Genomic DNA, 55,845 nt, shown 5'->3' on the forward strand with positions numbered 1-55,845 from the left:
GCCGTCGTGGCGGCGGGAGCCTGGACGGGCTTGATGGATTCGGGGGCGGCGGGCTTCAGGGTGTCGGCTCTCGGGGGTTCGGTCACGGAAACGGGGGTCGGCGCGGCAGGCGCGTCGACAGGTGCCGGAGCGGCGGCAGCGGCCACCGGTTCGGAAACGGGTGCGGGAGCCGGCGTCTCGGCGACGGCCGGCGCGCTCGCGGGCGCGGCCGGAGCGGCGACTGCCTCTGCGGCGGGCGCCTGCGCGGGAGCTTCGGCGGCAACGGTGGGAGCGGCGACAGGCGCGGCCTCAGCGGCCGGAGCGGCGACCGGGCGATCGGGCGGCACGGGCGCCTGCGGGTTCTCGGCGGCGCGAGCGAGCGCTGCCTGCTGGGCGGGCGTCAGAGCCGGGCGCGGCGCGGCCGGGGCGCTGGGGGCTGCGGCCTGCGCTGCAGGCGCGGCGGCCTTCGCCGCGTCCTCGGGCTTGGAGAACTTCCGCTTCTTGGTCTCGACGACGACATTGTTCGTCCGCCCGTGCGAGAAGCTCTGCCGGACGGTCGAAGGCGCGGCTGCGCCCCCCGTCTTCAGGGTCAGGGTCTTCTTCGGGGTGACGCTCAGCGTCTTGTCGTCGCCAGATTTCGTGTCGCTCATATATGCTTCCGCTTCCTGCGCGGGATCTGATCCTCGCGCCCATTATCCGTGCCTAGAGCATTTCGCAACCAAGCTTTGTTGTTGAACATCGATACGGTCTCATGAGTCGGGCGGGCTTTCGCCGTCCCGACCGGCCTTCTCGCCCCGATAAGCACTGAGCGCTTCGAGACGTTTGACGAGGGCCATCCCGGCGCTGCCGGGCAAGATGGCTGCGTGTACCACGTTTTCCCCGCCAAGGGCCAAACTCATTTCGTCGGCTCCGAGCAGACGAAACATCGGCGTCGGCCGTGCGCGCCCCGACACCTCGCCGGCATGGCGGGCGCCGTCGAGCTTGCGCACGCCGTCGGGCGCCGCGTCGCTGGCATGGAGGCTCGCCGCCGCCTTGCCGGTGCGCAGCGCCGCGTCGACCTTGGCCGAGCCGGTGACGATCTGCCCCGCCTTGCGGGCGAGGCCGAGCGAGCCGAGAGCCGAGCGCACCAAAAGCGCGTCGAGATCGTCGGCCAGCGTTTCCAGGCCCGACACGTCCTGCTTCAGCGCGCGCGAGAAGATGCGACGCTTGACGGCAAGCTCCACCACCTCGCGGCGCGCCTCGACATGGGCGCCCCGCCCCGGCAGGCGGCGCTTGAGATCGGGCACGAGGCGGCCGTCCGGCGCGGCGACGAAGCGCACGAGGAGATCGGCCTCGAGCGAGCGGCGCGACACGATGCACATGCGCCCGTTCATCACCACCTCCTCCAGTCCGTCATCCAACATCTCGCTCGTCGTCACGCCTTGCCTAACCTTTCGCCTCAGACCGTGGTTTCATCCTCGGCGCCTTCGAGGTCCTCTTCGACCTCCTCGGGCGCTTCCTCGACCCAGCCCGCCTTGACGCGGGCCTGCATGATCATGGCCTCGGCGTCCGTCCGGCTCAGCTCGAAGGCCGAGAGCGCGCCAGTGAAGCGTTTGGTCTCGCCGTCCTTGCGCTCGCTCCAGCCGACCAGATCGTCCGCCGCACAGCCCGCGAAGTCCTCGACCGTCTTCACGCCGTCCTCGCCGAGCGCGACCAGCATCTGAGTCGTCAGACCCTCGATCTCGCGAAGCTCGTCGGCGACGCCCAGTGCCTTGCGCTTCTCGTCCAGTTCCGCCTCGCGGCGGTCGAGATAGTCCTTGGCGCGGTTCTGGATCTCGGCGGCCGTGTCCTCGTCGAAGCCCTCGATCGAGGCGACGTCGCCGAGATCGACATAGGCGACTTCCTCGACGGTGGCGAAACCTTCCGACGCCAGGAGCTGGCCGACCATCTCGTCGACGTCCAGCGCTTCCATGAACAGGGCCGAACGCTCGGCGAATTCCTTCTGGCGACGCTCGGATTCTTCCTGCTCGGTGAGGATGTCGATGTCCCAGCCCGTCAGCTGCGAGGCAAGGCGGACGTTCTGTCCGCGGCGGCCGATCGCAAGAGACAATTGGTCATCGGGGACCACGACTTCAATACGCTCGGCATCCTCGTCCAGCACCACTTTGGCGACCTTGGCCGGCTGAAGGGCGTTGACCAGGAAGGATGCGGCTTCCGGCGACCAGGGGATGATGTCGATCTTCTCGCCCTGCAGCTCGGCCACCACGGCCTGCACGCGCGAGCCGCGCATGCCCACGCATGCGCCGACCGGGTCCACCGAAGAATCGCGCGAGATCACGGCGATCTTGGCGCGCGAGCCGGGGTCGCGGGCGACCGCCTTGATCTCGATCACGCCGTCGTAGATCTCCGGCACTTCCATGGTGAAGAGCTTGGCCATGAACTGCGGATGGGTGCGCGACAGGAAGATCTGCGGCCCGCGCGGCTCGCGGCGCACGTCGTAGACGAAGGCGCGCACGCGGTCGCCATAGCGGAACAGCTCGCGCGGGATCTGCTCGTCGCGACGGATGATGCCCTCGCCCTTACCGAGATCGACGATGACGTTGCCGTATTCGACGCGCTTCACCGTGCCGTTGATGATCTCGCCGACGCGGCCGATGAACTCTTCGTACTGCTTGTCGCGCTCGGCCTCGCGCACCTTCTGCACGATGACCTGCTTGGCCGACTGGGCGGCGATGCGGCCGAACTCCATCGGCGGCAGCTGCTCGGCGATGAAGTCGCCCGGCTCGGCGTCGGGATTCTTGTCGCGGGCGAGCTCGAGATAGATCTGCGTGTTGGGGTCCTCGACATCCTCGACCACTTCGAGGAGCCGCTGCAGCTTCATCTCGCCGGTCTTGGTGTTGATGTCGACGCGGATATTGGTTTCCTGGCCGTAACGCGAACGCGCCGCCTTCTGGATGGCGTCGGCCATGGCGGCGATGACGATCTCGCGATCGATCGACTTTTCCCGCGCGACGGCATCCGCGATCTGCAGAAGCTCGAGCCTGTTCGCACTGACTGCCATGTGTCTCTCCTCGTCGAAAGCCCGAAGAAGCGCTCAGAAGGCTCGTTCGGCTTCGCGGTTCATGCCCGCGCGGGGCGCGGGCGCTTGTGCCAGTCCGGGCGGCTCCCGAAGGATCACCCGGCGCGATCGTCGTGCCGGCTCAGCCGGCGGAGGCGTCTTCGCCCTCGTCCTCGTCGTCCACGGGTTGGCCGCGCGCCTTGCGCGCGTCCTTGTCGGCCTTCAGCGAGGCGGCCAGAAGCTCGTCGGTCAGGATCAGCCGCGCTTCGGCGATGGCGTCGAAGGGGATCTCGACCACGGCCTCGCCGTCGTCGGCGGCCACGCCGTCGCGCTCCAGCCGGATGCCGTCGGCGTCCACATTCGTCACGCGGCCGCGAAACCGCTTGCGGTTCGCGACGAGGCGGCCCGTCTCCAGCTTCAGAAGCTGGCCGGACCAGGTCTCGAAATCGGTCTTGCGCACCAGCGGCCGATCGATGCCGGGCGAGGAGACTTCCAGGTGGTAGGCGCGGTCCATCGGATCGTCGACGTCGAGAACGGGCGAAACGGCCCGGCTCACGGCCTCGCAATCCTCGACCGTCATCGTGCCGTCGGGGCGCTCGGCCATGATCTGCAGCGTCGCGCCGTTCATCGCCGAAACGCGCACGCGCACGAGCCGGTAGCCGACCTGTTCCATGGCGGGTTCCACGATCGCGGCGATGCGCGCTTCGAGGCCTTGTTCGATGATGATGCGATCCGTCACGAAGTCTCCGATGGTTCATTCCTGCCGAGCGGCGCCGGTTTCGTCCGGCCTCCACCCGCCATGCCCCACGATCGCGATCTTCCTAACAAAAAAGAGCGGGACCGGGTGGACCCACTCTCAACGACCGTATCGCAGAGGATTTGCCTGTCATATACCCCTCGAGCCTCCCTCTGGCAAGCCTTGCGGCTTGCCGGCGCGCCGTCAGAGGCGGCGGAAGGTGAGATAGGCGCCCTTGCGCCCCTCGCGATGCGCCTTGGCCTCGTAGCGCGTGCCCGGCCAGCCGGCATAGGGCGTGTGCCAGTCGGCCGGCCCTTCGGCCAGCCATTCGAAGCTTTCGTGGCCCCGCACGTGCTGCAGCGTCCAGTCCACATAGGTCTCGATGTCGGACGCGAAGCGGAAGCGCGCGCCGGGCTTCAGGACACGGGCAAAGCGCTTCAGCGTGCGCTCGTTGACGAAGCGGCGCTTCCAATGTTTCCGCTTCGGCCAGGGGTCGGGATAGAAGAGGTCGATCCCGTCGAGCGAGGCGTCCGGCAGCCAGTCGAGCAGCATCGTGGCGTCGTCGTCGAACAGGCGAAGGTTCGCGCGCGGCTCGGCTTCCAGCGCCACCAGCATCTTGGCCATGGAATTGCGGAACGGCTCGACGCCGATGAAGCCCGTGCCGGGATGGCGGCCCGATTCCAGATGCAGATGCTCGCCGCCGCCGAAGCCGATCTCGAGGCGCACGGCCGAGACTTCGGCCTCGAACAGCCCGGTCACGTCGGCCGGCGCGGGCTCGGCGAGGTCGAGGCCGAGCGTCGGCATCCGCTCGGCCAGGAGATCGGCCTGGAGCGGACGCAGGGTCTTGCCGCGAGAACGGCCGAAGAAGTTCTCGCGGGTTCTCGCCTTCGGGGCGTTGACGCGGCGTTCAGCGGCCAAGGGCGGCCTTCAGCTTCGACGTGAGGTCCGTGCGCTCCCAGGAGAAGGAGCCGTCGCGGCCGGGCTTGCGGCCGAAATGGCCGTAGGCGGAGGTCTTGGCGTAGATCGGCTTGGTGAGCTGGAGATGCTCGCGGATGCCGCGCGGCGTCAGGTCCATGACCTCGCGCAGCACCTTTTCCACGTCCGCCTCGTCCACCGTGCCGGTGCCGTGCAGGTCGACATAGACCGACAGGGGCTCGGCGACGCCGATGGCGTAGGAAAGCTGGATGGTGCAGCGGTCGGCGAGCTTGGCAGCGACCACGTTCTTGGCGAGATAGCGCGCGGCATAGGCGGCCGAGCGGTCCACCTTGGTCGGGTCCTTGCCCGAAAAGGCGCCGCCGCCGTGCGGCGCCGCGCCGCCATAGGTGTCCACGATGATCTTGCGGCCGGTCAGGCCGGCGTCGCCGTCCGGGCCGCCGATCACGAACTTGCCGGTCGGATTCACGTGCCAGACGCAATCCTTGGCGATCGCCAGATCCGCCACCGCCTCGCGCACGAAGGGCTCGACGATGGCGCGCACGTCCTTGGAGTTCAGGGATTCGTCGAGATGCTGGGTGGACAGGACGATCGAGACGATCTCGGCCGGCTTGCCGTCCTTGTAGCGCACGGTGACCTGCGTCTTGGCGTCCGGGCCGAGCTTGCCCGCGTCGCCTTCGCCGTTCTTGCGGGCGGTGGCGAGGCGCTCCAGAATCTTCTGGGCGTAGAAGATCGGCGCCGGCATGAGGTCCGCCGTCTCGCGGCAGGCATAGCCGAACATGATGCCCTGGTCGCCCGCGCCCTCGGTGTTCTTCTCCGCGCCCACGTCCACGCCCTGGGCGATGTCGGCAGACTGCTCGTGCAGGAGAACGTCGATCTTGGCGGTCTTCCAGTGGAAGCCGTCCTGCTCGTAGCCGATGGCCTTCACGGCCTTGCGGGCCGCCGAACGAACCTTGGATTTCAGGCGGCCGGGCTCCACCGAGCAGCGCACTTCGCCGGCGATGACGATGCGGTTGGTGGTGGCGAGCGTTTCGCAGGCCACGCGCAAGAGAGACGGGTCCATGCCGGTCTTGCGCGCTTCCTTGTAAAGAAGATCCACGATCTCGTCGGAGATGCGGTCGCAAACCTTGTCGGGGTGTCCTTCGGAGACGCTTTCCGAGGTGAAGAGGTAATCGCTGCGCGCCATCTGCGTGGAGATCTCCCGTGCGGTCGGCGCAAAGCCCGACCTGCCGCCTCACCCGCGCGAGGTCGCGGGCTCGCCGGGGTTAGAAAATGAGGGCTCTTCGCGCAAGCGAAATCTGCCCTCATACCCCCGCGAAACGAGGTAAAACGTGCCGTTTCAGCTGTTTTCGGGCTCATCCTCGAGCGAGCCGAGCGAGCGCACGAGATCGAGAACGCGGCGGCGAACCTTGGGATCGGCGATGCGCGCGAAGGCGCGCGTCAGCTGCAGCGTCTCGCTCGAATTGTAGCCGTCATGGACGAACTCCTTCGGGGGTTCCTGCATCCCATTGACGGTGGCGGGCGGATTGTCGAGCCCGTCGAAGAAGAACGCGACGGGGACGCTGAGAACCTCGCTGATGTTCTGCAGCCGGCTGGCGCCGATCCGGTTCGTGCCCTTCTCGTATTTCTGGATCTGCTGGAACGTGATGCCCAGATGTTCGCCGAGCTTCTCCTGGCTCATGCCCACGCTCGTGCGCCGCAATCGAAGCCGCGCGCCCACGTGGACGTCGACCGGATTGGGTATCTTCTTCACATCTGCCATTGCCGCCTTCTGCCCGTTACCCCACCGGAGCCTTCGGCTCGGCCCGCGTCGTCGCAAGTCCACCGAATGATGCGGAACCAATGATAGAGGTATTCCTGCAGATGAATTGGTTAGGGGCCGTCCGGCTTGGCGTCAATCAACCGTATGGCGAAATCGGACCACACCCATGATTGCCAAAAAGGCAGCAATGGCCCAAAGCGCGAAAAAGAGGCTCTCCCCCATTTTAGCATAAAGCGTCGGAGCGCCCGGCAACGGCAAAACGGCGTCCACCGCGCCGCCCTGGCCGAGCGCCAGACCCGCCACGGGGCGCCCCGCCGAATCAGTCACGATCGAGATTCCGGTGTTGGCCGCGCGCACGAGCGGCAGGCCGAGGGCGACGGCGGTGAACTGCGCCTGCCGCAGATGCTGATAAGGGCCGGGGGTCTGCCCGTACCACGCGTCGTTGGTCACGTTGAGGATGAAGTCGGGTCGCTCGCCGCCCCTTTCGATCTCGCCGGGAAAGATGATCTCGTAGCAGATGAGCGGCAGGAAGCGCGGCCCCCCTGCCCCGGCCGCCAGCAGGCGGCGCGAAGCGCCGGCCGAGAAGCCGCCTGGCAGATGCGTCAGCTGGTTGACGCCCCAGCGCTCCAGCACCGCCTGGAACGGCAGGTACTCGCCGAAGGGCACGAGATGCAGCTTGTCCTGCGCGTCGAGGATCGTGCCGTCCTCGGCGATCACGTAGATCGAGTTGAAGAAGCGCGCGCGGGCGCCCTCGCCCTCCATGCGCGTCGCCCCGGCGATCAGCGTATCGCCGGGCGCAAGCGTCTCGGCCAAGCTCCCCACCGCGTCGGGGCGCTGGGTGAGAATGAAGGGAAAGGCGGATTCGGGCCAGATCACGAGGCGACGGCCCGGCGCGTCGGACGCTGCCTGGGCTGCCTCGTCCGCGCCTTGCAGGATCGGCTCCGGCGGGCGCGGGCCGGCGGTGAGTTCCAGCTGGCGCGAGAAGATGCGCTCGGCCTCGGCCGGGTCCCATTTCTGTCCCTGCAGGATGTTGGGCTGTACGAGGCGCAGCGAGACCCCCGGCACGTGACCGGTGGGTGCCTGCGTCAGATGCCACGCACCGAAGCCGACATGCAGAGCGACGAGCGCCGCGCCGAGAACGGAGGCCAGACCGCGACCGCGCGTGGGATAGGCCAGGAGCGCCGGTAGCGAGAAGACGAAGAGCGAGACGAGGGTCAGCCCGTTGAGGCCGATCAAAGAGACCGAACCCATGAGCATCGGCACCGGGGCGGCGATGGCGCCGACCGTGTTCCACGTGAATCCCGTGAAGAGCACGCCGCGCAGGCATTCGAACAGGGCGAGGCTCGCCGCCAGCGCGGCCAGTCGGGCCGGCCCGTCGCTCCAGACGAGGCGCGCCAGCGCCGTCGCCAGACCCCAGTAAACGGCGAGCGCGGCCGGCAGGGCGAGGATCGCCAGCGGCAGCGCCCACCAGAACTCGGCGGCATCCACCAGCATGGCCGCGCCCAGCCACCAGAGGCCGGCGACGAAATAGCCGAAGCCGAAGAGCCAGCCGACGCGGAAAGCCGGCCAGGAGCGGCGCAGCAGCCCCGCGCCCGGCGCACCGCTGGCGCCGTCCACCAGCCAGACCAGGATGGGAAAGGACACGAAGCCGACGGCCGGCACGTTGAAGGGCGCGAGCCCCAGGACCAGCAACGCCCCCGCGAGACAGGCGATGGCCGCCCGCGCCCAGCCGTCGCTCAAGATGATGCGCCCCGCCAGACGCTGAAGTCCCGTTTGCAAATCGCTTCCCCTCCCTGGGCCGGCAAGGCCGGTCGCAGCGCCGATAAAGGCGCGCGATCCATTCGTCTAGAAGGACAAGCTTTCGCAGACCCGGGGCGGCGCGCCTATTGGGCGAGTTCGGGCGCCGCGCCTTCGGGGAACCGCACGATGCGCAGGCGCTTGACGCGGCGCGGATCGGCCTCCAGCACCTCGATCTCGAAGCCGGGCACGGCCTCGATCACGGCGCCAACCTCCGGCAGGCCGCCATGCGCGTGGACCACCAAACCGCCGATCGTCTCGGCCTCTTCCTCGAAGCGGCTGACGTCGAAATCGGCGCCGACGATCTTGCTGATATCCTCGAGATCGGCGCGCGCGTCGGCGTAGTAGACCCCGTCGCCCGCATGGGTGACGAGCACCTCCTCGTCGTCGTGCTCGTCCTCGATGTCGCCGACGACGATTTCGAGAATGTCCTCCAGCGAGACGAGACCGTCGGTCCCGCCATATTCGTCGATCACCAGCGCCATCTGGATATGGCTCGCCTGCATGCGCGACATCAGCTCGGCCGCGTGCATGGAGGGCGGCACGAAGAGCACCTGCCGAAGCAGGCCGAGTTCGGAGATCGTTTGGTCGAGATCGACGCGAGCGAGGTCGAGCGTCGAGCGCACCGGCGCGCCTTCGATCGCCTTGTCGTGGCCGAAGCACAGCGCGGCTCGCGTGATGTGGCCCATCATGTCGCGGATGTGGACCATGCCGAGCGGATCGTCGAGGCCTTCGCCGTAGACGGGCATGCGCGAGCGGCCGGTTTCCTCGAAGCGGGCCATCAGCTCGGCCAGCGTCGCCGTGATCGTCACGGCGTCGATTTCGGTGCGGGACACCATGACGTCCTCCACGCGCAGGCCGTGGAGCTTGAGAATGTTGGTGAGCATCAGGCGTTCGCCGGGCGAGAAGCCCGTGGCCTCCCCGCCGCCGCCCACCAGGGCTTCCACGAGTTCCTCGCGCAGCGAGGGCGGAACGCGGGGCCTCAGGAAGGTGACGAGCTGCTCGAAGAAACCGGGCTCGTCCTCCCGCGGCCGCCGCCGACTTCGTCCGTCCGGCGCCTCTGGCGTCAGGCGCTCGCCCGAGGGCGTCTCGTCCTGATGTTGGGTCATGCTCATGAGGGCAGTCTTTCGTTGGTGCGTTGATCGGCGACAAGCTCGGCGTCGCCGTAGGGATCGGGGATGCCGAGGCCGGCCAGGATGCGGATCTCGGCGGACTCCATGTCCTCGGCGTCCTCGTCCGTCTCGTGGTCGAAGCCGAGAAGATGCAACATTCCATGCACAAGCAGATGACGGACATGGTCCGCCGCGCTCTTGCCTTCCTCGGCCGCCTCGCGTTCGCAGGTTTCGGCCGCCAGTACGAGATCGCCCAGCAGCGGCCCCGGCGCGTCGCCGGGCGAAAGGTCGCTCATGGGAAAGGACAGGACGTTGGTCGGCTTGTCCTTGCCGCGCCACTCGCGATTGACCTCGCGCACCTCGGCGTCATCGGTCAGCGTGACGGAGACCTCGGTATCGAGATCGGCCGCAAAACCCTGGTCGCGCGCAACCGCATCCACGGCCTCGCGCACCAGGGGCTCGGGGTCGCCCTTCAGAATGGCGCGCCAGAGATCGCACTCCTCTGATAGGAGAATGCGCGGCGCGCCGGGTTGTCGCCCGTCCGTCATGACCGGCCGTTCGCCTGGCTGCGCTTCTGCGTGGCGTCGCCCTCGTAGGCTTCGACGATCGACTGGACGAGGCGGTGACGCACGACGTCCTTGGATTCGAAGCGCACGGAGACGATGTTGGACACGCCTTCGAGAATACGCAGCGCCTCGACCAACCCTGACGTCTGACCCGGCGGCAGGTCGATCTGCGAGGGATCGCCCGTCACCACCATGCGCGCGTTTTCGCCAAGGCGCGTCAGGAACATCTTCATCTGCATCGAGGTCGTGTTCTGCGCCTCGTCCAGGATCACCGCCGCGTTGGTCAGCGTGCGGCCGCGCATGAAGGCGAGCGGCGCGATCTCGATGGCACCGGCGGCCAGCGCCCGCTCCACCTTCTCGGCCGGGATCATGTCGTAAAGCGCGTCGTAGAGCGGGCGCAGATAGGGATCGACCTTGTCCTTCATGTCGCCCGGCAGGAAGCCGAGCCGCTCGCCCGCCTCCACGGCGGGGCGCGACAGGATGATGCGCTCGACCTGCCCGCGCTCCAGAAGCTGGGCGGCGTGGGCGACGGCGAGATAGGTCTTGCCCGTGCCGGCCGGGCCGACGCCGAACACGAGCTCGGCCCGGTCCATGGCGCGCATATAGGCGTCCTGGGTCGGGGTGCGGGCGTGGATGGTCTTCTTGCGGGTCGAAATCTGGGCGAGCGAGATGCGGCCCTTCTTCTCCAGCGTCGGCAGCACAAGCTGATCGTCCTGCGCCACCGCCATGCGGATGGCGCCCTCGACGTCGGAGGGGCCGATCTCGGCGCCGCCCTGCAGCCGGCCGTAGAGGAAGTCCAGTGCGCGCCGGGCCTGCTCGCTGGCGGTCGGATCGCCCTTCAGCTCCACCTTGTTGCCGCGCGCCCGCGCGTCGACATGCAGCTTCTGCTCGATCAGCGCCAGATGCTCGTCGAACTGCCCGAACAGGGCGCCGGCGAGCCGGTTGTCGTCGAAGGTCAGTACGAGATGGGCCATGTCCGACGCGCCGGAGACCGGTGACATGCCGCGCGCTGCCTTCATGCGATCTTCCTTAAAGGTGGCTCCGCCGCCACGGGGGCGGGGTCGGGAGCGTCAACCGGCTCGGCGCCGGCGGCCATGAGGGAATTGGTCATGCTCGCGGACACGCGAACCGAAACGATGTCGCCGACCTCGCCCGCCGACGCGGGCACCACGACCGGCAGAAGGAAGGGCGAGCGGCCGATCATCTGGCCGGGATGGCGCCCCGGCTTCTCGATCAGCACCTCGGTGTCGCGTCCCACGAAGCTTTCCTGGAAGGCCACCTGTTGCTCGCGGATCAGCGCCTGGAGCCGGTCGAGCCGCTCGGTCTTCACGTTTTCGGGCACGTGGCCGTCCATCGTCGCGCCCGGCGTGCCGGGGCGCGGCGAATATTTGAACGTGTAGGCGGCGGCGTAGCGAACCTCGCGCACCAGCTCCAGCGTGGCCTCGAAATCGGCGTCGCTTTCGCCGGGAAAGCCGACGATGAAGTCGCCCGACAGAGCGATGTCGGGCCGCGCGGCGCGGATGCGATCCAGAAGCTTGAGATAGTCGGCCGCCTTGTGGCGCCGGTTCATCGCCTTGAGGATGCGGTCCGAGCCGGACTGCACGGGCAGATGCAGATAGGGCATGAGCGCGCGAAGGTCGCGATGCGCCTCGATCAAGGCCTCGTCCATGTCGCGGGGATGCGAGGTCGTGTAGCGCAGCCGCGCGATGCCGGGAATTTCGGCCAGCTCGCGCAGCAGCGAGGCGAGACCGCCATCGGCCGGGCCCCAGGCGTTGACGTTCTGCCCGAGCAGGGTCAGTTCGCGCACGCCCGCCTCGGCCAGCCGCCGCGCTTCGGCCAGAATCGCCGCGCGCGGGCGCGACACCTCGGCGCCGCGCGTATAGGGCACGACGCAGAAGGTGCAGAACTTGTCGCAGCCTTCCTGCACGGTGACGAAAGCGGCGACGCCCCGCTGGCGGATCTCTTTGGCCGAGGGGTTCGGCAGATGCTCGAACTTGTCCTCCACCGCATAGTCGGTCTCGATCACCCGCTCGCCCTTGGCGACGCGAGCCAGAACCTCCGGTAGCCGGTGGTAGGTCTGCGGGCCGACCACGAGATCGACCACGGGCGCGCGTGCGATGATCTCCGGCCCTTCGGCCTGGGCCACGCAGCCGGTGACGCCGATGCGCATCTCCTGGCCGAGCGCGGCGCGCTCCGCCTTCAGGACGCGCAGGCGCCCGAGTTCGGAATAGATCTTCTCGGCCGCCCGCTCGCGGATATGGCAGGTGTTGAGGAGCACGAGGTCGGCGTCCTCGACGCTGTCGGTCGGCCGGTATCCGTCCTTGGCCAGCGCGTCGCCCATGCGCTGGCTGTCGTAGACGTTCATCTGGCAGCCATAGGTCTTGATGAAGACCTTGCGCCTGTTGTCGGCCGGCTCGATGCCTCGTTCGTCGATCGTCTCGCTCATGCGTCCTTCGTGATGCAAGCTGAGGCCAAACCGCCCCGGCCAGCTTCTATCGCGGCCCCGCCGATCCTGATGTCCGAAAGGATCCTGTCCCGACGGGGTCCGACACGGCACCTTGCGAGCCGCGCCGCCCCAACCGGAACGCGCAGCCAACCTTCTTGCCTTCCCTTCTATATCAGCCGGCGGGGGGGAGCGCGCAAGCCGGGTTTCTCGGCAAACGACGCTTTGCCTCTAACGGATGCTTTCGTCGCAGCCGCGCAGACTCCGCAGAAGCAGCGCCGAGACCACGGTTTCGCAGCGCCGGGCGACGGCCTTGCGGTCGCTTTTGGCATCGAAGAGGATCGGCTCGCCGAAGCGGATTTCGGCATCCACCGCCCCTTCGCGCAGGAAGGCGAGGAGATGCGGCCCGAGTTCCACATCGCCCGGCCAGGCCGCGAGCGGGCGGCCATAGCGGCCCATCGCCATGCCGTTGGCCTTGGTGTAGGCGATCGATACCGGCTGCACCGACACCGCCTCCTTGCCCGAGCGGCGCAGCGAGGCCTGGGCCGCGCCGAACAGGGCGGTCTTGAACGGCAGGACGCGGTTGCCGTCCGAGGTGGTGCCTTCCGCAAACAGAACCATGGCGTCGCCGGCGTTCAGCCGCTCGCCGATCGCGTCGGCCTGCTCGCCGGTGCGCCCGCGCGCTTCCCGCTCGACGAAGATGGTGCGCTGCAGCTTGGCGAGAAGCCCGAAGACCGGCCAGGTGCCGACTTCGCTCTTGGCGATGAAGGACAGCGGCATCACGGCGCCGAGCGCCACGATGTCGGCCCAGGACTGGTGGTTGGCGACGATCAGCAGCGGGCGCCCTTCCGCGGGCACGCCGGAAATGTGGAGGCGCAGGCCGATCAGCCGCGCGGCGACGCGGTGCCAGACGAAGGGAAGCCGGCGCGCGAGCGGCCAGCCGCGACGGATCGCCAGGATCTGCAGCGGCCCCAGCACGACCGTCATCACTGCAAGAACGAAGGCGATGAAAAGGAGGCGCAGCGTGCCGAGCGGATCGCGCCGGCGCGCGGGTTCGCTCGCCGGCAGCACCGGCTCGCCGAGGCGCGCTTCAGTCACGCAGGGCTCGTTTCAGGATCAGGGCGCTGGTGCGCGTGCCGTCCGGCCCGGCATAATAGGCGGGGCGACGGCCCACTTCCTCGAAGCGCAGGCGTCGATACAGCGCGAGCGCGGCCGTGTTGGTCTCCTCCACTTCGAGGAACAGCGAGGCGGCGCGCTCGGCATGGAGATATTGCAGCGTGTTGTCCATGAGAAGGCGGCCGATGCCCTTGCCGCGCGCCGCCTTGTCCACGGCGATGGTGAGGATTTCGGCCTCGTCCACCGTCAGGCGCGCCAGGACGACGCCCACCGCCTTGTGGTTGTTTTCGGCGCGCACGATGAAGCCGAACGTGCCCCCCTGCCCCAAGAGCGAGGCGAACTCATCGCCCGACCAGGATTGGGTGAAGGCTTCCGAATGGATTTCGGCGGCCTCGTCGAGATCGTCCAGCCCGAGCGGCATGGCCACGTAGCCGGAGGGGCCGAGAAGGCCGTCCCAGAAGGACAGGGTCCAGGCAAGGGGGAGATACCAGTACATGCTTCTCTCCGAGAAGAGGTCGGGCGTCCATTCTGCGCCTCGCCCCTTTCCGCATCATTATGCTGCCGATGAAGGCAGATCCGCTAGTGCGTCTTTGCGTCAGGCTCGGGCCAGCCTCAGGCCCAAGCTCAGGCTTGAGCCGCCGCGCGCAGGCCGAGCGGCGTCTGCGCCTTGGCGTCGGCGCCGCGCAGATAGAGCGGCAGCGGCGGGGCGCCGGGCTCGCGCCGGGCAGCGAGCCGGGCCAGGGCGGCGAGCGAGGCGAAGCGCCGGTCCGGCAGGAAGGACGCCGCGTCCTCGCCCAAGGCCTCCCGCGCGATCTCCGCGCCCGTGCCGACGACGCGCAGGCCCGCACCGACCGCGCCGATGAAAGTGCCGAGCGCCTCCGGCGTCACCGCTTCCGGGGTCCGCAACGGATCTCCGCCTTGCGCGAAGAGCGCGGCATAAAGCTCGCCGCGCCTGGCGTCGTGGACCGCCAGAACCGGCCCTTCGCTCCATTCGGGCTCGGCCAACGCCTCCAGCGTCGAGATGCCGACGGCGCGAAGACCGAGGCTGAGTTCCAGCCCGCGCACGGCGGAGACGCCGACGCGAATGCCGGTGAACGAGCCCGGCCCGATGCAGACGGCGAGCTTGCCGATCTCGCTCCAGTCCGCACCCGCCTCAGTGAGGACCTCTTCGATCACGCCCATCAGCCGCTCGGCATGGCCGCGCCCGATTTCCTCCTCGCGGATGGCCGCGAACGTGCCGTCCGACAAGCGAAGCAGCGCGGCGGAGCAGCGCTCGTTGGCGGTGTCGATCGCCAGAAGCAGGTCCTTGCCCATGCGATGGCCTCGGATCAGGCCGCTTCCATCGCTTCCACGGCTTCGACTTCCGGCACGAAATGGCGCAGCAGGTTCTCGATCCCGTGCTTCAGCGTGGCGGTGGAGGACGGGCAGCCCGCGCAGGAGCCGCGCATGTTGAGGAACACCACGCCGTCGCGGAAGCCGCGGAAGGTGATGTCGCCGCCGTCCTGCGCCACGGCCGGGCGGACCCGCGTGTCGAGCAGTTCCTTGATCGTGGAGACGACGGCCTCGTCGCCCTCCTCGAAGAACTCCTCGCCCGAGTCCGACGCCAGCGCGCCGCCGGCCGCCGTCGGCGCCATGACCGGCTCGCCCGACAGAAAATGCTCCATGATCGCGGCAAGGATGGCGGGCTTGAGATGGGCCCAGTCCGTCGCGTCCTTGGTCACGGTGATGAAGTCGTAGCCGAAGAAGACGGCGGTGACGCCGCTGACCGCCATGAGCTTCCCGGCGAGCCGCGAGCGCGCCCCCGCCTCGGCCGGCTCCAGGAACTCGGCCGTGCCGTTTTCCAGAACCACCCGGCCGGGCAGGAACTTCAAGGTCTGCGGATTGGGCGTGGATTCGGTCTGGATGAACATGGCGGGCGTCCGATCTGGGAGAAACGGGGCAAAGAGCAAGCGTTGTCCTGGAGATAAGCCCCCACGCCCCGCGCCGCAAGCGCGCGGGCCTGTCCGCACCGTCCACCGAACCGGCCTCTTTTGCGGATGCCACGCAACGAAGCCGCCTCATCTCGCCTTTCCCCGACACAGGCGGGGGTCGAACAGGGGGACAGGGCCGACATGGCGTCACATTCGGGAGCATCGCCATCCGGCGCCTCGTCGGGATCGAAGGTGGTCATCTACGCCGCGCTCGCCGGCAATTTCCTGATCGCCGTCACCAAGTTCATCGCCGCCGGCTTCACCGGCTCCTCGGCCATGGTCAGCGAGGGCGTCCATTCGCTGGTGGACACCGGCAACGAGCTGCTGCTCCTCTACGGCCTCAGCCGCGCCGCCCGGCCCGCCGACCGCACGCATCCGCTCGGCCACGGGCGCGAGCTCTATTTCTGGACCTTCATCGTCGCGCTTCTGGTCTTCGCGCTCGGCGCGGGCGTCTCGATCTACGAGGGTGTTCAGCACATGCTGGCGCCCGAGCCGATCGAAAACCCGATGGTCAACTATATCGTGCTCGGCCTGTCCTTCCTGTTCGAAGGCTTCTCCTGGTTCGTGGCGCTCAAGGAGTTCCGCGTCACCAAGGGCCGGCTCGGCTATATCGAGGCGGTGAAGCGCTCCAAGGACCCCACCACCTTCACGGTCCTGTTCGAGGACAGCGCGGCGCTGATCGGCCTCGCCATCGCCTTCACCGGCATTCTTCTTTCGCAGCTTCTCGACATGCCCTGGCTCGACGGCGCCGCCTCGGTGGGCATCGGCCTCGTCCTCGCCGCCACCGCCCTGTTCCTGGCGCGCGAAAGCAAGGGGCTTCTGATCGGCGAGGCAGCCGCGCCCGCCACGCAGGCCGCCATCCTCGCCATTGCCGAGCGCGACCCCGGCATCCACAACGCCAACGGCGTCGTCACCGTGCATCTCGGCCCGACCCAGATCGTCGCCGCCCTCAGCGCCGAGTTCGAGGACGCGCTCACCGCGCCCGAGATCGAAGCCTGCGTGCGCCGCATCGAAACAGCCATCCAGGCCGAACACCCCGAGATCACCACGCTCTTCGTCAAGCCGCAGACGCACGGCACCTTCGCCGCGCGGGCCGAGATCATCGAGGCACAAAGCAACTAGGCGAAGGGCGACTGCGCCCGCTTCTCGCTTCTCAGCAGAGGCTTTCGATTTCCTCGTCGGTCAGCGTCGCCGGCACGATCGTCACCGGAATCGGGAAAGCCGAGGCCGAGCCCGCAACGGCCGAGACCAGCGGCCCCGGCCCGTCCGCCGCCTCGCCCGCCGCCAGAACCAGGATCGCGATCTCGCGGTCCGCCTCGATCAGGGCGCGGATCTCGTCCGCCGTCTGCCCCTCGCGCAGGATCGTCTCGGGCTCGATGCCGACCTCGGTGCGGACCTCCTCCGCCACCCGCGACAGGCGCGTTTCCGCCTCTTCCTGCGCTTCGGCGCGCATGATGTCGCCGACGCCCAGCCATTGGGTGAAGTCCGCCGCGTCGATCACATAGAGAAACACCGCCGCGCCGCCGCTGGCCTTGGCGCGCCGCGCCGCATAGGCCGCCGCCCGCCCGCATTCGGGCGTCTCGTCGATGATCGCCAGAAATTTGCGCCGCCCGCCCGCGTCACGCCCGAGTCGCTTGGATACCATGGCGCGACCATGCCAGCCCCGCCGCCGGCCGGCAAGCCGGGCGGATGCGGGAGATGGGCGGGGCTACCGCCCCGAGCCCCGTCCGGGAATGACTTCCCGGACCCTTCCTTTCTTTTGGGACCTTTTCCCTGATCCTGAAGGGCCGGCGGCCCTTCCGGATCAGGGACACAATCCAAGAGAAAGAGGGGTCCAGGGGAAATCATTTCCCCTGGCAGGGGTGCGGGGGCAGCGCCCCCGCCGATCCCGCTTCCGCCCCGCTCAGCCCAGCAGGCCGAGGATGGACTTGACGTCGGCGAGCGTCCGGTCGGCGATGGCGCGGGCGCAGTCGGCACCGTCCTTGAGGACGCGGTCGATCTCGGCAGGGTCGGCGAGGATGCGGCGCATTTCGCCGGCGATGGGGGCGAGCTTGTCGACGGCGAGGTCGGCGAGCGCGGGCTTGAACTCGGAGAAGGGCCGGCCGCCGAACTCGGCGAGGATATCGGCCTTGGACCGATCCGTGAGGGCGGCATAGATGCCGACGAGATTGTCGGCCTCCGGCCGGCCGGCGAGACCGGGGACTTCGGAGGGCAGCGCGTCCGGGTCGGTCTTGGCCTTGCGGATCTTGCGGGCGATGGTCTCGCCGTCGTCGGTGAGGTTGATGCGCGAAAGGTCGGACGGGTCCGACTTCGACATTTTCTTGGAGCCGTCCTTGAGGCTCATGACGCGCGTCGCCGGCCCTTCGATCAGGGGTTCGGCGAGCGGGAAATAGCCGTTCACGGTCTGCTCGCCCATGGCCATGGGCACGCCTAGGCCCTGCGCCTCGATGCGGGCGGAGAAGTCGTGGTTGAACTTGGTGGCGATGTCGCGGGTGAGTTCGAGATGCTGCTTCTGGTCGTCACCCACGGGCACGTGGGTGGCGCGGTAGAGCAGGATATCGGCGGCCATGAGGCTGGGATAGGCGAGCAGGCCGAGCGAGGCGTTCTCGCGGTCCTTGCCGGCCTTGTCCTTGAACTGGGTCATGCGCGTCATCCAGCCGATGCGGGCGACGCAGTTGAACACCCAGGCGAGTTCGGCATGGCCGGCGACGGCGCTCTGGTTGAAGACGATGTGACGCTTGGGGTCGATGCCGGCGGCGAGATAGGCAGCGGCGATCTCGCGCGTCTGCTGGGCGAGATCGTCCTGCACCAGCTGCGCGGTCAGGGCATGAAGATCCACGACGCAGAAGAGGCAGTCCTGTGTTTCCTGCAGGGCGACGAATTTCTGGATGGCGCCGAGATAGTTGCCGAGATGGAGATTGCCGGTCGGTTGGATGCCGGAAAAGACGAGAGGCTTGAAATCGGCCATGGGCAAAGCTCCGCAGACAAGGGGGCCAAGCGCCGGCCCGTTGGCCGCGCTTATGGCGAAGCGAAGCTCCGCCCGCAAGCGCCGCGCGCCGCGCGGGCCCGGCCGATAGGGCGCTGGGGTTGGGCGCAGAAGCCGGGACGGAACCGGTTGGGGTCAATTGCCCTCAGTCTCTTGCCCGGTCACCTCGCCGCGAATAGGCAAGCCAAGGCATCAGCCTCGACTGCACTTGGCGTCTCACGATCGTAGCAAGATCACTCAGCGGGCCTCCCCCGCCGAGGTGTCAAACAATCTCCAAGGCTCGGCCGAGACGGGGTTTCGGCGGAACCAAGGGCTGCGGCATCGCGTCTTCCCTTGCATGCCCGGCGCGGGGAGACCCGCCCGAGGCCCCCATTTTCAGCAGGAGAGACGACATGGGCTTTTTCGATCGCATCCGGGACAAGATCTTCGGCAGCGCCGAGGCCGCCGAACCAGCGCCCGCCCCTGCCGCCCCGAGCCCGGCGCCGGCCGGCGGCGCCTCGGCCTCCACGGGCGGCGCGCCGGCTGCCCCGCAGCCTGCCCCCTCTTCGGCCCCCGCCGCTCCGGCTTCAGCGCCCGCCACGTCGGCCGCTCCCGCCACCGCGCCGGCCGGCGCTGGCGCCGGCGCCGGTACCTCGCAGGCGCCGAGCGCTTCGGTGGATGTCGCGGCGATCCTGGAGGGCAAGGCCAAGGCGGCCGGCCAGCCGCTCGACTGGCGCCATTCGATCGTCGATCTCCTGAAGCTGCTCGACATCGACTCCAGCCTCAGCGCCCGCAAGGAATTGGCGGAGGAGCTGCACTATACCGGCGACACCGGCGACTCGGCGGCGATGAACACTTGGCTGCACAAGGCAGTGATGAAGAAGCTCGCCGAGAACGGCGGACAGGTGCCCGCCGAGCTTCGCGACTAAGAACCTGAGCGAGAGGTCGGTGCTTCAGGCACGCTTGGAGCGCCGGCCCTTCAGAAGATTGCGCACCATGGCGCGGTCCGCCGCTCCGGTGGCGAGCGCCAAGCCGAAATAGACCACCATCGAAACGGCGACGATGGCGAGGATCGCCGGCCCCTGGATGTGGGCCCCGGCGCCGGTGGCGAGATAGGGCGAGAGCTGGCGCATCATCACCAGCACCACGCCGCCCATGGCCGCTGCCGACAGGACCACGAGCAACGAGCGCTTCACCAGCGCGGTGTCGACATGCCAGAGACCCTGGCGGCGCAGGCCCTCGAACAGGAGCCAGGCGTTCAGCCAACCGGCGAGAGTGGTGGCGAGGGCAATGCCCTGCTCGGCATAGAACCAGAAGAGCACGAAGGAGAGGATCGTGTTGGCGAGCGCCGAAAGGCCCGTCACGATCATCGGCACGCGCGTGTTCTCGCGTGCGAAATAGCCCGGCGTGAAGACCTTGATGAGCACGAAGGCGGGCAGACCGAGCGCGTAGAGGCCGAGCACGGCGGCGACCTCGTGCGTCGTCTCCGGCAGGAAGGCGCCGCGCTCGTAGATCAGGCGGATGATCGGCTCGGGCATGACATAGAGCGCGATTGCCGCCGGCACGGTGAGGAAGAGGGCGAATTCCAGCGAGCGGTTCTGCGTGTGCTGCGCCTCCTCGGCGCGGCCGGCCTTCAGCGCGCGGGCGAGCTCGGGCAGGAGCACGACGCCGATGGCGACGCCGACCATGCCGAGCGGCAGCTGATAGGGCCGGTCGGCATATTGCAGGATCGACACGGCGCCCGGCTTGTAGGAGGCGATGGCCTGCCCGACGAAGAGATTGATCTGCGTGATGCCGCCGATCAGCGCGGCGGGGCCGGCCAGAATCAGGAGGCGCTTGAGCGCCGGCGTCCAGCGCGGCCGGTGCAGCGCGACGGAGAAGCCGGCCATGCGCATGGCCACCGTCACCATGAGAAGCTGCGCGACGCCCGCGAACAGGACGCCCCAGCTCATCAGGAAGCCGATCGTCTGCTGGCTCGAGCCCTGCCACCAACACCAGGCCAGAACGCCGATCAGCGCGAAGTTGAGGATGGTCGGCGCGGCGGCGGCGGCGAAGAAACGGCGAAAGGCGTTGAGAATGCCCGACACCATCGCCATCATCGACATGCAGGCGAGATAGGGGAACATGATGCGCGAGAAGGCGACCGTGATCGCGTAGCGATCCTCGCAGCTGATCTGCTGGCCGAGCGTCTGCGGATCGTCGATGCAGGCGGCAAGACCCGGCGCGATGATCGTCTTCACCAGGGCCGGCATGAAGACCATGGCCGCGATCGTAACGACGAGAAGCACGGTGAAGAGGGTCGAGAAGATCTCGGTGGCGAAGCGCCGGGCACCGTCCTCCCCCTCCTCCTCCAGCGAGCGGGCGAAAAGCGGAATGAAGGCGGCGTTGAAGGCCCCTTCCGCGAAGAGCCGGCGGAACAGGTTGGGAAAGCGGAAGGCGAGGTTGAACGCATCCGCCACCGGGCCGACGCCCAGGGCCGAGGCCATCATCATCTCGCGGGTGAAACCGAAGACGCGGGAAATCAGCGTCGCGCCACCGACCGTGGCGAACTTCTTCAACAGGCTCAAGGAACGATTCCGAAGGCGACCGGCGAGGGCTTGGCGGTGGCGGAGGACAATTCGCCCTCCGGGCTGTCGAACACGGCGAGGAGCCGCCGGCGGATGCGATCCGCCCGGCCCTCGCCGATGATCTTCAGGCCCAGGAGGTCGGTGACGTAGAACACGTCCACCACCTTTTCCCCGAAGGTGGTGATGTGGGCGGAGCGGATGTCGAGCGACAGGTCCGAGATCGCGCCCGTGAGATCGGCCAGGAGGCCCGGCCGGTCGAGACCCTCGACCTCGATCACGGTGAGGCGGTTCGACAGGTCGTTGCGCACGTCGATGCGCGGCTCCACGGCGAAGCTCTTGGTGGAGCGGGCCGGGCGGCGGCGGGCGAGCAGCGCGGGAATGGCCTCGCGCCCGTTCAACAGCGACTCCACAGTCTTGGCGATGCGCTCGGCGCGGCGCAGCTCGTCGGCATCCTCGGCGAAGTCCCGGTTGATGGTGACGATGTCGAGCGCGCGCCCGTCGGTCATCGTGAAGATCTGCGCGTCCGCGATGTTGGCGCCGGCCGCCGCGCAGGAACCCGCGATCAGCGAGAGAAGGCGGGGATGGTCGGGAGCGAGCACCGTGATCTCGGTGACGCCGCGGAACTTGTCGGTGCGCGCCACGGTGGAAAGGCTCCGCCCGTCCCGGTCGGCCGCCTCGATGAACTCGGCATGGCGGACCTGATCGTCCAGCGGCACGGTGAGGACGTAATTGTCGTAGTGCTGGTCGACGCGGGCCGCGCGCCGCTCCTCCGGCCAGTCCTTCAGGCGCTCGGCCAGTTCGCGCCGTCCGTAATCGGCGCGCTGGCGGCGCGACGTTTCGGAATAGCCGCCGGTCAGCATCAGTTCGGTCTCGGCATAGAGCGTGCGGATGAGCTGGCCCTTCCAGTTGTTCCAGACGCCGGGGCCGACGGCGCGGATGTCGCAAACGGTGAGAAGGGTGAGGAGCTTCAGCCGATCCAGCGTCTGCGCCCGCTCGGCGAAATCGCGGATCGTCTTGCGGTCCGTCAGGTCGCGCTGCTGCGCCGTCATGGAGAGGGTCAGGTGCTCGCGCACCAGCCAGGCGACGAGCTCGGTCTCGCGCCCGTCGAGGCCTAGGCGCGGGCAAAGCTCCTCGGCGATTTCGGCGCCGGCCACGGAATGGTCCTCCGGCCGGCCCTTGGCGATGTCGTGGAGCAGAAGCGCGACATAGAGCGGAACGCGGTCGCGGATCGTCTCCACGAAACCGCTGGTCATCGGCAGTTCGCTCGCCAGCTCGCCATGCTCCAGCCGCGAGAAGCAGGCGACGGTGCGCAAGAGATGCTCGTCCACCGTGTAGGAATGATACATGTTGAACTGCATCATCGACACGATCTTGCCGAACTCGGGGATGAAGCGGCCGAGCACGCCGGCCTCGTTCATCCGCCGCAGGTGCAGCTCGGGATTGTGCCGGTCGGTCAGCACGTCCAGAAACAGGCTGTTGGCTTCGGGGTTGATCCGCACCGCGCCGTCCAGAAGCCGGAGCGAACGGCGCACGAGCTTCAGCGCGTCCGGGTGGTATTCCAGCTGGTGGACGGCGGCGAGCTTGAACAGGCGCAGGAGGTTCACCGGATCGTCGGTGAAGACGTTGCGGTTCGCCACCGTGATGCGGCCATTGTCGGTGAGGAAGGCCAGCGTTCCCGGAATCTGCCGCGCCCGGCGGCGGAAGGAGCGCACGAGGCCGCGCAGGCCCGGCGCGTCCTTGGCGTTCTCCTCCTCCAGCGCGGCGCAGAAGATGCCGGTGAGATCGCCCACGTCCTTGGCGATCAGGAAGTAGTGCTTCATGAAGCGCTCGACATCCGTCAGGCCGGGATGGGACGTGTAGCCGAGCCGGGAGGCGATCTCGGGCTGAAGGTCGAAGGACAGGCGCTCCTCCGGCTTGCCCGTCAGAAAGTGCATGTGGCAGCGCACGGCCCAGAGGAAATCCTCGGCCTTCTCGAACAGGCGCGCCTCGCGCCGGGAGAAGACACCGGCCGCCACCAGTTCCTCGCGCGTGTCGACGCGGTAATGGTCCTTGGCGATCCAGAAGAGCGTGTGCAGGTCGCGCAGGCCCCCCTTGCCCTCCTTCACGTTGGGCTCGACGAGATAGCGCGTGTCGCCGGACTTGCGGTGGCGCACGTCGCGCTCGGCGAGCTTGGCGGCGATGAAGGCGCGACCCGTTCCCGCCGTCACCTCGGCGTCGAAGCGCCGGCCGAGATCCTCGAACAGGGCCTTGTCGCCGCAGATCAGCCGGCGCTCCAGAAGCGCGGTGCGGATGGTGAAGTCCTCGGCCGAAAGGCGCACGCACTCCTCCACCGAGCGCGTGGCATGGCCGACCTTCAGCCCGAGGTCCCAGAGGAGATAAAGCAGATATTCGGCGACCTGCTCGCCCAGCGCGGTCTGCTTGTAGGGCAGGAGAAACAGGAGATCGATGTCGGAGCCCGGCGCCAGCGTGCCGCGCCCATAGCCGCCGACGGCGCAGATCGCCATGCGCTCGCCCGCCGAAAGGTTGGGCGAGCCGAAGACATGGTGCAAGGCGAAGTCGTGGACGGCGCGGATCAGCTCGTCCTGCAGATGCGAGATGCGCGCCGCGCAGAGAAGACCGCCGCCATCCTCGAACAGGAGGCGTTCGGCGGCCTTGCGCCCTTCGGCGTTGACGCGCTTGAGAATGGCGAGGACCTCGGCCCGCGCCTCCGCCCGGTTGGCGCCCGTGCCCGTCTCGTCCGTGTCCAGAACCTTCAGCGCCGCGCGCAGCGCCTCGCCGTCGACGATCTCGCCCGCGCGCAGATCGGTCTGGGACGAGGCGACCTGCCGGGCTTGCGCCGACCGGGTCGGCCGTTCGCGGCTGGACAGGATCGGTTGCGCAGTCATGGCGTCGCCTTCTCGTCGGGTGGTTCGCGCTATAGTGCATTTCCCGACATGTCAAAAGCTTAACGGCTTCGCCCTGCCATCCGACCCGGCCCGGCCCGCGCGAAAAGGCCGCTCAGGCGCCGACGATCGTGCCGCCGTTCGGGTGCATCACCTGGCCGGTGAAGTAGGACCCGTCCTCGGAGGCGAGGAAGAGGAGCGCCGAGGCGACCTCGTTGGGCTGGCCGGCGCGCTTCATCGGCACCTGGGAACCGAAGCTCGCGACCTTCTCGGCGTCCATCGACATGGGGATGAAGGGCGTCCAGATCGGCCCGGGCGCGACGCCGTTCACGCGGATGCCCTTTTCTACGAGATTGGCGGCCATGGAGCGGGTGAATGCCGTGATCGCACCCTTGGTGGAGGAATAGTCGATCAGCGTGTCGTTGCCCTTGTAGGAGTTCACCGAGGTCACGTTCACGATGGCCGAGCCAGGCTTCAGATGGTCGAGCGCGGCCTGCGTCATGTAGAAATAGCCGTAGATGTTGGTCTCGAAGGTCTTGGCGAGCTGTTCCTCGCTGATGTCGCGAAGGTCTTCGGCCTCCTCCTGATGGGCAGCGTTGTTGACCAGGATGTCGAGCTTGCCGAACTCGGCCGCGGCCTTGTCCACCGCCTGCTTGCAGAAGCTCTTGGAGCGCACGTTGCCCGGGATGAGCAGGGCCTTGCGCCCCTCGGCTTCGATCAGGCGCTTCGTTTCCTCGGCGTCCCGATCCTCGTCGAGATAGACGATGGCGACATCGGCCCCCTCGCGCGCGAAGAGGACGGCCGTGGCGCGGCCGATGCCGGAATCGCCGCCGGTGATGACCGCCGCCTTGCCGGCCAGCCGGCCGGAGCCGGGAAAGCGGGGCGCGTAGTCCGGGCGCGGGTTCATCTCGTGCTCGAGGCCGGGCTCGTTGTCCTGATGCTGGGCGGGGAAGTTCGACATGCGGTGCCATCCTTTTCCGTTCGCCGGCCGGGCCGGCTTGTCGAAAAGGGAATCGGCGGGCCGCGCCCGCGTTCCCGCATGGCTGGTTCCCAAGCCCTGCGAACGGTCAGCCGGCTACGAGCCCCTTCGTGCGTCAGCCCTTGGCGGGCTTCACCGCCAGCGCCTTCAGGCGATAGAGCGCCTCCAGCGCCTCGCGCGGGCTCATCGCGTCCGGGTCCACCTCCGCCAATGCCTTCAGCGCGGCGGGCGTCTCGGCCTCGGCCGGCCGGCGGTTGAGCGCGGCGAAGAGCGGTAGATCGTCGATGAAGGCGGTGCGCTTCTCGCCCTGCTCGCTCTTTTCGAGCTGGGTCAGCACCTGCCGGGCGCGCTCCAGGACGGCCGGCGGCAGGCCGGCGAGCCGCGCCACCTGAATGCCGTAGGACCGGTCGGCGACGCCGGCCGTCACCTCGTGGAGGAAGATCACCTCGCCTTCCCATTCCTTCACCCGTACGGTGACGTTGGCGAGGCGCTTCAGCCGCGCGGCGAGCGCTGTCATCTCGTGGAAATGCGTGGCGAAGAGCGCGCGGCAGCGGTTCACCTCGTGCAGGTGCTCCACCGCCGCGAACGCGATGGAGAGCCCGTCATAGGTCGCCGTGCCCCGGCCGATCTCGTCCAGCACCACGAGCGTGCGCTCGCTCGCCTGGTTGAGGATCGCCGCCGTCTCGACCATCTCGACCATGAAGGTGGAGCGGCCCTCGGCCAGATCGTCCGAGGCGCCGACGCGGCTGAACAGGCGGTCCACCACGCCGATATGGGCCTTGGTGGCCGGCACGTAGGAGCCGATCTGCGCCAGCACGGCGATCAGAGCGTTCTGGCGCAGGAAGGTGGACTTGCCGCCCATGTTCGGGCCGGTGATGAGCCAGATGGCGCCGGCCTCGCGCTTGGCGCCCGTGCCGGCGGGCGGCGAAAGATCGCAATCGTTGGCGACGAACTGGCCGCCGCCGGACGCCTTCAGCGCCGCCTCCACCACGGGATGGCGCCCGCACTCCACCTGGAAAGCGAGGCTCGCGTCCACCACAGGGCGCACCCAGTCGCCCGCCACGGCGAGGTCCGCCAGCGCGGCGGTCACGTCCACCAGCGCCAGCGCCGCGCTCGCCGCGCGCAGCGCCTCGGTCGCCGCCAGCACCTCGCCGCGCAGCGCATCGAACAAGGCGAGCTCGATGCGCAGCGCCTCCGCCGCGCTCTGGGCGATGCGGGTTTCGAGATCGCAGAGCTCCACCGTGGTGAAGCGCATAGCAGAAGCGAGCGTCTGGCGATGCGAGAAACCGCTGTCGGGCGAAAGCAGCGAGGCGCCGTGAGCTTCCGGCACCTCGACGAAATAGCCCAGCACGTTGTTGTGCCGGATCTTCAGGGAGCGGATGCCGCTTTCCGCGCAGTAGCGGCCCTGGAGATCGGCCACGACCTGCCGGGAATGGTCGCGCAGCGCCAGCGCCTCGTCCAGCGCGGCATCGGCGCCGGCCCGGATGAAGCCGCCGTCGCGCCGCTGCAGCGGCAGCTCGTCCCGCAACGTGGCGCGCAGGCGAAAGCGAAGCTCTTGCGGCAGGGCGGCCAGAGCGCGGCCGGCCTCCATCAGCTCCCAGCTCAGCTCCCCCTCGCTCAGAAGCTCGGCCATGACGCTCGCCCGCTCCAGCCCTTCCGCCACGGCGCCGAGATCGCGCGGTCCGCCCCGGTCGAGCGCCAGACGCGACAGGGCGCGCTCTGTGTCGGGCAGGCCCTTGAGCGCGGCGCGAAGCTCGGCGGCGAGCGCGGGCTCGGCCAGGAGGCCGGCGACGCTGTCCTGCCGCCGGGCGATCGCGGCGGGGTCGGTCAGCGGCCAGGCAAGGCGGCTGGCGAGAAGGCGCGAGCCAGCGCCCGTCACGCAACGGTCGATCGTCGCGAGCAGCGAGCCCTGGCGCCGGCCGGACACGGTGCGCGAAAGCTCGAGGCTCGCCCGCGTCGCCGGGTCGATCACCATGAAGGAACCGGCCTCGACCCGCTCGGGCCGCTCCAGCGGCGGGCGGGCCTTCAGCTGCGTGCGTTCGAGATAGGACAGAAGCGCCGCACCGACCGAAAGCTCGGCCCGGCCGAAGGCGCCGAACCCGTCCAGCGTCGAGACGCCGAAGAAGCGTTGCAGCCGCTCGGCGCTGGTGGCGGCGTCGAACAGGCTCGCCGGCTCGAAGCGCACGCGGCGCCCCAGCCGGCGCAGGAGCGGCTGCATCGCCTCGTCCTCGCGCAAGCCGTCGGGCACCACCAGCTCGGCCGGCTCCAGGGCCACCACGTCGGCGAAGATCCGGTCGGGCGCGGACGGGGCGATGCGGAACTGGCCGGTGGAAAGGTCGGTCCAGCCGAGCGCGACCTGCCCGCTCTCGCCGCCAACGCGCGAGAGCGCGGCCAGGAAGTTCGGCCGGCCGGGCTCCAGAAGCGTTTCCTCGGTAATCGTGCCGGGGGTGACGAGGCGCACGACCTCGCGCTTCACCACCGACTTGCCGCCGCGCTTCTTGGCCTCGGCGGGGTCCTCGACCTGCTCGCAGACGGCGACGCGGTAGCCTTGGGCGATCAGCTTGTCGAGATAGTCGTCGGAGGAGACGACCGGCACGCCGGCCATCGGAATATCGGCGCCCTCGTGCTTGCCGCGCCGCGTCAGCGTGATGCCGAGCGCGCGGGAGGCCTCCACCGCGTCGTCGAAGAACAGCTCGTAGAAATCGCCCATGCGGTAGAACAGGAGGCAGTCGGCATGGCGCGACTTGATCTCCAGGAACTGCGCCATCATCGGCGTCGGCGCGCCGCCCTCGCCCCTCGTCTCGGGCAATGTCTCGGGCGAGGCCGCGCCGCCCGTGGCGGGATCTTTCGGGAGGGCGGCGGGGTCGGGTCGGATCATGTCCAGCATTCCGGCAAACTAGCGGTTTTCCGCCGCGCAGGGAAAGCCGCGCTGGCCGGGCGCCGGGGCTTGCGCCCGAAATCCACAAGCCAGCCCCCGCGTTCAGGCGCCATTCAGTGCGCGCGCCCTAGAACAAGGGCAACGAGACCGACAAGCGCTCTCCCCGCCCGCCCCGCGTTGGCATCACAGGTCATGCCCCCTATGATGCACCGCACGGACCCAAGCGCTCGGGCAGCGCCGCGTGAAAGGCAGTACGAGAATGATGAAGACAGGGAACGGAGCGCGTCTGGCGGGCATGGTGCTGGCCATCGGCCTCGCATTCGCCGCCCAGGGCGCCTCGGCGCAGACCGCGCCGCCGGTGAATGCCCATCAGTTCGCCGTGGACCATCCCGTGCCGGACGTGTCGCTGCGCCTCGCGCCGACGCTCGGCGCCTCGGTTCCCGCCCAGGTGCAGCTTGCCGCCATCGAGGGTACCAAGGACTACGGCTATTTCTACTATGAGGGCCGGCCGGTGATCGTCGACATGGCGACCCGCTCCATCGTGCGCGTCGACTGACCGCAGACATTCGAAATTGGGGGACGGGCCGGCCTCGGCTTCGCCCTCCCCTCACTTCAGGCTCGGCGTGGAGAGACGCGCCGATCAGCCGCCGAAGCGGAAGCTCGCCCCCAGCACGATCTGATTGGTAAGGATGTCGGTTTCAAGCGAGCCGCCGCCTTTGAGGTCCGCCTCGTTGTGGCTGTAGCTCAGCTTGTACTCGCCGAAGACGGAGAGGAAGTCGGTCACGCTCACGTCCGCGCCGGCCAGCGCCTGAACGGCCGGGCCGGTCACCTGATATTCGAAGGTCCGTGGGCCTCCCGCTTCCTGATACTCCACATGCGGAATGGCGACGCCCGCGCCGAGCCCGGCATAGGGCGTGACACGGCCCATCGGATCGGCGCGATACAGCGCGTTGATCGTCAGGAGATTGAGCCCGTCGGTGAATTCGAGCGTGCGCACGCCCATCGGCAGCGGATCGGCGGCGACCTTGGCATGGGCATAGTCCAGCGCCACGCCCCAATGCGGGTGACCGAGATCGTTCGCCCAGGCCGTGGCGCGCACGCCGTAGAAGGGCGCACCGCTCTCGAAGGTGCGTCCGTCCCACTCGACGTCGAGACGGCGCGTCGAGGGCGCGTCGGCGACGTCCACCGTGCTGTCGAAGGAGAAGTTGTACCCGCCATAGGCGGAGATCACGTACTCCGCCTGCGCCGAGCCGAGAGTGGCGAGCAGGGCGAGGCAGGCTAGCGGAAGACGCATCGGATCGATCCCCTCCTATCGGCCGGCGATGGTTTCCTCGCCGCGTTCAGGGGGATGGGCTAGCGCGGGCCGATGACAGGGGCGTTACAAGGCGTTGCAGGAAAGTGACGGTGGCCCGAAGACGCGTCACGCGGGTCTCGCCTTCGCCAGCATCCTTTCGCACCTCTGGGGCCGCGCATACGCCCAGGCGGGAACACGATCATTTGCCGGCAAAGAAACGGGGCGAAGGAGAAGGGCGCGGAGCGAAGCTGAGCGACCCCGCCGCCAGACCGGCGAGGCCAGACCCTTTGCCGAAGCGCCGCATGCCGCGAGCGATACGAGATGCCGGCATGCGACGCGACGCGTCCTCAGGCAGCGAAGCGCGTGCCTTCGGCGCCGAAATGCTGGATGTAGCGCGGGTTGATGTTCTTCACCGGCACCACGACGCAGACATCGGTCGTGCCGAACTGATGATCCACCACCGCGTCCTCCCCGACATAGCCGCCGAGGCGCAGATACCCTTTGAGAAGCGGCGGCAGGCCGCCCAGCGCGCGCTTGGCGTCGAGGCAGGCGACGGTGGAGCCGACGCGGGCGCGCCGACCCGAAACCGCCGCGACGCGCCATTCCTCGGGCGCCGGGGCGTGGTCGCGCAGAAAGGCGAGCGGGGCCTCCAGCGCGGCGAGATCGGTGCCGCTCAGCGAAGCGCAGCCGAACAGAACGTCGATCCGGTGCTGCTTCACATAGGCCCAGATGCCCTGCCAGAGCAGTTCCACCGTGCGCTTGCCGCGATAGCTCTTGAGCACGCAGGAGCGGCCGAGCTCCAGGAAGCGCGCGCCGGGATGGCGGCCGACCAGGGCGTCGATCTCGAATTCGCCGGCCGTGTAGAAGCCGCCGGCCAGCGCCGCCTTTTCCTGGCGCAGGAGGCGATAGGTGCCGACGATGCGCGAGCCGGCGGGCCGGGTCGTGTCGATCACGAGAAGATGGTCGCAGAACTTGTCGAAGCCGTCGCGGTCGCGCCGCGTCATCCGCTGGAATGCGGTGGGCTTGGCGCTCATCTCCTCGTAGAAGACGCTGTAGCGCAGCTGCTGTGCCTCGCGCAGCTCGGCGCGCGAGCGCGCTAGGCGCACCTCCAGCTCGCAGAGGCGACCGAGCACGGGAGCCAACGGATCGAAGGGGGCGGGGCGGCCGAGCTTGATGCGGACGCCGAACGGCTGCCGCAGCCGAACGGGTTGTGCCTGCGTCACGTCGATATGCTTGAAAGCACCCATTCGATCGTCCTCCGGCCCTTGTTCCTGACAGCAACTGCCATATGCCGTGCTCGCGACTCTTTCATGACGTAAACCATAGTGGGACGCAAACGGTCACGCGGTTGTTGCCTCTGCGACATTCATCCGTCCGCCACACGCGTCGCCTCCGCGACATCGGCGACCACGACCCGGCCGCGCACGCCGCCATCCAGAAGCCGGCGCGCGGTGGGCACGATGTCGGCAAAGCCGATCTCGGTGACGAGATCCGCCAGGAGACTCGGGTCGAGATCTTCGGCCAGCCTGTCCCAGGCCCGGCGGCGCTCGGCCTGCGGAGCGTAGACGGAATCGATGCCCAGAAGCGCGACGCCGCGCAGGATGAAGGGCGCGACACTTGCCGGCAGGTCCATGCCGCCAGCAAGGCCGCAGGCGGCGACCGCCCCGTCCCGCTTCGTCATGGACAGGAGATTGGCGAGCGTGTGCGAGCCGACGCTGTCGATAGCCGCAGCCCAGCGCTCGCGCGCCAGCGGCTTGCCCGGCCCCGACAACTCGCCCCTCTCGATGATCTCGGCGGCCCCCAGCCCGCGCAGCCACTCGCCCTCCTCCGGGCGGCCGGTGGAGGCGACGACATGCCAGCCGCGCCGAGCCAGAAGCGCGACGGCGACCGAGCCGACGCCCCCGGAAGCGCCGGTCACCAAAGCCGGGCCGCGCTCGGGCGTCAGCCCGAAACGCTCCAACGCCAGGACGGACAGCGCCGCCGTGTAGCCGGCTGTACCGAGGCCCATCGCATCCCGCGCCGAGAAGCGCGCCGGCAAAGCCACGAGCCAGTCCGCCTTCACGCGGGCAAGGCCGGTATAGGCGCCCCAATGCGTTTCGCCGAGGCCGAAGCCGTTCAGCACCACCTTATCGCCCTCTCGCCAGAGAGGCGAGCGGGAGGCGGCGACCGTGCCGGCGAGATCGACGCCCGGCACCATAGGCCAGTGCCGCACCACGGGCGAGCGACCGGTCAGCGCGAGCGCGTCCTTGTAGTTGATCGTGGTGGCCTCGACCGCCACGTCCACGTCGCCGTCCATCAGGTCGGCCGGGGTGAGCACGACCTCCTCGACCAGCGTTTCGCCGCCCTCGCCCTTTTGCAGCCGGATCGCCCGAAACTCGCCCGCCATGCCAGCTCTCCCGAAGGTGTCGTCAGGTCTTATCGTTCGCCGCCGTCCCGTCCGATGTCTTGGGCCGGCGCGCCACAAGGAACTCGTCGATCAGGATCAGCGCCGCGCCGATCGTGATGAAACTGTCCGCCAGATTGAACACGGCGAAGCTCCAGACCGGCGTGTGGAACAGGATATAGTCCACGACATAGCCGAGATTCACCCGGTCGATCAGATTTCCGATCGCCCCGCCCGCGATCAGCGCGAAGCCGATATGGGTGAGCTTGCGCTCGGGCGCCGTGTTCCACCAGAGCCAGACCACGAAGAGAAGCACCAGCACCGAGATGGCGGCAAGGCCGACATCGTGGAACCCATCCAGCATGGAAAAGGCGATGCCCTCGTTGCGGGCGTGGTAGAGCGCGAGAAAGGGAAGAAGCTCGATCGACTCGCCCAGCGCCATCGTGCGCACCACGGCGAGCTTCACCATCTGGTCGATCGCGGCGAAGAAGGCGACGAGCGCCAGATTGGGAACGAGGCGGTTCACAGCTTGAGGCTCCCGCGCCGCGCCTCGAAGATCATCAGCCCGGTGGCCACCGCCAGATTGAGACTGTCGGCCCGGCCGACCTGCGGAATGCGCACCAGCGTTTCGCAGGCGCCGGCCAGAGCCTCCGTCAGGCCGCTCTGCTCGTTGCCCATCACGATCGCGGTCGGCCGCTTGCCATAGGCGGGCTCGCGAAAATCCACCGCGCCCTTCATATGGGTGCCGACCACCAGACCCTTGAAGGTGGAGCGCCAGCGCAGGAACTCCTCCTCGCGCATGCGCACGATCGGCACGGCGAAGATCGAGCCCATCGTGGCGCGCACGGCCTCCAGCGAGAAGGGATCGACGCTTTCGCCGATCAGCACCACGCCCTTGGCGCCGGCCGCGTCGGCCGTGCGCAGGATCGTGCCGAGATTGCCGGGATCGCGCACCCGGTCGAGCGCGACGAGCAGCCCGTCGCGGCCGAGATCGATCTGGTCGGTGCGGTGCAGGCGCTGGCGGAACACGCCGATGGCGCTTTGCGGATTGTCGCGCCGGGCGACGGCGGCCAGCACCTTGTCGCTGGCCTCCAGCACGTCGGCGCCCAGCGCCACGGTGCGCGCGGCGGCCTTCTGCAGAAGCTCGGTGTGGAGCTGCGTCTTGGCCGCGATCAGCGTCTCGATGCGCCAGCCGGCGTCGAGCGCGTCCAGCACCAGCTTCAAGCCCTCGGCGAGGAACAGCCCGGTCTCCTCGCGATGCTTCTTCAGGGCGAGATTGCGGATATCCTTGACGATCGGGTTGGAAACGCTCGTCACCTCCTTCACCCGGCCGGGTGCCACCGTGTCGGGCCGGCGCACGGGCGGGTCGGAAGGCGCATCGTCGCGGTCTCGGCTCAAGCGGACACCCATCTGGAAAAGAGCGAAGTGGACAGAAGCCGGGCGTCGTCGCCCGCTTCGCGAATGACGAGCTCGCCCGATTCGATCGCACCGCCGAGGCCCCGGCATTGCTCGCCCATCAGGGCGGCCAGCGAATAGAAGGACGAGCGGATGGAATAGGCGGTGAGCACCAGCGCCAGCGGATCCGCCGACAGGAGCTGGCGCATCAGCATCAGGAGATAGGGCAGATCCTCGAAAATCTGCCAGACCTCGCCCTTCGGCCCCCGGCCGAACTTGGGCGGGTCGAGAAGCACGATGTCGTAGCGCGTGCCGCGCTTCACCTCGCGCTCGGCATAGCGAACCGCGTCCTCGCAGATCCAGCGGATCGGCTTGTCGGCCAAGCCCGCCAGCTCGGCGTTTTCGCGCGCCCAGCCGATGGCGCGCTTGGAGGCGTCGACATGCGTCACCTCTGCCCCGGCGCGCGCGGCGAGCAGCGAGGCAAGGCCGGTATAGCCGAAGAGATTGAGGACGCGCACCGGGCGTCCCGCCTTCTCGACAAGATCGGTCATGAAGCGCCAGTGGACGGCCTGCTCGGGAAATACGCCGACATGGCGGAACGAGGTGAAGCGGCCGAGATAGGGCATGCCGTCCTGGCGCATCGGCCAGGTTTCGCCGAGCGTGTCCTTGGGAAAGCGCCAGCGCCCGGTGCCCTCCTCGTCGGTGTCGCCGGTGAAGACCGCGTCGGCCCCTTCCCAGTCCGCGCCCGCGCGGCGCGGCCAGATCGCCTGGTTCTCCGGCCGGCGGATGGTGAGCGAGCCGTAGCGCTCCAGCTTTTCGCCGTCGCCCGAATCCAGAAGCGCATAGTCCGCCCCCGGCTCGACGGTGAGGATCACCGGCGCACGAAAGCTCGGGCGCTCGCCGATGGGCCATTCCACCGCCGCGCGGTCGCGCCGGCCTTCGCGGCCGAGCTCCTCGGTGGACAGGCGCGGCGCGGGCGCGGCGTCGGCGGCATGCCGGGCCGCATCGGTGCGGGAGCCGGACCGCTCGAACGATTCGGATCGGTGGGGCGCTTCGGAGCGATCGGACGCTTGGGAACGCTGCGAGGATTCGGGGCGCTTGGACGCGAAGCGGCGCTCGCGGCCGGCCTCGGACTTGGCCGGGTCTCGCGCCGCGTCTCGCCCGTCCTGGCGCTCGGGCCGGCGCTTGGCGTCTGGTGCGCCGGCACCCTTGGCGCCGGCGGGCCGGCCGGGGCGCTTGGGCGCGCCGGACCGGGGAGTCCTGTTCTTCGTCATCGCCGGCTCATAGCGCATGGGAGCGTTTTTCCGCAAACGCTCGCGAAAGGGTGGAGCGCGCGCCGGCGCTTGGCAAGCGGCGGATCGGGCGTATTCTTCGTCTGGCCGCACCCACCCGCTTCAAACGGGGCGTTCGAAGATGGGGCGGCGCCAGGGAGGATGATCATGGACCTGAAAGGCGAATATCGGCTGGCCGCGCCGCGCGAGACCGTGTGGGCGATGCTGAACGATCCGGCCGTTCTGAAGAGCTGCATCCCGGGCTGCCAGAGCCTGGAGATGACGGGCGAGAACGAGATGTCGGCCACCGTGGTCGCCAAGGTCGGTCCGGTCAAGGCGACCTTCACGGGCGTCGTGCGCATCGAGAATGTCGAGGCGCCCAGGCGCTATTCCATCGTCGGCGAGGGCAAGGGCGGCATTGCCGGCTTCGCCTCGGGCGGCGCGCATGTCGAACTGGAAGAAGACGGCGCGGAGACCGTGCTGCGCTACGACGTGGACGCCAAGGTCGGCGGCAAGATCGCCCAGCTCGGCGGGCGGCTGGTGGATTCCACCGCCAAGAAATTCGCCAACCAGTTTTTCGATTGCTTCGCCGCTCAAGTCGCGGGCGACACATCGGCCGCCGTCACGGAGCCGGCGGAGGCTTGAAAGACCTTACCCTCATGCAAACGGGGAGGCGGATCGCTCCGCCTCCCCGCTGAGAAGTATAACGGATCAGGCCGCGACGGACGGGCTGGCGAGAGCCCGCGTGGAATGGCCGGGCGCGGCGAGGGCCGGGGCGCTCGACTGCGCCTGCGCGGCCAGATCGCGCTCGCGCTCCTCGCGCAGGCGGCGCAGGCGCTCGTTCGACAGGTCCACCTCGTGGCGCAGGTTCTCGATCTCGCGGCGGCGGTTGGCCGCCTTGGCGCGGTAGTGAGACTGCGTCATCCAGGTGCCGAGCCCGCCGAGCAAGAGGCCGAGGATCAGCGCCGAAAGAAGCAGCACGAAGAGCGGCGCCTGGAAGGCGAACTGCGGCAGCGTGCCGATCGGATCGAACGACACGTTGATCGCCTCGCGATTGGCGACGCAGAACACCACGAGCAGCACCGCCAGCGGCGCGAGGATGAGGAAGGAAAGAATCTTCAGGATCATCAGGTGGCCACTTCGAACCTTGGAATACGCCCTGGGAAAGCATGGGGCGCCGCCCCGAACAAGCAAGCGGCTGGCCCGCAAATGATGCATCGCGAGGGAGAGGTCAATCCGCCCGGCGCGTGCGGTCGGCTAGCCCTGGGGCGTACGCTCGACCAGGGGCCGGATCGGCCAAGCGATCCCGCCCTCGGCTTCACACCGATCAGCCGTTCAGCCGCTCGCGCAGTTCCTTGCCCGTCTTGAAGAAGGGAACCCACTTCTCCTCGACCTCCACCGATTCGCCGGTGCGCGGGTTGCGGCCGGCGCGCGGCGGGCGGTTCTTGACGGAAAAGGCGCCGAAGCCGCGCAGTTCCACGCGGTTGCCGTCGCAGAGCGCCTGCGTGATCTCGTCGAAGATCGCGTTCACGATGGTCTCGACATCCCGCTGGTAGAGATGCGGATTGCGACTGGCGATGATCTGCACGAGTTCGGATTTGATCAACGCGGGCTCCTCGGGAGGCTGGGCTGCTGGGTCTGGGCAGGCGGCGCCTCGGCCGCGCAAACCTTTGTTTCCAATCGCAAAGCGGAGCCTCCCGCCACTTCGCCTTCAGTGGCGCGGAGGTTGCCAAAGCGACACCATGCCGTCAAGGTGCCCTCCCGATCCGGTGAGCGCCTCAACGAGATCGGTGGCCGTGGGATCGAGGCCGAACAGTCCGAACAAGGCCGAGCGGGCGGAGCCGAAGAGGCCCCAGCCGTCCTTTTCGGGCTCGCGGTCCTCGATCTCGAGGCCGGCCGGCACGCCGCGCTCGCTTTCCAACCAGCGCCGGATCTCGCGCTCGCCGCCCAGCGCGTCCACCAGCTTGTTGTTCAGCCCCTGCGAGCCGGTGAAGACGGAACCGTCGGCCAGGCGCCGCGCCTCCTCCTCCGGCAGGCCGCGCCGCTCCATCACGAGGCGCACGAACCAGTCGTAGGAATCGTTCACCAGACGGCCGATCATTTCGCGTGCGCCGGGGGCTGCGGGGGCGAAGGGCGAAGGCTCGGCCTTCAGCGGCGAGGACTTCACCGCGTTGACCTCCACGCCGATTCGCCCGAGCAGGACCGAGGCGTCGACATATTGGAAGATCACGCCGATGGAGCCGACGATCGAGGACTGGTGCGCGACCACCCGGTCCGTCGCCATGGCGACCATGTAGCCGGCGGAGGCCGCCAGCGTGCCGACCTCGGCCGCCACGGGCTTGACGGCGGCCAGATCGCGAATCGCCTCGAACAGCGTTTCGCCGCCGACCGTGGTGCCGCCGGGCGAGTTGACGCGTATGATGACGGCGCGAACGCGCGGATCGGTCTTCAACTTTTCGAGAAGTTCCAGCCGGTCGCGATCCTCGGTGATGAGGCCGGTGACCTCGACGCGGGCGATCTGGTCGGGGCCGGGACCGGCCAAACGCCCGGGGCGCCAGCCGCTGGCATAGGTGAGGGCCAGCACCGCGCCGGCGGCCACGAGCAGCGCGACGATCCGCCAGAAGCCGAGCTTGCGGCGCAGGCGCCGCCGATCGATCATGCCGTCCGCATCCATGGGTCCGCTCCGCTCGCAATCCGGGCGAGCGCGAAAGGCCCGCCGCCTGTGCCCAAGGCGATGCCATGCGGGCGGCACGCTGCCAAGCCGCCACCGCTCGCGGCGGCATTCTTGTTCGCGAGCGCGATGCCGTGCGATAGCCGCCGCTTAACCATGCAAAAACCCCATATCACTTATAGATACGACGCGATACGTTGATTGACCGCAGGACGCCCCGGCCGATCCCCAATGGCCGGGCGCGTTTTCGCGCCATGCGAGGAATCGAACTCCATTGCAGGTTAGCCCGGACCAGCCCCCTTTCGCCGACGACCCGCGCCTCCACGCCTTCGCCGCCGCGCCCGATGCCACGCGCGGCGCGCGGCGGGAGCGCGAGTTCCGCCGCGCGAATCGGCATTCGCGACTCGTGCGCTGGCTGAAGATCGGTCTTCCCACGGTTGCGACGCTGATCGTCGCCGCCGGCCTCGTGGTCACCTGGGCGGCGCGCAGCATTCCCGGCGACCTCGCCTTCGCCTCCACCTCGATCCAGGACGGGCGCCTCGTCATGTCCGACCCGCGCCTGTCGGGCGTCGACGGGCGCGACCGGCCCTATTCCATGCTGGCGGACCGGGCGATTCAGACGCTGGGCGGCACGGGGGTCGATCTGGAGCGGGTCCGGGCCAACCTGACGGTGGACGACAGCACCAAGGCCCAGCTCGACGCGGCCAAGGGGCGCTACGACACGCGCACCGAAGTGCTGCGGCTTTACGACGACATCACCGTGGAAACCACGAGCGGCATCCGCATCAAGCTGGCGAGCGCCGACGTTTCGCTTCAGGATGGACAATTGACCGGGTCCGGCCCGGTCGAGATCGCGACGCCGAATCAGCGCCTGGAAGCGGGCAACGTGGTGATCTCCGATCGTGGAAAGCAGATTTCGTTTCGGGACCGCGTCAAGCTGACCCTTCTTCCCACCGCCTCCAACGGGGCCGAAGCCCCCGCCGCCGCGTCCAACACCAGCGAGCCCAGCCCATGACCCCGACCCTTCGCTCCCGCGCCGTGCTCCTGGCCCTGGCCGGCTCGCTCTCCTTGTCCGGGGCCGCCCTGTCCGGCGCGGCGCTGGCCCAGACCCAGTCGCAGGGCTTCGGCAATTCCTTCGGCGGCCTGCAGGTGCAGGGCGACCAGCCGATCGCCATCGAGTCCAACCAGCTCGACGTCGACGACGGCAAGTCGCTCGCCACCTTCTCGGGCGATGTCAGCGTCCAGCAGGGCCAGACCTCCATGAACGCCGAGAAGCTTCTCGTCCACTATGTCCGCAAGCAGGACGGCGCCGCGGGGGCCAAGGCGCAGCCGGCGGCGACGCGCTCCAACATGCCGGGCGGCTCGGGCGACATTTCCAAGCTGGAAGCCACCGGCAAGGTGACGATCAAGTCCGTCGACCAGGTGGCGACCGCCGACCGGGCCGATTTCGACATGGCGACGCAGGTCGCCGTGCTCAGCGGCAATGTCGTGCTTAGTCAGGGCAAGAACGTCGCGACGGGCTGCATTCTGCGCATCCAGATGGAAACCGGCGTGGCGCGCCTCCAGAGCCGCGACTGCGGCGGCGCGCCGGGCGGCGGCCAGGGCGGCGGGCGGGTGCGCATGCTGCTGTCGCCGGGCGCCGGCCAGCAGCCGGCCGCCGGGCGCTAGTCCCCCGCCGCAAAATCGCCCTTCAGGGGCGCGACAGGCCGCTCGCAAGGGCGGTCTCCCCTTATGGCCCCGGCCCTCCGGCATTCCCCTTTCGCGGACGGACAACGCTTGCTCGACCCCATGGATCTTTCCGCCACCGCCGCGCTTCGCCACCCTTCCGAGGGCACGCTGGTGGCGCGCGGCATCACCAAGACCTATCGCGGCCGGCGCGTCGTGGATTCGGTCGATGTCGCCGTGCGGCGGGGCGAGGCCGTCGGCCTCCTGGGCCCGAACGGCGCCGGCAAGACCACCTGCTTCTACATGATCACCGGGCTCGTGCCGGTGGATGGAGGGCGTATCGAGCTCGACGGGCACGACATCACGCAGGTGCCGATGTATCGCCGCGCGCGGCTCGGCATCGGCTATCTCCCGCAGGAAGCCTCGATCTTTCGCGGCCTCTCGGTGGAGGACAACGTTCGCGCCGTGCTCGAGATGGTGGAGCCCGACAAGGCCGAGCGCGAGCGCCAGCTCACCGCGCTTTTGGAGGAGTTCCGCATCGCGCATCTGCGCAAGCAGCCCTCCACGGCGCTTTCGGGCGGCGAGCGGCGGCGCTGCGAAATCGCCCGCGCGCTGGCCTCCCGCCCCACCTTCATGCTGCTCGACGAGCCCTTCGCGGGCGTCGATCCGATCGCGGTGGCCGACATCCAGGAACTGGTGCGCCATCTCACCCGGCGTGGCATCGGCGTGCTCGTCACCGACCACAATGTGCGCGAGACGCTGGGCCTGATCGACCGCGCCTACATCATGCATGCCGGCGCGGTGCTGACCCACGGCTCGCCGCAGGAAATCGTCGAGGACGCCGACGTGCGTCGCATCTATCTCGGCGAACAGTTCACTTACTAAGAGACTGTTTAACAACCCGGACGGGTCGGTCCACCGGCGCTTTTCCGCCGTCGCCCCAGGGCGAGAAATCTATCTCGCCCGTCCGTATGGACCGTTGCCAATCCTCGCCGATGCCGCCAGCATCGACTGCGGTTGGCGCCTCGCGAACGTCGAAAAAATCGCTCGGGGGCCCTCCGCCGCCGAGTTGTCAAACAGTCTCCGAGCGCCAGGACGGCCCGCCCTTCCCCTTGACAAGCAAGTTGCGGACCAGTCTCCTGCAGGGCATGGAAAGAGGCTTGCGCGAGGCTTGAAGGGCCGACGACGCGCGGCCCGGCGGCATGGGAGGGGAGCATCGTGAATCTGTCCGTGAACCTCCAGATGCGTCAAAGCCAGTCGCTGGTGATGACGCCGCAGCTTCTCCAATCCATCCGGCTTCTTCAGTTTCAACACGCCGAGCTCCAGGCCTTTCTGGAGCGCGAGGCCGAGGCCAATCCGCTGATCGAGCTGGAGCCCGGCTCGGGCGCCGCGCCGCTTGGCGAGGGTGCGGACGCGCCCGACGCCGGCCCAGCCGAGCCCGGCGACATCACGCCCCTCACCGGCGCGAGCGACAATGCCGAGGTCTTCGCGGATGCGGCCGAGCGCACGGGCGACGGCGAGGACAAAGCGGCTCCCGATCTCGCCTTTACCGGCGAAGGGCTCGTTCTTTCCGGCTTTGTGGCCGAGGACGACGGCACCGATCGCCTGGGCGAAGGGCCGCGCTCGCTGCGCGACCATGCGCTCGGTGAAATCTGCGACACGTTCCGCGACGCGCGCGAGCGGGCGCTTGCGCAAGCCCTGTTCTGCGACCTCACGGAAGCCGGCTATCTCGCCGAGGGTCTGCCCGAGCGCACGGGCGAACTCGGACTGGACGAGAGCGAGGCGGCAGCGCTTCTCGAACGGCTCCAGGCCTCGGCCGAGCCGGCCGGCCTTTTCGCGCGGGACTTGGCGGAATGTCTGGCGATCCAACTGCGCCGGCGCGGCCGCTTCGATCCTGTGATCGCCTGCGTGCTCGCGCATCTGCCGCTTTTGGCGCGGCGCGACTTCGCCGCCCTTGCCCGGTTGACCGGCGAAACCGAGTCGGACGTGGCGGACATGCTGACTGAGATCCGCACGCTCGACCCTCGGCCGGGCGCCGGCCTCGGCGAGCCCGACGCCGCGCCGGTGACGCCCGACATCGTCGTGCGCGAGGATGTTTCGGGCGGCGGCTGGCAGGCCGAGCTGAACCCCGCCGCCTTTCCGCGCCTGTCGGTGCGCGCGCCGGCCAGCCTCGCCCCCGCCTCGGTCTTGAAGGGTGACGAGCGCGGCTTCCTCACCAATTGCCAGCAATCGGCCAACTGGCTGCAACGCTCGTTGGAGCAGCGCGCCCGCACGATCCAGAAGGTGGCGGGCGAGATCGTCCGGCGGCAGGACGGGTTCCTGGCCCAGGGCATCGCCGGCCTGCGCCCGATGACGCTGATGGACATCGCCGAGACGCTGGGCCTGCACGAATCGACGGTCAGCCGCGTCACGGCGGGCAAGTTCATGGCGACGCCGCGCGGCACGTTCGAGATGAAGTTCTTCTTCACCGTGGCGATCGCGGCCTCGGGCGGCGGCGACGCGCATTCGGCCGAAAGCGTGAAGCTGCGCATCGGGCGGATGATCGCGGCCGAGACGGTGGACGCTGTCCTGTCCGACGACGACATCGCCGCGCGGCTGAAGACGGAAGGCGTGGAACTCGCCCGGCGCACGGTGGCGAAATATCGCGAGGCGCTCGGCCTGCCCTCCTCCGTGCAGCGCCGCCGCGAACTGAACGCCCGCCGCCTCGCCGGCTGACCGCGCCCACACCTCTTAGTAATCGGGTTCGCTCGCGACCGCGTCGAACGCTAAGCGCGGTGAAAATTAAGCCGTCCTGACTGCCTGTACAGCCTACGATTGCCGCGCCTTTGGCGCGAAGTCTCGCGCCACTCGCGGCAGAGATCAAGTCTTTCCCTGGCCCTCGTTTTGCGCTGGAATGTGACGGTTCCGAGCGGCCGGAACCAAAGGCTTCCCAACGTCTTGGAAGAGACGGCGGGCCGGAGGTTCATCAATGGAGACCGGCCGCTGGACGTTAGGAAGGGAGAAACGAATGGCAATTCGTGTATCGGGCCGGCATATGGATGTCGGAGAAGCCTTTCGCACTCGGATCGAGGAGAGGCTGAACGATCAGGTCGCCAAATATTTCGACGGCAATTTCACCGGGGCCGTCGTCATCTCCAAGGATTCCGCCCGCTTCTGCGCGGACGTCACGCTTCATCTCGACAGCGGCGTCTATTTCCAGGCGACCGCCGAGTCGCATGATCCCGAATCCTCGTTCATCGAAGCGATGGAGAAGGTCGAGAAGCGTCTGCGCCGCTACAAGCGCCGGCTGAAGGACCACAAAGGCAACGCCAACAATTCGCGCGATGTCGCCTACACCGTCATGAGCGCCGTGCCGGACGAGGAAGAGGAGATCGCCGAGGACTTCGCCCCGGCCGTGATCGCCGAGACCTCGCTGCGCGTCGGAACGATGAGCGTGGCCAACGCGGTGATGGAGCTCGACCGCCGCGACGGGCCGCTGGTGATCTTCCGCAACGGCGCGAACGACACGGTCAATATCGTTTATCGACGCCCGGATGGAAACGTCGGTTGGATCGACCCCTCGACAGTGCGGGTCGAAGCCTGATATTCCCCCACAACTTCAGCAGGCGGAAGCGCGCGCACTAGCGCCGCTTCCGCCTCGACCTGTCAAAACCCGGCCGGGCAATCGCGCGGCCGGGCTTTTTGGCCTCCCGGGGCCGGGCGATGTGGAAGGCCATTCATCGTGGATCTCGCCGATCTGATCACCGAGGACGCCGTTCTGCCCGCCCTTCGCTCCCATTCCAAGAAGCAGGTTCTGCAGGACCTGTCGGAGCGGGCGGCCGAGCTGACGGGCCTGCCGGCCCGCACCATCTTCGAGACCGTTCTCCAGCGCGAGCGGCTGGGCTCCACCGGCATCGGCAACGGCATCGCCATTCCGCATGGCAAGCTCGCCGGCCTGTCGCGCATTCGCGGCGTCTTCGCCCGGCTGGTGAAGCCCGTGGAGTTCGAAGCGATGGACGACCAGCCGGTGGACCTCGTGTTCCTTCTGGTTGCGCCCGAGTCGGCGGGCGCCGACCATCTGAAGGCCCTGTCCAAGATCGCCCGCATGCTGCGCAACCCGCGCACGGTGACGGACCTGCGCGCCGGCCGAGACGCCTCGGCGCTGCATCACCTCATGACGCAGGTCGAATCCAACGCCTGAAAAGGCCCAAGGGCTGGAAAGCTCAACCCGGCGCCCAGACATGAAAAAGCCGGCCACGGGGGCCGGCTTCAAGCATGGCGCTGTCCCGGCGCCATGCCCGGGAAGCGGAGCCTTCAGTGGAGGCTCACCGTCAGGAGTTCGTTCTCCGTCGCGCTGGCCAGGATCGAGCCCCGGTCGTCGGAGACTGCCAACGGCGTGCCGTCGGCGGAGAACAGCGCCCAGAGTTTCAGGCCCGGGCGGATTGACTGCGCGGACGGGAAACGGGCTCGGATATCGTCGGACGACATGCGGCGGAGATAGGCCAGGTGGCCTTCGCCGAGCGCGGCGAGATCGGACTGGGACAGTGCGTTCGAATCGTGGTTCGTGATGGTCATGAACATCTCCTTCGAAAACAAACGGACGATCGGGTCGGCGGGTTTCATTCTTCCACGGCGATCGCGATCTTCCTCACCACTCGCTCTGGTTCAGGCTTGACCAGGTCCACCATCAACAGTCCGTTCTTCAGCTGCGCGCCCAGGATGCGCATGCCGTCTGCGAAGAGAAAGCTCTTCTGAAACTGGCGCGACGCAATGCCCCGGTGCAGAAATTCGCGGTCCGCCCGGTCGCTCTGCGAGCCCCGGATGGTCAACTGGTTTTCTTCGGTCGTGATTTCCAGGTCCTCGGGCCGGAAGCCGGCCACGGCCAGGGTAATGCGGATGCCATGTCCGCCGGGCGCCCCGTCCTTGGCTTCGATCCCGATCCGCTCGATATTGAAGGGCGGGTAGCCATCGCTGCCCTTCCCCAAACGCTCGAGTGTCCGCTCCACCCCGTCGAAGCCGAGCAGCAACGGGCTGGAAAATGGCGTGAACCTGTTCATGTCTCGGCAAGCCCTTGTTTCAAGCGACTTATCGACTGCGGCCCCATATTGGCGGCCACAATCGATCCGTACCGAATATGGTTGCGCCAGGGGCCCGCTTCAATGCGCGACCCTTCGCGCCTCTCCATGAAGAACCCGAAAGCTTGACGGAGGGATAACGCCCCGCGTCAGGACTGGGTGTCGCTCGGCTGGAAGCGCAGGGCGACGCCGTTCAGGCAATGGCGCTTGCCCGTGGGCGGCGGGCCGTCGTCGAAGATGTGGCCGAAATGGCCGCCGCACTGGGCGCAGTGAACCTCGGTGCGGGGATAGACCAGGACATAGTCGGTCTTGGTGCCGATGCTGCCGTCGATCGCATCCCAGAAGCTCGGCCAGCCCGTGCCCGAATCGTATTTGGCCTCGGTGGAATAGACCGCGTTGTCGCAGCCCGCGCAGTGAAAGAGGCCGGTCTCGTGAACGTTGAGAAGCGGGCTGGTGAAGGGGCGCTCGGTCGCCTCCTGGCGCAGAACGGCGAAGGCGTCCTGACTGAGGCGCGCGCGCCATTCGCGCTCTGTGAAGGTGACAGAAAAGGTCTCGGCCTCCGCCTCGTCGCGCCAGAGAGCTCCGACGGAGCCCAGGGCGAGAGCGGCCAGCGAACCCGACAGAAGAAAGCGGCGGCGATTCATGACGGCCTCCAAATCAAGCATCTGCGAAAACGGGATCGGCGCCCGCATCTCCATATGAGACCCGAGGCGCCTGTTTGTCAGGGGGCCGAACCAAAGTCCGACCCCAAGAGGCTTAAGACCCGATCAGGGCATCAGCACCGTGTCGATCACATGGACGACGCCGTTCTTCTGCATCACGTCGGCCTGCGTCACGGTCGCGACATTGCCCTTGGCGTCGGTCACGGTCAGCTTGTCGCCCTTCATGGCGAGCGTCAGGCTCTCGCCCTCGACCGTCTTCACGACATGCTTGCCGCCGTCGTCCTTGATCATCTTCATCGCGGCTTCCGACGTCGCCTTGGCCGGGACCACATGATAGGTCAGGATCTTGGTCAGCATGGCCTTGTTCTCGGGCTTCACCAGCGTGTCCACCGTGCCGGCGGGCAGCTTTTCGAAGGCCGCGTTGGTCGGCGCGAAGACCGTGAAGGGGCCTGCCCCGTTCAGCGTGTCGACAAGGCCGGCGGCCTTCACGGCGGCGACCAGCGTCGTCAGGTTCGAGGCGTTCGGCGCGTTCTCGGCGATCGTCTTGTTGGCATACATCGGCGCACCGCCGACTTCGACCGACGCGCCGGACTGCGCATGGCTGGCGCCTACGACGCCGCCGGCGATCACGAGACCGAGCGCGGCGGAGCGAATGAAGGACTGAAGCATGTCGCGATTCCTTGGGTGAACCTTCCAACGCGGAAGTCGTGGAAGATACGGAGCCAGGACGCGGTCGGCTTCACGCCATCACGATCACGAAACGGTGAATCTTGATTTAATCCGTGAGTGAAGGTTTTGGAGGAAGCAGCTCGCGACAAGAGGCGGGGTCCCTCACCTCAAGAGGCTTCCGACCAGCCTGCGCCCGAAACGTTTCTCAAACTCGTTCAGTCCGAAACGCGGCCCCGCATCCGCTTGGTGTCGGAGCGGCCCTTCTTGGCTTCGAGGCGGCGCTCCACCGAGCCTCGGGTCGGCCGCGTCTTCTTGCGCGGCGGCGGCGGGGGCACCAGCGCCTCGCGCACGAGATCGGCCAAGCGCTCGCGCGCGTCCTCGCGGTTGCGCTCCTGCGTGCGGTGGCGCGAGGCTTCGATCAGCACCTCGCCCGCTTTGGTGGCGCGCTGGCCGGCCAGCCGCATGAGACGCAGCTTGGCCTCCTCGCCGAGCACGCCGGAGCTCATGGCGAAGAAGCGCAGCTGCACCGCCGAGGACACCTTGTTGACGTTCTGCCCGCCCGGGCCGGCGGCGCGCACGAAGACTTCCTCCAACTCCTCGTCGGGAATCACGACGCGGCTGTTGACCCGAAGGCCTTTGCGCTCCTGCCCCTCACGCTCCATGACCGGCCTCCGCGCCACAGCGCCAAGCCGCCTCGCCCGCGTCGCCCGCGTCCGGCGCGGGGGGAGTGAGAGCTTGGCGTCGATCCGGCATCCTCGTGTCTTTCCAACTTTTTGCCCGGAGCCCGGCCCGACTTGGGGTCCACGGAGCCTACGGCTGGGACGCCCGCCGAGCGGAAAGCGCCGCCCCGGCACCGCTTCCGTTCGCCCGAGGGGCGCCGTCCTGTCAAGAAGCGCGGCTCTCGGCCCGCCTCCCTCACCCCACGTGGCAGCAAGGGGCCAACAAGAGAAAGGGCCCGCGTCCTTTTTCGGACACGAGCCCTTCCGGCTTCTCCTCCCAGAGAAGACGCTAGCGGATCAAAGCCTCACTCCGCCGCGAGCGGCAGGGTGGCGGGGGCGGCGCCGAGCACGGACTCATCCACATGCCGCTCGAACTTCTCGAAGTTGCGGCGGAACATGTCGGCGAGCTTCCGGGCCTGCGCGTCGTAGGCGGCGGGGTCGGCCCAGGTCGAGCGCGGGTCGAGGATCGCCGTGTCGACGCCCGGCACCGCGACGGGCACCTGGAAGCCGAAATGCGCGTCCGTGCGGAACTCGGCTTCCTTCAGCGAACCGTCCAAGGCGGCGGCTAGAAGGGCGCGCGTCGCCTTGATCGGCATGCGCTTGCCCGTTCCATAGGCGCCGCCCGTCCAGCCGGTCGAGACCAGCCAGCAATCCACCTCGTGCCGCGCGATGAGATCGCGCAGGAGATTGCCGTATTCGGCGGGGTGGCGCGGCATGAAGGGCGCGCCGAAGCAGGTCGAGAACGTGGCTTCCGGCTCGGTCACGCCCTTTTCCGTACCGGCCACCTTGGCGGTGTAGCCGGAGAGGAAGTGGTACATGGCCTCGGCAGGGGTGAGCTTGGCGATCGGCGGCATCACGCCGAAGGCGTCGGCCGTCAGCATGATGATGTTCTTGGGATGGCCGCCCTTTCCCGTCGCGCTGGCGTTCGGAATGAAGTGCAGGGGATAGGCGGCGCGGGTGTTCTCGGTCAGCGAGCCGTCGTCGAAATCGGGCACGCGCTTCTCGTCGAGCACGACGTTTTCCAGAACCGTGCCGAACATGCGGGTGGTCGCGAAGATTTCCGGCTCGGCCTCGGCCGAAAGGCGGATCGTCTTGGCGTAGCAGCCGCCCTCGAAATTGAAGACGCCGTTCTCGCCCCAGCCGTGCTCGTCGTCGCCGATCAGCGTGCGGTGCGGATCGGCCGAAAGCGTGGTCTTCCCCGTGCCCGACAGGCCGAAGAAGACGGCCGTGTCGCCACCCGCGCCTATATTGGCCGAGCAGTGCATGGGCATGACACCGGTCTCGGGCAGGCGGTAGTTCAGAACCGTGAAGACCGACTTCTTCATCTCGCCGGCATAGGTCGTGCCGCCGATCAGGATGATGTTGCGGGTGAAGTCGCAGGCGATCACCGTCTCGGTGCGGCAGCCATGGCGCTCCGGGTCGGCCTTGAAGGACGGCAGGTCGATGATCGTAAGGTCGGGCACGAAGCTTTCGAGCTCGGTGGCCGAGGGACGGATCAGAAGATTGCGGATGAACAGCGAGTGCCAGGCATATTCGGTGACGATCCGGGCGCGGATGGCGTTGCTCTCGTCGGCGCCACCGACCAGATCCTGCACGAAGACGTCGCGCTCCACGGCATGAGCCTTGAAGTCCTCGTAGAGGCGCTCGAAGGCCGCCGGCTCCATCGGCTTGTTGTTGTCCCACCAAACGCGCGGATCGGTGTTCTCGTCGCGCAGGACGAACTTGTCCTTGGGGCTGCGGCCGGTGTGCTGGCCGGTCGTGACCACGAGGGCGCCATGAGCCGTCAGCCGCCCCTCGCCACGCTGGATCGCGGTCTCGACGAGTTCGGCCTCGCCGACATTCCAGCGCACGGAAGCAAGGCCGGAAAGGCCCGTCGACTCGAGCCCGATGCGGGGATTGCGGATGCCGGTTTCTTCCATCGTGTCCGTCTCCTGGTCACGAAACGGCAAGCAACGCCGCTTCACGACGATGAGATAACGGAGAAACAAGACGCCATCAACAGGAACAAAACTTAAAAAGAAAGCAATATCAGTAGTTTAATCGGTTTAGAATTGACAAGAACCAGTCTAAATCGGTTCAACCCCGGTTTTTACCCTCTCTGCCGCGTCAAATTTTTTTCGCACCTGCCGCATCGGGAGGGCGCGGCACCTTTTTGCGCGTGCGGCGTTGATGCCCATCATGGGCGTTACCCGAGCCCGATCAAACGGCTGAAAAAGGAAAGACCGCATGGCTGAGCAAGCGATCGACAAGTTCTGGGACATGGCCGAAGACTTCTCGACCTGCATGGTGACGACGCGCGACGGCAACCGGCTGCGCTCGCGCCCGATGGCCCCCTACATCTCGCGTCAGCGCGGCGAGATCCTCTTCCTCACCGACGTCACGTCCCACAAGGTGGACGAGGTCGAGGCCGAGTCGCAGGTCGCGCTCAGCTTCGTGCAGACGGACGAATATGTCGCCGTATCCGGCGCGGCGCGCGTCAGCCAGGACCGCGCGCTGATCGATGAGATCTGGGACGACGAGGCCGAGGCCTGGATGCCGGAGGGCAAGGACGGGCCGAATGTCGGCGTGCTCGTGGTCTCCCCCTCGCAGGCGGAGATCTGGGACGTGACCTCCAACAAGCTGACCCAGGCCTGGGAGTTCGCCAAGGCCTATGTCGGCCAGAAGCCGCAGCCCGACACGACGGAGAACGTCAAGGTCTCGCTCTGAGGTAAGGCCGGTTCTGATCGACACACGGCCGGCTTCGCGCCGGCCGTTTTCGTTCCCGCAGACTTCATTGGGCCTGTCATCGCTCCACCAAAACCGTTGCCCGCGTGCGTTCTTCGAGGCTCCGCTTCACGCGAAAGCGCTCGCTTTCGCCGGCCACCTTTGAAAAAGTGTCACGAACGCCACATTTGACTGTCAAAGCACTTGGCTGGGACGAATCGTTTTCGGCCTTGCGACCGGGCCAGCGGGATCGATCCCGAAGGCCTTGGGGGCACGGACACAGGACGGCACCGTCCGAGCGGGAGACCCCTTCCGCCTCGCGGACGAACATGGAGTTGGAAGTTCATGCCGACGATTGCGCTGGTGGACGACGACAGGAACATTCTGACGTCGGTCTCGATCGCGCTCGAGAACGAGGGCTATCGCGTCGAGACCTACACCGACGGCGCTTCGGCGCTGGAGGGCTTGTCCGCTCATCCTCCGCATCTGGCGATCTTCGACATCAAGATGCCGCGCATGGACGGCATGGAGCTTCTGCGCCGCCTGCGCCAGAAGTCGGACCTGCCGGTGATCTTCCTCACGTCCAAGGACGAGGAGATCGACGAGCTGTTCGGCCTCAAGATGGGCGCCGACGACTATATTCGAAAGCCCTTCTCGCAGCGCCTCCTGGTGGAACGGGTGCGGGCCATCCTGCGGCGCGGCCAGCCGCGCGACGCTTCCGCCCCTGGCGCCAAGACCGGCCCTTTGCCGGAATCCTCGTTGGAGCGCGGGCAGCTGGTGATGGACCAGGAGCGCCACACTTGCACCTGGATGGGCCAGCCCGTGACGCTGACCGTCACGGAGTTCCTGATCCTGCATTCGCTGGCGCAGCGGCCGGGCGTGGTGAAGAGCCGCGACGCCCTGATGGACGCGGCCTATGACGAGCAGGTCTATGTCGACGACCGCACGATCGACAGCCACATCAAGCGCCTGCGCAAGAAGTTCAAGGCGATCGACGACGATTTCGACATGATCGAAACGCTCTACGGCGTGGGCTACCGCTTCCGCGAAGTGTGAGCGAAGCACCCCACGGCGGAACCGGAACGGAAGCCGTCTTGTCCGCAAGCACGACCGACAGCGAGACCGAGCGCCCGCCCCAGCGGCGGGTCGCCTCGTCGCGCCCGCGCTGGCGGCGCGTGCCCTTCGTGCGTCGCAGCCTGATCCGCCTGCGCTGGCTGCTCGGCCATTCCATCTTCTCCTCGCTGACGCGGCGCATCGTCTTTCTCAACCTCGTCGCGCTGATCGTCCTCGTTTCCGGCATTCTCTATCTCAACCAGTTTCGCGCCGGGTTGATCGACGCGCGCGTCGAAAGCCTGCTCACGCAGGGCGAGATCATCGCCGGCGCCATCGCCTCCTCCGCCACGGTGGAGACCAATTCCATCACGCTCGACCCCGAGCGGCTTCTGGAAATGCAGGCGGGCTCGACGCTCCAGCCCAATCCCGACCTGTCGGAATCGCTCGACTTTCCGATCAATCCAGAGCGCGTCGCGCCGCTGCTTCGCCGGCTTATCTCGCCGACGCGCACGCGCGCGCGGCTCTACGACCGCGACGCCAATCTCATTCTCGACTCGCGCCACCTCTACTCGCGCGGCCAGATCCTTCGCTACGCCCTGCCCCCGGTGGAGAAGGAAGACGAGAGCACGATGGAATGGCTGGGCTCGCAAGCGGCGCGCCTGTTCGGCCATGGCGACCTGCCGGTCTACCGCGAAACGCCGGGCGGCTCGGGCGCGACCTACCCGGAAGTCATGAGCGCGTTGACCGGTGGCCCCTCCACTGTCGTACGCTCCACCGAGAACGGCGAACTGATCGTCTCCGTCGCCGTGCCGATCCAGCGTTTTCGCGCCGTGTTGGGCGTTCTGCTCCTGTCCACGCAGGGCGGCGACATCGATAAGATCGTCCAGGCCGAGCGCATGGCGATCGTGCGCACCTTCGCGGTGGCCGCCCTCGTCACCGTAGTCCTGTCGATCCTCCTCGCCTCCACGATCGCGACGCCGCTGCGGCGCTTGTCGGCAGCGGCGATCCGCGTTCGCCGAGGCGTCAACGCGCGCGAGGAGATCCCCGATTTCGGGGACCGCGCCGACGAGGTCGGCCATCTCGCCTCCGCCATCCGCGACATGACCAACGCGCTCTATGCCCGCATGGACGCGATCGAAAGCTTTGCCGCCGATGTCAGTCACGAGTTGAAGAACCCGCTCACCTCTCTTCGTTCCGCCGTCGAGACCCTGCCGCTGGCGCGCAACGAGAACTCGCGCGAGCGCCTGCTCGCGGTGATCCAGCACGACGTGAAGCGGCTGGACCGGCTGATCACCGACATCGCAGACGCCTCGCGGCTCGACGCGGAGCTGGCGCGCGAGGTCATGGGCCGCGTCGATCTCGCTGCCCTCATCGGCTCGGTGGTGGACGGCGCGCGGGCGCATCTGAAGGAAGGGCGCGACACCCGCATCGAGCTTCAGCTCAGCGCTCTTCCGGCCGGCAAGACCTACAAGGTCGCAGGCCACGACCTGCGCCTCAGCCAGGTCTTCACCAACCTGATCGACAATGCCCGCTCCTTCGTGCCCGAGACGGGAGGGACGATCACGATCCGCCTTCGTCGGCACAACAGGCGCGTGATCGCGACCGTCGAGGACAACGGACCCGGCATCCAGGCCGAGAAGATCGACCGCATCTTCGAGCGCTTCTACACCGACCGGCCGGGCGCCGAGTCCTTCGGCCAGAATTCCGGCCTCGGCCTTTCCATCTCGCGCCAGATCGTCGAGGCCCATGGCGGCACGATCGAGGCCGAGAACATCTCCGGCCCCGACGGCGCGCTGGCGGGGGCGCGCTTCACCGTCTCGCTGCCGGCCGAGGAATGAGCCCGCCCAATCTCCACGCGACGCTGGTGCTGGTGGACGGGCGGGGCGTGCTGATCCGGGGTGCGTCGGGCGCGGGCAAATCCTCGCTGGCCGTCTCGCTTCTGCGCCGGGCGGAGGCGGCGGGCCGAGACGCCCGGCTGGTGGCGGACGATCAGGTGCTTCTGGACGTGCGGGGAGAAGCCGTGTTCGGACTCGCGCCGCCCGCCATCGCCGGCCTCATCGAGATTCGCGGCGTCGGCCTTCTCCGGCAGCCCTTTGCCGGCGAAGCACGGGTGGATCTCGTGGTGGACCTCTCTGCCCGCGAGGGTCTGGAGCGCCTGCCCGAGCCCTCGTCGGTCCCGATCGCAGGCATTCCAGTTCGCCGCATTCATCTGCCGGAGCGCGACCCCGCCTTCGGTGCCGACGTGCTTCTGACTGTCCTGGCGTCGGAGGGGTACGAGGTCAAGACGGGCTGACCCTTCGCGCTAGTTTCAAACGAAAGACCCCGCGCTTCCCAAGGGACGCGCGGGGCCGATCGCTCAGACTTGAAGAGCTTGCGCCTCAGGCGGCGGCCGCCTCGGGCCGGGCATAATCGAGCCCGCCGGCAATCTCGCTCAAGAGTTCGTCGGTCTTCTTCTCTTCCTGCAGCGTCTGGTCGAGCAGGGCGGCCGCGTCGTCATAGCCGAGCTTGGTCGCCCAGGTCTTGAGCAGGCCGTAGCGGGCGATCTCGTAATGCTCCATCGCCTGTGCGCAGCCGATGAGAACCTGGTCGGCGGCGTCGGTCCCGCCGAAATCCTCCAGATCCTCCTCCATCTCGGCGGTCAGGCCCTGCATGGCTTCGCAGGTCTTGGCCCGCGCACTACGGCCGATGATCTCGAAGACCTGCTCCAGGCGCTCGACCTGGGTCTGGCTTTCGTCGGCATGGGTCTGGAAGGCCTGCTTCAGCTCGTTCGATTGCGCCGCCTTGGCGGATTTCTTCAAGGCGCGAACCGACTGCTTCTCGGCATAGAACACGTCCTTCAACGTCTCGTGGAAGGCGTCTTCGAGGGTCTTGATCTTGGCCATGGTTCACTTCCTTTTCGGACGACGGGCGCGCGGCACAAAAGCGCCGATCCCTCGCTTCGATCGCTTCTGAAAGTGCGGCGGGACGCCATCGTTCCCTCCCATGATCGTGGCCAACGAAAAACCGCGACGGGCCGGGTCTAAGAGCCCGTCCGGAAAGTGTTGAGTGGCCAGCGTCGGGCTGATTCCGTGGAGGTGTTCGAAGCCTTCGTTGGAGCCAGCATGTGGACGCCAGCCACCCGCGCCCAGCATAACAGAGACCATCTTCGCTATTCGAGCGATCTGACGGACGCCGAGTGGGCGCTGATCGAACCCGTTCTGCCGAAGACGGCCGTGACCGGCAGACCTCGGGCTTGGCCGATGCGCGAGATCGTCAACGCGGTTCTGTTCATTCTACGCTCCGGATGCCCGTGGCGCATGCTGCCGGACCACTTCCCGCCGCGCAGCACGGTCTGGGACTGGTTCCGCCGGTTCCGTGACGAGCGCCTGTTCGAGGGCCTCGGCCATCGACTGGTTCTGGCCGATAGGGAACGATGCGGCCGCCCAGCCTCGCCCAGCGCGGCAGTCATGGACAGCCAGACGGCACGAACCTGCGAGAGTGGTGGGCCACGCGGTTACGACGGAGCCAAGCGGATCGTCGGTCGCAAGCGCCACGCTCTGGTCGATACCGACGGCCGATTGCTGACAGTCGTCGTTGGCGCAGCGTCGGTTCAGGACCGTGACGGCGCCGGTCCGCTCGCCCGCGCATCGCGTAACCGCTTCCCCTTCGTCGAGCGCATCTTCGCCGATCGCGGCTATCAGGGTGAACGGGTTCGCCGGACCAGTCCGGTGCCGGTTGAGATCGTGCGACCAAGACCCGGCCAGATCGGCTTCGCTGTGCAGCAAAGGCGCTGGGTGGTCGAGAGAACCTTCGCTTGGCTCGGCCGCAACCGGCGGCTCTGGAAGGATGCAGAGACGACGATCGCCTCGTCGACAGCCTTCCTCCATGCCGCCGCAGCGAACGTCCTCATTCGCCGCATCGCCTCAGCAGAATGAGTTTCCGGACGGACTCTTAGAGCACTTAACAAAACCTCGCGGGGTCGGCTGGTCGGTTCTTTCCGCCGTGGACTTCGTCGCGAATGCTTGGCCCTGCCGCCAGCATCACTTAAGCTTCGCTCCTCGTCCCCGACGGAAACCCCTCGACCAATCTCCGCCCAGAGGTTTAGTTAGGCGCTCTTAGGCGACGAGAATAGCGCGGAGATCGTTGACATTTGTGAGGGTCGGCCCGGTGCGCATGAGGTCGCCCAGCTTGTCGAACAGCGTGTAGCTATCGTGCCGCGCCAGCACATCCGCCGGGTCGAGCTCCGCGCTCAGCGCCCGGGCGAGCGTGTCCGGCGCGACGAAGGCGCCGGCCGCATCCTCCGTCCCGTCGATCCCGTCCGTGTCGCCCGCTAGCGCATGAATGCCGGGCTCTCCGCGTAGCGCCACGGCAAGCGCCAGAAGAAACTCCGTGTTGCGCCCGCCCCGCCCCGGTCTCTCCTGCCCGATCGTCACCGTGGTCTCGCCGCCCGACAGAAGCAGCAGCGGCATGGGCGCGGGATGGCCGTGCCGGCGCACGGAGCGCGCGATGCCGGCCATGAGGATGCCAGCCTCCCGCGCCTCGCCCTCCAGCGCGTCACCCAGGATGAGCGCGGCGACGCCCTCCTCCCGCGCCCGCGCGGCCGCCGCTTCCAGCGCCATCTGCGGGGTGGCGATCAGGCGATAGTCGGCTGCAAAGGGCGCGCCCGGCTCGGCCGGGGCCGAAAGGCGCCGGCGCGCCGCCTCCGGCAGGCCAGGGCCGAGCCGCGCCGCTAGGGCGCTCAGATCCTCGCCTGCTTCGGGGTCAAACACGGTCGGCCCCGAGGCGATCGTGCGCGGATCGTCGCCCGGCACGTCGGAGATCGCCAGCGTCACGACGCGGGCCGGCGCTGCAGCGCGCGCCAGCCGTCCGCCCTTGATGCCCGACAGGCGCCGGCGCACCCGGTTCATGTCGGAAATCCCGGCGCCCGATTGGAGAAGCAGGCGGTTCACCGCCTTCTTGTCCGCCAGGGTCAGCCCTTCGGCGGGCAGGGCCATGAGCGCGGAGCCGCCGCCCGAAATGAGAACCAGCACGAGATCGTCCGGCCCAAGCCCGTGCACCTCGGCCAGGATGCGCCGCGCCGCCGCCTCGCTCGCCGCATCGGGAACGGGATGGGCGGCCTCCAGCACCTCGATGCGCCGCGTCGGGGCGCGGTGTCCGTAGCGCGTGACGACGACGCCACCGATCTCGACATCGGGCCACGCCTCCTCCACCGCCGCCGCCATGAGCGCCGCCGCCTTGCCGGCGCCGACCACGACGCAGCGCCCTTTCGGCTTGTCCGGCAGGAAGCCGGCGAGCACCGCCTTCGGGTCGGCGCTGCGCACCGCCGCTCCGAACACGCCTTCCAGAAATGTCTTCGCCCGCTCGCGCGTCCAATCCGTCATCGTCCTGTCCTACCGCTTGCGTAGTCTGGCGGAGATGGGCCGCCAAAGGGCTCGAATCCGCCCATGCCCCTCTTTCCTTCCCGCCGGGATACGCCATTCTCCGATCATGGGCACCGAAATCGAACGCAAATTCCTGTCACGCGGCGAGGCCTGGCGCGAGGCGGCCGACGAGGGAACGGAGATCCGGCAGTTCTATCTCGCCGTTCGCGAGGGCCTCAGCCTGCGCGTGCGGATCAAGAACGAGACCCAGGCCCTTCTGACCGTCAAGAGCGGCATCGGCATGCGGCGGGGCGAGTTCGAATACGAGATCCCGCTGGCCGACGCGCACGATCTGGAAGCGGCGCATCTCGGCGCCGTGCTGCAGAAACGGCGCTACCGCGTGCCGCTCGGCGCGCTGACGGCGGAGGTGGACGTCTTTTCCGGCGATCTCGCCCCCCTCGTCCTGATCGAGATCGAACTGCCCGACGAGGATCATCCCTTCGCCCGGCCGGACTGGCTGGGGGACGAGGTGAGCGAGGACGGGCGCTACACCAACGCCGCGCTGGCGCTGGCCGGACGCCCGCCCTTAGCCGCAACTTGAACCGCAACAGCACGGGACAGACATGGCCTATCGCTTCAACCCCCGCTCGCCCCTCGACGCCAATCTGCGCCGCATCGCGGGCGAGCAGATCGAGAAGGCCATTCGCGACCTGACGAACGAGGACGGCGACCGGCACGAGGGCGTCCACGAAGCGCGCAAGCGCATGAAGAAGCTGCGCGGCCTCCTTCGCCTCGTGCGCACCGGCGCTCCGACCTATGCGGCGAAAGAGAATGTCCGCTTCCGCGACGCCGCCCGGCTCCTGTCGGGCGTGCGGGACCGCACGGCGCTGATCGAGGCGCTGGACGGGCTGGAGCAGCGCTTTGCCGGCGATGTCGAAACGCAATCCTTCGCCGTGGTGCGCACCGCGCTGGAGCTGAAGCGCGACAGCGCCCAGACCGCGCTCGGCGACGACGGCTCGCATGTGGCGGAGACGGTGGCTGCGCTAGAGGAAGGGCGCGAAACGGCGGAGAGCTTCCGCCTGCCGCCCAAGCGCCAGGAGGCCGTTCTGCGCCGAGGCCTGCGCGCCAACTACGCCCGCGCCCAGGCCGATCTGGGCATCGCCTTGGCCAAGGGCGAGGCGGAGGCCTTCCACGACCTGCGCAAGCGCATCAAATATCTCTCCATGCATTTCAAGCTTTTGGAAC

The 55,845-nt window shown here is 68.1% G+C and carries 56 protein-coding genes (1 of these 56 only partly in view); 17 read left to right on the forward strand and 39 right to left on the reverse strand.

Annotated features, from left to right (window positions below; genetic code table 11):
• The 16 genes from AUL32_RS10620 to AUL32_RS10695 form a co-directional block, all read right to left on the reverse strand.
• Positions 1–629, reverse strand: a 629-nt coding sequence (locus tag AUL32_RS10620; RefSeq protein WP_192847450.1) for a translation initiation factor IF-2 associated domain-containing protein, incomplete at its 3' end; no start/stop codon positions are given.
• Between the two features lie 99 nt (positions 630–728).
• Positions 729–1,367 carry an RNA-binding protein gene (locus tag AUL32_RS10625; RefSeq protein WP_062114733.1) on the reverse strand — a complete coding sequence of 213 codons (639 nt, stop codon included), beginning with the start codon at positions 1,365–1,367 and terminating at the stop codon, positions 729–731.
• Positions 1,368–1,417: 50 nt separating this feature from the next.
• Positions 1,418–3,019: a transcription termination factor NusA gene (nusA, locus tag AUL32_RS10630; protein WP_062114644.1), complete on the reverse strand. Its 1,602-nt coding sequence runs from the start codon at positions 3,017–3,019 to the stop codon at positions 1,418–1,420.
• A 139-nt stretch (positions 3,020–3,158) separates the two neighbouring features.
• Positions 3,159–3,755: a ribosome maturation factor RimP gene (gene rimP / locus AUL32_RS10635; RefSeq protein WP_082659526.1), complete on the reverse strand. Its 597-nt coding sequence runs from the start codon at positions 3,753–3,755 to the stop codon at positions 3,159–3,161.
• A 201-nt stretch (positions 3,756–3,956) separates the two neighbouring features.
• Complete coding sequence (trmB, locus tag AUL32_RS10640) at positions 3,957–4,670, reverse strand: tRNA (guanine(46)-N(7))-methyltransferase TrmB (protein WP_062114650.1); 714 nt, start codon at positions 4,668–4,670, stop codon at positions 3,957–3,959.
• The gene (gene metK / locus AUL32_RS10645) at positions 4,660–5,871 is read right to left on the reverse strand and encodes a methionine adenosyltransferase (RefSeq protein WP_061972918.1); all 1,212 of its coding nucleotides are present in this window, start codon (positions 5,869–5,871) and stop codon (positions 4,660–4,662) included. Before metK ends, trmB begins: the two co-directional genes overlap by 11 nt.
• 153 nt (positions 5,872–6,024) lie before the next feature.
• The gene (locus AUL32_RS10650; RefSeq protein ID WP_061972920.1) at positions 6,025–6,447 is read right to left on the reverse strand and encodes a helix-turn-helix domain-containing protein; all 423 of its coding nucleotides are present in this window, start codon (positions 6,445–6,447) and stop codon (positions 6,025–6,027) included.
• A 132-nt stretch (positions 6,448–6,579) separates the two neighbouring features.
• A complete protein-coding gene (gene lnt, locus AUL32_RS10655) occupies positions 6,580–8,226 on the reverse strand; it encodes an apolipoprotein N-acyltransferase (RefSeq protein WP_062114652.1) in 1,647 nt (548 codons plus the stop codon).
• Between the two features lie 104 nt (positions 8,227–8,330).
• Positions 8,331–9,359 (reverse strand): hemolysin family protein, encoded by a 1,029-nt coding sequence (locus AUL32_RS10660; protein ID WP_061972923.1) that lies wholly within the window; start codon positions 9,357–9,359, stop codon positions 8,331–8,333.
• Positions 9,356–9,904, reverse strand: coding sequence for an rRNA maturation RNase YbeY (gene ybeY, locus AUL32_RS10665; RefSeq protein ID WP_082659528.1), 549 nt, complete (start codon positions 9,902–9,904; stop codon positions 9,356–9,358). The genes AUL32_RS10660 and ybeY overlap by 4 nt, the downstream gene beginning before the upstream one ends.
• The gene (locus AUL32_RS10670) at positions 9,901–10,941 is read right to left on the reverse strand and encodes a PhoH family protein (protein WP_062114655.1); all 1,041 of its coding nucleotides are present in this window, start codon (positions 10,939–10,941) and stop codon (positions 9,901–9,903) included. Before AUL32_RS10670 ends, ybeY begins: the two co-directional genes overlap by 4 nt.
• Positions 10,938–12,368, reverse strand: coding sequence for a tRNA (N6-isopentenyl adenosine(37)-C2)-methylthiotransferase MiaB (miaB, locus tag AUL32_RS10675; protein WP_062114658.1), 1,431 nt, complete (start codon positions 12,366–12,368; stop codon positions 10,938–10,940). The genes AUL32_RS10670 and miaB overlap by 4 nt, the downstream gene beginning before the upstream one ends.
• A gap of 228 nt (positions 12,369–12,596) precedes the next feature.
• Positions 12,597–13,352, reverse strand: a complete 756-nt coding sequence (locus tag AUL32_RS10680) for a lysophospholipid acyltransferase family protein (protein ID WP_062114737.1) — start codon at positions 13,350–13,352, stop codon at positions 12,597–12,599.
• Positions 13,353–13,455: 103 nt separating this feature from the next.
• Positions 13,456–13,902, reverse strand: coding sequence for a ribosomal protein S18-alanine N-acetyltransferase (gene rimI / locus AUL32_RS10685; protein ID WP_374700946.1), 447 nt, complete (start codon positions 13,900–13,902; stop codon positions 13,456–13,458).
• 203 nt (positions 13,903–14,105) lie between these two features.
• Positions 14,106–14,795 carry a tRNA (adenosine(37)-N6)-threonylcarbamoyltransferase complex dimerization subunit type 1 TsaB gene (gene tsaB / locus AUL32_RS10690; protein ID WP_062114664.1) on the reverse strand — a complete coding sequence of 230 codons (690 nt, stop codon included), beginning with the start codon at positions 14,793–14,795 and terminating at the stop codon, positions 14,106–14,108.
• A gap of 14 nt (positions 14,796–14,809) precedes the next feature.
• Complete coding sequence (locus AUL32_RS10695; RefSeq protein WP_061972931.1) at positions 14,810–15,391, reverse strand: NifU family protein; 582 nt, start codon at positions 15,389–15,391, stop codon at positions 14,810–14,812.
• Positions 15,392–15,592: 201 nt separating this feature from the next.
• Here AUL32_RS10695 and AUL32_RS10700 point away from each other — a divergent pair, with 201 nt between their 5' ends.
• Positions 15,593–16,573: a cation diffusion facilitator family transporter gene (locus AUL32_RS10700; protein WP_062114667.1), complete on the forward strand. Its 981-nt coding sequence runs from the start codon at positions 15,593–15,595 to the stop codon at positions 16,571–16,573.
• A 31-nt stretch (positions 16,574–16,604) separates the two neighbouring features.
• On the opposite strand, the gene AUL32_RS10705 is transcribed toward AUL32_RS10700, so the two are convergent.
• Both AUL32_RS10705 and trpS read right to left on the reverse strand, forming a co-directional pair.
• On the reverse strand, positions 16,605–17,096 hold the full coding sequence (locus AUL32_RS10705; protein ID WP_061972934.1) for a universal stress protein: 492 nt from the start codon (positions 17,094–17,096) through the stop codon (positions 16,605–16,607).
• A 258-nt stretch (positions 17,097–17,354) separates the two neighbouring features.
• Positions 17,355–18,419, reverse strand: a complete 1,065-nt coding sequence (trpS, locus tag AUL32_RS10710; protein ID WP_062114670.1) for a tryptophan--tRNA ligase — start codon at positions 18,417–18,419, stop codon at positions 17,355–17,357.
• Between the two features lie 410 nt (positions 18,420–18,829).
• On the opposite strand from trpS, the gene AUL32_RS10715 reads away from it, so the two are divergent.
• Positions 18,830–19,345 (forward strand): DUF3597 domain-containing protein, encoded by a 516-nt coding sequence (locus tag AUL32_RS10715; RefSeq protein ID WP_062114673.1) that lies wholly within the window; start codon positions 18,830–18,832, stop codon positions 19,343–19,345.
• A 24-nt stretch (positions 19,346–19,369) separates the two neighbouring features.
• Here AUL32_RS10715 and murJ read toward each other — a convergent pair whose 3' ends face one another.
• From murJ to mutS, 4 genes are all read right to left on the reverse strand, one after another.
• Entirely contained in the window at positions 19,370–20,983 is a 1,614-nt protein-coding gene (gene murJ, locus AUL32_RS10720) for a murein biosynthesis integral membrane protein MurJ (protein WP_062114676.1), read from the reverse strand.
• Entirely contained in the window at positions 20,980–23,868 is a 2,889-nt protein-coding gene (locus AUL32_RS10725) for a [protein-PII] uridylyltransferase (RefSeq protein WP_062114679.1), read from the reverse strand. The genes murJ and AUL32_RS10725 overlap by 4 nt, the downstream gene beginning before the upstream one ends.
• 112 nt (positions 23,869–23,980) lie before the next feature.
• Positions 23,981–24,826 carry an SDR family oxidoreductase gene (locus AUL32_RS10730; RefSeq protein ID WP_062114682.1) on the reverse strand — a complete coding sequence of 282 codons (846 nt, stop codon included), beginning with the start codon at positions 24,824–24,826 and terminating at the stop codon, positions 23,981–23,983.
• A gap of 133 nt (positions 24,827–24,959) precedes the next feature.
• Positions 24,960–27,731: a DNA mismatch repair protein MutS gene (gene mutS / locus AUL32_RS10735; RefSeq protein WP_082659530.1), complete on the reverse strand. Its 2,772-nt coding sequence runs from the start codon at positions 27,729–27,731 to the stop codon at positions 24,960–24,962.
• Positions 27,732–27,981: 250 nt separating this feature from the next.
• Here mutS and AUL32_RS10740 point away from each other — a divergent pair, with 250 nt between their 5' ends.
• Positions 27,982–28,278 (forward strand): DUF1236 domain-containing protein, encoded by a 297-nt coding sequence (locus AUL32_RS10740; protein WP_061972943.1) that lies wholly within the window; start codon positions 27,982–27,984, stop codon positions 28,276–28,278.
• An 84-nt stretch (positions 28,279–28,362) separates the two neighbouring features.
• Here the strand turns inward: AUL32_RS10740 and AUL32_RS10745 are convergent, their stop codons facing one another.
• From AUL32_RS10745 to AUL32_RS10770, 6 genes are all read right to left on the reverse strand, one after another.
• Positions 28,363–29,016, reverse strand: a complete 654-nt coding sequence (locus AUL32_RS10745; RefSeq protein ID WP_062114684.1) for an outer membrane protein — start codon at positions 29,014–29,016, stop codon at positions 28,363–28,365.
• A 347-nt stretch (positions 29,017–29,363) separates the two neighbouring features.
• Positions 29,364–30,263 carry a GNAT family N-acetyltransferase gene (locus tag AUL32_RS10750; RefSeq protein WP_062114687.1) on the reverse strand — a complete coding sequence of 300 codons (900 nt, stop codon included), beginning with the start codon at positions 30,261–30,263 and terminating at the stop codon, positions 29,364–29,366.
• Between the two features lie 119 nt (positions 30,264–30,382).
• Positions 30,383–31,402 (reverse strand): acrylyl-CoA reductase (NADPH), encoded by a 1,020-nt coding sequence (acuI, locus tag AUL32_RS10755; protein WP_062114689.1) that lies wholly within the window; start codon positions 31,400–31,402, stop codon positions 30,383–30,385.
• A 22-nt stretch (positions 31,403–31,424) separates the two neighbouring features.
• Entirely contained in the window at positions 31,425–31,925 is a 501-nt protein-coding gene (gene lspA, locus AUL32_RS10760; protein ID WP_061972948.1) for a signal peptidase II, read from the reverse strand.
• Positions 31,922–32,797 (reverse strand): TrmH family RNA methyltransferase, encoded by an 876-nt coding sequence (locus tag AUL32_RS10765; protein ID WP_082659542.1) that lies wholly within the window; start codon positions 32,795–32,797, stop codon positions 31,922–31,924. The genes lspA and AUL32_RS10765 overlap by 4 nt, the downstream gene beginning before the upstream one ends.
• Positions 32,794–34,068, reverse strand: a complete 1,275-nt coding sequence (locus AUL32_RS10770) for a class I SAM-dependent methyltransferase (RefSeq protein ID WP_244497812.1) — start codon at positions 34,066–34,068, stop codon at positions 32,794–32,796. Before AUL32_RS10770 ends, AUL32_RS10765 begins: the two co-directional genes overlap by 4 nt.
• Positions 34,069–34,233: 165 nt before the next feature.
• Here AUL32_RS10770 and AUL32_RS10775 point away from each other — a divergent pair, with 165 nt between their 5' ends.
• Positions 34,234–34,710, forward strand: a complete 477-nt coding sequence (locus AUL32_RS10775; RefSeq protein ID WP_062114743.1) for a CoxG family protein — start codon at positions 34,234–34,236, stop codon at positions 34,708–34,710.
• 66 nt (positions 34,711–34,776) lie between these two features.
• Here AUL32_RS10775 and AUL32_RS10780 read toward each other — a convergent pair whose 3' ends face one another.
• From AUL32_RS10780 to sppA, 3 genes are all read right to left on the reverse strand, one after another.
• Entirely contained in the window at positions 34,777–35,193 is a 417-nt protein-coding gene (locus tag AUL32_RS10780; protein ID WP_062114695.1) for a lipopolysaccharide assembly protein LapA domain-containing protein, read from the reverse strand.
• A gap of 199 nt (positions 35,194–35,392) precedes the next feature.
• Positions 35,393–35,671, reverse strand: coding sequence for an integration host factor subunit beta (locus AUL32_RS10785; protein WP_061972953.1), 279 nt, complete (start codon positions 35,669–35,671; stop codon positions 35,393–35,395).
• A 105-nt stretch (positions 35,672–35,776) separates the two neighbouring features.
• Entirely contained in the window at positions 35,777–36,739 is a 963-nt protein-coding gene (gene sppA / locus AUL32_RS10790; RefSeq protein ID WP_062114698.1) for a signal peptide peptidase SppA, read from the reverse strand.
• Positions 36,740–37,010: 271 nt separating this feature from the next.
• Between sppA and lptC the strand changes: the two genes are divergently transcribed.
• The 6 genes from lptC (at position 37,011) to ptsN (ending at position 42,581) form a co-directional block, all read left to right on the forward strand.
• The gene (lptC, locus tag AUL32_RS10795) at positions 37,011–37,751 is read left to right on the forward strand and encodes an LPS export ABC transporter periplasmic protein LptC (RefSeq protein ID WP_062114701.1); all 741 of its coding nucleotides are present in this window, start codon (positions 37,011–37,013) and stop codon (positions 37,749–37,751) included.
• Positions 37,748–38,404, forward strand: coding sequence for an LptA/OstA family protein (locus tag AUL32_RS10800; RefSeq protein WP_062114705.1), 657 nt, complete (start codon positions 37,748–37,750; stop codon positions 38,402–38,404). The genes lptC and AUL32_RS10800 overlap by 4 nt, the downstream gene beginning before the upstream one ends.
• Positions 38,405–38,524: 120 nt before the next feature.
• Positions 38,525–39,286 carry an LPS export ABC transporter ATP-binding protein gene (lptB, locus tag AUL32_RS10805; RefSeq protein ID WP_062114745.1) on the forward strand — a complete coding sequence of 254 codons (762 nt, stop codon included), beginning with the start codon at positions 38,525–38,527 and terminating at the stop codon, positions 39,284–39,286.
• A 333-nt stretch (positions 39,287–39,619) separates the two neighbouring features.
• On the forward strand, positions 39,620–41,116 hold the full coding sequence (gene rpoN / locus AUL32_RS10810) for an RNA polymerase factor sigma-54 (protein ID WP_062114709.1): 1,497 nt from the start codon (positions 39,620–39,622) through the stop codon (positions 41,114–41,116).
• A gap of 292 nt (positions 41,117–41,408) precedes the next feature.
• Entirely contained in the window at positions 41,409–41,984 is a 576-nt protein-coding gene (gene hpf, locus AUL32_RS10815) for a ribosome hibernation-promoting factor, HPF/YfiA family (protein ID WP_061972961.1), read from the forward strand.
• Between the two features lie 138 nt (positions 41,985–42,122).
• Complete coding sequence (gene ptsN, locus AUL32_RS10820; RefSeq protein ID WP_062114712.1) at positions 42,123–42,581, forward strand: PTS IIA-like nitrogen regulatory protein PtsN; 459 nt, start codon at positions 42,123–42,125, stop codon at positions 42,579–42,581.
• Between the two features lie 113 nt (positions 42,582–42,694).
• Here the strand turns inward: ptsN and AUL32_RS10825 are convergent, their stop codons facing one another.
• The 6 genes from AUL32_RS10825 to AUL32_RS10850 form a co-directional block, all read right to left on the reverse strand.
• Positions 42,695–42,955, reverse strand: a complete 261-nt coding sequence (locus tag AUL32_RS10825; protein WP_061977528.1) for a DUF1150 family protein — start codon at positions 42,953–42,955, stop codon at positions 42,695–42,697.
• A gap of 44 nt (positions 42,956–42,999) precedes the next feature.
• Entirely contained in the window at positions 43,000–43,437 is a 438-nt protein-coding gene (locus tag AUL32_RS10830) for an Hsp20 family protein (protein ID WP_061972964.1), read from the reverse strand.
• A gap of 167 nt (positions 43,438–43,604) precedes the next feature.
• Positions 43,605–44,099 carry a peptide-methionine (R)-S-oxide reductase MsrB gene (msrB, locus tag AUL32_RS10835; protein WP_062114748.1) on the reverse strand — a complete coding sequence of 165 codons (495 nt, stop codon included), beginning with the start codon at positions 44,097–44,099 and terminating at the stop codon, positions 43,605–43,607.
• Between the two features lie 123 nt (positions 44,100–44,222).
• A complete protein-coding gene (locus AUL32_RS10840; protein ID WP_156421427.1) occupies positions 44,223–44,786 on the reverse strand; it encodes a fasciclin domain-containing protein in 564 nt (187 codons plus the stop codon).
• Between the two features lie 215 nt (positions 44,787–45,001).
• Entirely contained in the window at positions 45,002–45,448 is a 447-nt protein-coding gene (arfB, locus tag AUL32_RS10845; protein ID WP_062114715.1) for an alternative ribosome rescue aminoacyl-tRNA hydrolase ArfB, read from the reverse strand.
• 362 nt (positions 45,449–45,810) lie between these two features.
• Positions 45,811–47,424 carry a phosphoenolpyruvate carboxykinase gene (locus AUL32_RS10850; protein ID WP_062114755.1) on the reverse strand — a complete coding sequence of 538 codons (1,614 nt, stop codon included), beginning with the start codon at positions 47,422–47,424 and terminating at the stop codon, positions 45,811–45,813.
• A gap of 307 nt (positions 47,425–47,731) precedes the next feature.
• On the opposite strand from AUL32_RS10850, the gene AUL32_RS10855 reads away from it, so the two are divergent.
• The 4 genes from AUL32_RS10855 to AUL32_RS10870 all read left to right on the forward strand — a co-directional run bounded on the left by AUL32_RS10855 (position 47,732) and on the right by AUL32_RS10870 (position 51,554).
• Positions 47,732–48,211, forward strand: a complete 480-nt coding sequence (locus AUL32_RS10855) for a pyridoxamine 5'-phosphate oxidase family protein (protein WP_061972967.1) — start codon at positions 47,732–47,734, stop codon at positions 48,209–48,211.
• Between the two features lie 342 nt (positions 48,212–48,553).
• A complete protein-coding gene (locus AUL32_RS10860; protein WP_061972968.1) occupies positions 48,554–49,264 on the forward strand; it encodes a response regulator transcription factor in 711 nt (236 codons plus the stop codon).
• Between the two features lie 38 nt (positions 49,265–49,302).
• On the forward strand, positions 49,303–51,099 hold the full coding sequence (locus tag AUL32_RS10865; protein ID WP_156421428.1) for a stimulus-sensing domain-containing protein: 1,797 nt from the start codon (positions 49,303–49,305) through the stop codon (positions 51,097–51,099).
• The gene (locus AUL32_RS10870; RefSeq protein ID WP_062114720.1) at positions 51,096–51,554 is read left to right on the forward strand and encodes an HPr kinase/phosphorylase; all 459 of its coding nucleotides are present in this window, start codon (positions 51,096–51,098) and stop codon (positions 51,552–51,554) included. The genes AUL32_RS10865 and AUL32_RS10870 overlap by 4 nt, the downstream gene beginning before the upstream one ends.
• Before the next feature lie 85 nt (positions 51,555–51,639).
• On the opposite strand, the gene AUL32_RS10875 is transcribed toward AUL32_RS10870, so the two are convergent.
• Positions 51,640–52,143: a YciE/YciF ferroxidase family protein gene (locus tag AUL32_RS10875; protein ID WP_062114723.1), complete on the reverse strand. Its 504-nt coding sequence runs from the start codon at positions 52,141–52,143 to the stop codon at positions 51,640–51,642.
• 219 nt (positions 52,144–52,362) lie between these two features.
• Between AUL32_RS10875 and AUL32_RS10880 the strand changes: the two genes are divergently transcribed.
• Positions 52,363–53,175, forward strand: coding sequence for an IS5 family transposase (locus AUL32_RS10880; protein WP_062114758.1), 813 nt, complete (start codon positions 52,363–52,365; stop codon positions 53,173–53,175).
• A 180-nt stretch (positions 53,176–53,355) separates the two neighbouring features.
• Here the strand turns inward: AUL32_RS10880 and AUL32_RS10885 are convergent, their stop codons facing one another.
• Positions 53,356–54,621 carry a glycerate kinase type-2 family protein gene (locus tag AUL32_RS10885; protein ID WP_062114726.1) on the reverse strand — a complete coding sequence of 422 codons (1,266 nt, stop codon included), beginning with the start codon at positions 54,619–54,621 and terminating at the stop codon, positions 53,356–53,358.
• Between the two features lie 106 nt (positions 54,622–54,727).
• Between AUL32_RS10885 and AUL32_RS10890 the strand changes: the two genes are divergently transcribed.
• Complete coding sequence (locus AUL32_RS10890) at positions 54,728–55,201, forward strand: CYTH domain-containing protein (RefSeq protein ID WP_062114728.1); 474 nt, start codon at positions 54,728–54,730, stop codon at positions 55,199–55,201.
• 22 nt (positions 55,202–55,223) lie between these two features.
• Positions 55,224–55,845, forward strand: partial view of a CHAD domain-containing protein gene (locus AUL32_RS10895; RefSeq protein WP_062114730.1) — the 5' portion only. 341 nt of this gene lie beyond the right edge of the window; only the first 622 of its 963 coding nucleotides appear in the window; its start codon is at positions 55,224–55,226; the stop codon falls past the right edge of the window.

The organism is Aureimonas sp. AU40, assembly GCF_001463785.1.
Classification (GTDB): Bacteria; Pseudomonadota; Alphaproteobacteria; order Rhizobiales; family Rhizobiaceae; genus Aureimonas.

Bases quoted from the DNA above. Each gene is read 5' to 3' on its own strand.
- AUL32_RS10715 (WP_062114673.1), top strand. From the start codon at position 18,830: ATGGGCTTTTTCGATCGCATCCGGGACAAGATCTTCGGCAGCGCCGAG.
- AUL32_RS10670 (WP_062114655.1), bottom strand. From the start codon at position 10,941: ATGAAGGCAGCGCGCGGCATGTCACCGGTCTCCGGCGCGTCGGACATG.
- AUL32_RS10800 (WP_062114705.1), top strand. From the start codon at position 37,748: ATGACCCCGACCCTTCGCTCCCGCGCCGTGCTCCTGGCCCTGGCCGGC.
- AUL32_RS10695 (WP_061972931.1), bottom strand. From the start codon at position 15,391: ATGTTCATCCAGACCGAATCCACGCCCAATCCGCAGACCTTGAAGTTC.
- AUL32_RS10700 (WP_062114667.1), top strand. From the start codon at position 15,593: ATGGCGTCACATTCGGGAGCATCGCCATCCGGCGCCTCGTCGGGATCG.
- AUL32_RS10745 (WP_062114684.1), bottom strand. From the start codon at position 29,016: ATGCGTCTTCCGCTAGCCTGCCTCGCCCTGCTCGCCACTCTCGGCTCG.
- AUL32_RS10860 (WP_061972968.1), top strand. From the start codon at position 48,554: ATGCCGACGATTGCGCTGGTGGACGACGACAGGAACATTCTGACGTCG.
- AUL32_RS10880 (WP_062114758.1), top strand. From the start codon at position 52,363: ATGTGGACGCCAGCCACCCGCGCCCAGCATAACAGAGACCATCTTCGC.
- ybeY (WP_082659528.1), bottom strand. From the start codon at position 9,904: ATGACGGACGGGCGACAACCCGGCGCGCCGCGCATTCTCCTATCAGAG.
- miaB (WP_062114658.1), bottom strand. From the start codon at position 12,368: ATGAGCGAGACGATCGACGAACGAGGCATCGAGCCGGCCGACAACAGG.
- lptB (WP_062114745.1), top strand. From the start codon at position 38,525: ATGGATCTTTCCGCCACCGCCGCGCTTCGCCACCCTTCCGAGGGCACG.
- AUL32_RS10840 (WP_156421427.1), bottom strand. From the start codon at position 44,786: ATGCTTCAGTCCTTCATTCGCTCCGCCGCGCTCGGTCTCGTGATCGCC.
- AUL32_RS10750 (WP_062114687.1), bottom strand. From the start codon at position 30,263: ATGGGTGCTTTCAAGCATATCGACGTGACGCAGGCACAACCCGTTCGG.
- AUL32_RS10850 (WP_062114755.1), bottom strand. From the start codon at position 47,424: ATGGAAGAAACCGGCATCCGCAATCCCCGCATCGGGCTCGAGTCGACG.
- AUL32_RS10680 (WP_062114737.1), bottom strand. From the start codon at position 13,352: ATGACGGTCGTGCTGGGGCCGCTGCAGATCCTGGCGATCCGTCGCGGC.
- AUL32_RS10725 (WP_062114679.1), bottom strand. From the start codon at position 23,868: ATGACTGCGCAACCGATCCTGTCCAGCCGCGAACGGCCGACCCGGTCG.
- nusA (WP_062114644.1), bottom strand. From the start codon at position 3,019: ATGGCAGTCAGTGCGAACAGGCTCGAGCTTCTGCAGATCGCGGATGCC.
- AUL32_RS10870 (WP_062114720.1), top strand. From the start codon at position 51,096: ATGAGCCCGCCCAATCTCCACGCGACGCTGGTGCTGGTGGACGGGCGG.
- hpf (WP_061972961.1), top strand. From the start codon at position 41,409: ATGGCAATTCGTGTATCGGGCCGGCATATGGATGTCGGAGAAGCCTTT.
- AUL32_RS10890 (WP_062114728.1), top strand. From the start codon at position 54,728: ATGGGCACCGAAATCGAACGCAAATTCCTGTCACGCGGCGAGGCCTGG.
- acuI (WP_062114689.1), bottom strand. From the start codon at position 31,402: ATGGCGGGCGAGTTTCGGGCGATCCGGCTGCAAAAGGGCGAGGGCGGC.
- AUL32_RS10705 (WP_061972934.1), bottom strand. From the start codon at position 17,096: ATGGTATCCAAGCGACTCGGGCGTGACGCGGGCGGGCGGCGCAAATTT.
- AUL32_RS10775 (WP_062114743.1), top strand. From the start codon at position 34,234: ATGGACCTGAAAGGCGAATATCGGCTGGCCGCGCCGCGCGAGACCGTG.
- sppA (WP_062114698.1), bottom strand. From the start codon at position 36,739: ATGGATGCGGACGGCATGATCGATCGGCGGCGCCTGCGCCGCAAGCTC.
- AUL32_RS10885 (WP_062114726.1), bottom strand. From the start codon at position 54,621: ATGACGGATTGGACGCGCGAGCGGGCGAAGACATTTCTGGAAGGCGTG.
- AUL32_RS10770 (WP_244497812.1), bottom strand. From the start codon at position 34,068: ATGACGAAGAACAGGACTCCCCGGTCCGGCGCGCCCAAGCGCCCCGGC.
- AUL32_RS10875 (WP_062114723.1), bottom strand. From the start codon at position 52,143: ATGGCCAAGATCAAGACCCTCGAAGACGCCTTCCACGAGACGTTGAAG.
- AUL32_RS10740 (WP_061972943.1), top strand. From the start codon at position 27,982: ATGATGAAGACAGGGAACGGAGCGCGTCTGGCGGGCATGGTGCTGGCC.
- AUL32_RS10855 (WP_061972967.1), top strand. From the start codon at position 47,732: ATGGCTGAGCAAGCGATCGACAAGTTCTGGGACATGGCCGAAGACTTC.
- AUL32_RS10825 (WP_061977528.1), bottom strand. From the start codon at position 42,955: ATGACCATCACGAACCACGATTCGAACGCACTGTCCCAGTCCGATCTC.
- AUL32_RS10780 (WP_062114695.1), bottom strand. From the start codon at position 35,193: ATGATCCTGAAGATTCTTTCCTTCCTCATCCTCGCGCCGCTGGCGGTG.
- AUL32_RS10730 (WP_062114682.1), bottom strand. From the start codon at position 24,826: ATGTCGAACTTCCCCGCCCAGCATCAGGACAACGAGCCCGGCCTCGAG.
- arfB (WP_062114715.1), bottom strand. From the start codon at position 45,448: ATGGAGCGTGAGGGGCAGGAGCGCAAAGGCCTTCGGGTCAACAGCCGC.
- mutS (WP_082659530.1), bottom strand. From the start codon at position 27,731: ATGCTGGACATGATCCGACCCGACCCCGCCGCCCTCCCGAAAGATCCC.
- msrB (WP_062114748.1), bottom strand. From the start codon at position 44,099: ATGAATCGCCGCCGCTTTCTTCTGTCGGGTTCGCTGGCCGCTCTCGCC.
- metK (WP_061972918.1), bottom strand. From the start codon at position 5,871: ATGGCGCGCAGCGATTACCTCTTCACCTCGGAAAGCGTCTCCGAAGGA.
- AUL32_RS10660 (WP_061972923.1), bottom strand. From the start codon at position 9,359: ATGAGCATGACCCAACATCAGGACGAGACGCCCTCGGGCGAGCGCCTG.
- trpS (WP_062114670.1), bottom strand. From the start codon at position 18,419: ATGGCCGATTTCAAGCCTCTCGTCTTTTCCGGCATCCAACCGACCGGC.
- AUL32_RS10650 (WP_061972920.1), bottom strand. From the start codon at position 6,447: ATGGCAGATGTGAAGAAGATACCCAATCCGGTCGACGTCCACGTGGGC.
- rimI (WP_374700946.1), bottom strand. From the start codon at position 13,902: ATGCCGCTCGGGCTGGACGATCTCGACGAGGCCGCCGAAATCCATTCG.
- tsaB (WP_062114664.1), bottom strand. From the start codon at position 14,795: ATGGGCAAGGACCTGCTTCTGGCGATCGACACCGCCAACGAGCGCTGC.
- AUL32_RS10830 (WP_061972964.1), bottom strand. From the start codon at position 43,437: ATGAACAGGTTCACGCCATTTTCCAGCCCGTTGCTGCTCGGCTTCGAC.